Origin of the sequence: Microbacterium paraoxydans (genome assembly GCF_019056515.1) — a bacterium.
Lineage (GTDB): Bacteria > Actinomycetota > Actinomycetes > Actinomycetales > Microbacteriaceae > Microbacterium.
Genome location: NZ_CP064873.1, coordinates 507622 through 565292 on the forward strand (window position 1 = coordinate 507622; position 57671 = coordinate 565292).

Consider the following 57671-nt stretch of genomic DNA (forward strand, 5'->3'; position numbering starts at 1 on the left):
TCGCGGTGATGACCCTCGGGGCGCTCGGCGACCTCCCGCAGATGCTCGCCCGCGGAGCACTGCGATGAACGCGGCCGGCCCGAAGCGCGGGCGGCCGCGTCGCGGAAGCCTCCCCTCGGCCTTGACCCTCTGGTCGCTGGGATACGTGCTCGTCGGCGTGCTCCTCGCCACAGCGGCCGCCTGGCCGGTCTATGAGTCGTCCCGGGCCCTCGCCGTGGGGATCGTCGGCGGCCTCCTCGGCATGGCCGTCGCCGTCGTCGCGCGCATCCTGCGCTGGGGAACGCCGCTCGCCGCGCTTGCCGCAGCCGGTGTGTACCTGCTGGTCTCGGTGCCACTGGCCATCCCGTCCGCGCTCACCTCCGTGCCCGCATTCCTCGGCGGCGTGCGGGACGCGGTGCTCGGGGTCGTGCTGGGCTGGAAGCAGATGCTCACCCTGAACCCGCCGCTGGGCGAGTACCAGGCGGTCCTCATCCCCTTCCTCGTCGTGATGCTGTCCGGCTCGTTCGTCGCCACGCTCCTCGTCTGGAGCGGGGGCAGGCGGGCGGTGGCCGCCGTCCCCGTGGTCGTGGCGATGAGCGTCTTCGGCATCGCCTTCGGCGTGAGCGGCACGTCCTCCCCGGTCTCGGTGGCCGGAGTCGAGCTCCCCGCGCCCCGGGAATGGCTGATCGGCGTCGCCGTCTTCGTGGTGTCCCTCGTCTGGCTCGTCGGACGCACGCGGCTGCAGCGCGCCGCCGCCCTGCGCAGCGTGGCGGCGGCGAACATCTCCCGCCGTGCGACCCCCGCCTGGCTCACCGTGCGCCGGCACCTCCTCTCCGCGGGGTTGGCCGTGATCGCCCTGGCCGCGGGCTTCGCGATCGCTCCCGCGGCGGCCGGCTGGTCGGACCGCTCCGTCCTCCGCGACGAGATCGAGCCCATGGTGGTGGTGCAGGAGCAGCCGAGCCCGCTCAGCTCGTATCGATCCTGGTTCGCCGGCGGCATGCTGGACACGCCGGTCGTGCAGCTGGAAGGCGATCCCGGTGCCGTGGATCGCCTCCGTCTGGTCACCCTCGACGCCTACGACGGCGAGGACTTCCACATCGACGCCGACGACCGCTTCAGCCGCCTGCCCCGTTCGGCCCTCCCCGGCCCCGGCCGGGTGACGATGGAGATCACGATCGGCGAGGGCTACCGGGGGATCTGGGTTCCGTCGCCGGCCGGCCTCGCCGAGGCTCCCGCCTTCTCCGGGGAGCGGGCGGACGCGCTCGCCGACGGCTTCCACGTGAACGCCGACGGCGACACCGCGATCACCGTCGCCGACGCGCCGGGCGGCGGGGAGGGGGTGGTGCCCGGGGATCGCTACGCCGTGCTCATCGATGCGCCGGGCAAGCCCGGTGACCTCACAGCGCTCCAGGGCGGACGCTCGACCCTCGACACCGATCGGTACCCGGCGCTCGTCGAATGGGCCGAGATGCAGGAGCAGCCGCGGACCGGCGCCGGCTACCTCGAGGTGATCGATCGCCTGCGGTCCCGCGGCTATCTCAGCCACGCGCTGCTGGAGGACGAAGCGGCCGCCGGTTGGATCGCCGCTCTGCAGCAGTCCGAGGGGTATGCCTTCGCGCCCAGCTATGCCGGGCACTCCGCCGCCCGCATCGAAGAGCTCTTCACGGCGCTGACCGAGCAGGAGCGGCGGGCGGGCGCCGACGCGAAGCCGGAGATGCTCGTGTCGGCGGTCGGCGACGACGAGCAGTTCTCCGTGGCCGCGGCTCTCCTCGCGCAGCACTGGGGGCTGGAGTCCCGGGTGGTGATGGGCGCGCGCCTCGCCGGCGCGGACGAGGTCCCGGGGATCCCCGCCTGCGGCGACGTGTGCACCGGCGCGAACATGAGCGCGTGGGTCGAGGTTCGCACCTCAGGGGGAGAGTGGATCCCCGTCGACACCACGCCCCAGTACTCCATGCTGCCGAGCACCCTCACCGAGGGCGAGCAGCTGCCGGAGCATCCCACGGTCCCCGAGCAGCCGCGGTCCGAGGCGTTGGACCCGCCGCAGGCGCAGAGCGACGCGAACAACGACGCGCCGCCGCTCGAGGAGCCGGCGTCGGAGGTCCTCGCCGTCCTGCTGCCGATCCTCCGGGGTGTCGGCCTCGGCCTCCTCGCCCTGCTGCTGCTCGCCCTGCCCTTCCTCGTGCTCCTCGTCGCGAAGAGCAGGCGCGCACACGCGCGCCGCACGGCCCCGGATCCCGAAGTCCGTCTGGCCGGCGCCTGGGAGGAGCTCGCCGACGTCTACGCCGATCACGACGTGCCCATGGCCGGGCAGGGCACCCGGACGCAGCGCGCGCAGTCGAGCGGTCGCGCGGCCGCGCAACGGCTCGCCGCCCTCGTGGACCGTGCCGTGTTCGCCGAGCACCCGCCGACTCCCGAGGACGCGACGGCCGCGTGGGCCCTCGTGGACGCGGAGCGGGCGGAGCTCGCCAAGACGGGGACACGGTGGCAGCGCCTGCGTGCCCGCATCCGGCCGACCTCGTTCGTGGCCAGGACGCGGTCGCTGCGCCTCCCCGGCTTCGGTGCACGACCCATGCTCGGTACGCTCGGATGGACCGGTTCACTGGATGACCGGAAGAAGGGGGACTCATGACCGCGCCCGCGGACTCCGGTCTGGCCACGATGCTCGTCATCATCGTCGGACTCGGCCTGCTCGTCGGCCTGGCCGTCTACGTCTGGTACGCCCTCGCGCTCTCGCGCCTATTCCCCCGGATCGACGGGGAGGGGTGGAAGGGCTGGGTGCCCGTCCTGAACGAGGCCGAGATCCTCGCACGCGGGGGAGTGCCCGCCTGGTCGGTGGTGTTCTACTTCATCCCGATCGTCCAGCTCTACGGGATCTACCTCAAGGTCGTCGCGACCCACCGGATCAACCGGCGCTTCGGACGGGGCGCCGGCATGACGGTGCTCGCCATCCTGCTGCCGCCGGTCTGGGCGACCGTCCTCGCCTGGGGCCCCGCCCCCTATCCCGAGGGCGACCGTCTCGCGGCGCTCCAGCCCGGGCCGCGCCGCAGCGCTCCGCCCGCGACGGCTCCTGCGCGTGATGCCTCGGGGTACACGATCCCCTCCCTCGCCCCGGCCGGGACCGGATCGCCGGAGACGCCGTCCCTGATCTTCCCCGACTACGCCGCGCCGCCCGCGGTGGTTCCGGCCCCCGGCGCGCCGACCGCCGAGCCGGCGGCCCCGCGGTCGTTCGCTCCGCCTGCCGCGTCCCCGACATCCCCGCCGGCACCGTCCGTGGCATCCTCGCCGTCGGCTCCGCCGTCCCCGACCTTCGCACCCCCGGCACCGTCTGCTCCCTCTCCCGCGGCCGCGGTCCCCCCGGCACCGCCGACCCCGCCCGCGGCGCGCGTCTCGCCCCCGGCACCCGTTCTCCCGCCCGCCGCCCCGGCGCCGCAGCCGGAGCCGCCCGTCGCAGCGCAGCCGCCGACGGGGATCATGGCCGCGATGGGCGACGCGCCTCCGCCGGCCCCGCAGCCCGCGCCGGCACCGGCCGTCCCGCCGGCCGAGCAGATCCCGGCCTCCGCGCCGACGACGGAGGCGAATCGTGTCGTGCGCCCGGTGCCGCCGTCGTTCCGCGACGCTGGTCAGGCCGAGGCCCCGCCGATGCCGACGATCCGTCCCGTCCCGTCTCCGGCCGATGCCCCCGCGGCAGCGCAGAGCGCGCCCGTACCGGCTCCGGCTGCGCCCGAGGGCCTCATCCCCGATGTCGACAAGACCGTGGTGACGCCGCGTCCCACCGACGACGACCTCGACGCCACGGTGGTCGTCGCCCGCAAGCGCGGGGTGCGGCGCGTCCTCGTGCTGGACGACGGTCGTCGGTTCTCGCTGTCCGGCGCGAGCGTCGTGATCGGCCGGAACCCCACCGGGGAGCCGGGCGAGCAGCGGCTGGCCATCCCGGACACCACCCGCACGCTGTCGAAGACCCACGCCCGCCTGGTGGTGCAGGAGGACGAGTGGCGCCTGACCGACCTGCACGCCACCAACGGCGTCGTCGTGGTGGCCGACGACGGCTCGGAGACGCTCCTGGACGCCGGTGAGAGCGTGGTGGGCACCGGCCGGTTCATCCTGGGCGAAGTGGGCATGCACGTCGTCGCGGAGCGCGATTCGTGACCGTGGAATCCGTCGTCCTCCGGGTCGCCGCGCTGACCGACACCGGGCTCACGCGGACGGCCAACGAGGACGCGGTGCTCGACGCGCGTCCGGTCTTCCTGGTCGCCGACGGCATGGGCGGGCACGACGCCGGTGATCGCGCCAGCGCGGCCGTCGTCGCCGCCTTCGAGCCGCTGCGCGGGCGGACGGTCGACGTCGGCGACATCAGTGACGCGCTGAGTCGAGCCGCGGCCGTCGTCGAGGGCATCGCCGCCGCGCACGCCCGCGGTGCGGGCAGCACCGTGACGGGTGTGGCCCTCGTGGATCACGAGGGTGCGCCGCACTGGCTCGTCTTCAACGTGGGGGACTCCCGGGTCTACCGGCACCACGGTACCGAGCTGGCGCAGCTCACGATCGACCACTCCCTCGGACAGGAGCTCGTCGATGCCGGGGAGCTCCGCCCCGAAGACCTGGCCTCATTCTCGCGCCGCAACGTCATCACGCGCGCGGTCGGGGCTCCGGACAGCACCGCGGACAGTTGGCTGCTCCCCGTCGTCGACGGCGAGCGGCTCCTCCTGTGCTCCGACGGACTCACCGGCGAGGTGAGCGATGAGGCCATCCGCGCGACGCTGACCATGAACGGCCGCCCGGAGACCGCGGCGGCGGCCCTCGTCCGCCGCGCGCTGCAGGGCGGAGGACGAGACAACATCTCGGTCCTGGTGATCGATGTCGTCTCCGGCGGCGCACGCACGCGTCCCGACGACGCCACGGGCGGACGGGCCGCCGTGTCCGCGGTCACCGATTCGATGCTCGAGGGCACGACGGTCCCGGTGCGAGCGCGATGAGCGACGAGGAGGCCGAGGAGACCGTCATCCTGACACGGCGCGACCGCCGGCGGGCCGAAGCGGCGGACCCGGTGCCCCCGGGGGCCGATGACACGTCGTCCGCCGTCGATGAGGCCACCATCGTGGTGGATCGCGCGAAGACGGCTCCGGCTCCCGACCGAACCGACGCTGCCGCGGAGGATGCGCCCGAAGGCGCCGTCGCCGATGAGCCGGACGATGCCGGGCCCGAGGAGGACGCGGGGGAGGCCATCGACGACGCGACCGTGGTCGTCGATCGCTCCGGGCCTCCGGCGGCCGACGCCCCCGAGGACGCCACCGTGGCGGTCGCGCGTCCGGCTCGACGCCTGCGGCGGAAGAAGGGCGCCGCCGCAGAGGGCGACGGCACCGCACCCCAGGCCGCCGAACCGCGGTTCCGCGTCGACTCCTTCGCCGCCCCAGACGGCGCGCCGGCTCCCGCGATCTACAAGCCGCGTCCGGCTCCGCGCACCCCCGCCGCTCCGCCCGTCGTCGTCGGGGCGGCCGCGCCCACGCGGGTGGTGGAGCCCGGGCTGCCGTCGGTCGCCAAGCAGGCGCAGCGATGGAGCGTCGTCACCCTTGTTGCGACCGTCGGGGCGGGCGTCGTGTCGGTCGTCGGTCTCGTCGTGCTGGGCTTCGTCGTCTTCGCCTGAGGAGGCCGGCGCCCTGCGGCCCTCGCTAGGGTGGGGGAAGTCCAAAGAGGGGGGACAGACGGATGGATCGAGATGCGAAGCAGTCGACGGCGACGAGCAGCACGTCGCGCAGGCCGCGTGTCGCCGGCGTGTTCGCCGTCGTGCTCGGTGCTCTGTCGGCGATCGTCGCGATTCCTGCGCTCGTCGCGGTGTCGACCGACCCGGAATTCCTCTTCGGGGGTCTCGTGGCTCTGGTCGTCGCAGCGGTGTCGTTCCTCTTCGCCGGCTTCGCCTTCCGGTTCGTCCGCGAGCCGTCGACCATGCGCACCGCGATGACCCCGTTGCTCTGGCTCGTCGCGGCGGCGCTCTTCGTCGGAGTGCTCGGCAGCATGGGGGCGTTCGTCTACGGTCAGGTCGTTCAGAACCCGCAGAGCGCGGCCGTCGGGTTGCTCCTGCTGCCGTTGGCGGGAGGCGTCATGGTCACCGGTGCGGTGCTTGTGGGGGCGGTCGTCCGGGCGCGACAGGCGGCAGCCGCCGGCCGCTGATCCGGCCTCTGCCTCTCAGGCTTCGGGGTCGGGGCGGTCGAGGAGGCCGCCCTGTCGTTCGACCTCGACCGCCGCGTCGGCGGGGGTCTCCCGGCGTCGCCGGAGGACGATGAGGATGCCGAGGACTCCGAGCAGGCTCGCCCCGGCGATCGCGGCGATGAGGGCCACTTCGCGGGTGAGGACGAACGGCGGCACCCCGTGGTCGGGCTCGACGCTCACGACCGGGGGCCGCACCGCACTCTCCCCGGTGTCGAAGAAGGGGCTGACGGGTCCGCGGGTGGTGGGGTCGGGGAGGAGCTGAATGGCGGCGGAGGGCCGGATGAAGCCCCAGCCGTTCACGTCATCGCGGTTGTCGGCATCCGCGCGAAGTGCGGTCGCCGTGAGCCGGTACGCCCACCCCGCGGGCGGATCCTCCGGGTGCGCCTCGGCGACCAGGGCCGCCGCCGCGCTCACGTAGCCGGTCGCGAAGCTCGATGCCGGGGCGTCGGAGGCGAACAGGCAGTCGCCGCCGCCGGTCGCCGCGGTGAGCACGTTCGCGCCGGGGGCCGTGACCCCGACCTGCGGACCGTGGATCGAGCTGTCGGTCGCGAGCCCCGTCGCATCGGCCGCGCTGACGCCGAGCGCCTGCTCGTAGGCGGCGGGATACCGGGCTCCGTCTTCGGCCTCCGGGTCGGAGGCCCTGTTGCCGCCACTGGCGACGACGAGCGCTCCGACGGCGGCCGCGTGCTCCACCGCCGCGCGCAGCGCAGGCGAGTCCGTCTCCTGCGACGACGAGACGTTGATGATGTCCGCGCCGTTGTCCGCCGCCCAGTTGATGCCGTCGGCGAGGCGCTGGGCGCTCGGTCCCCACCCCTTGTCGATGTCCTGCGGCGAGTCGCTGCGGAACGCGCGCACCGACAGCAGGCGCGCATCGGGGGCGAGCCCCACCACGCCGGAGCCGGAGACGGGCTGCGCCGCGATCTGCCCGGCGATGGCGGTGCCGTGCCCGGTCAGATCGCTCAGGCCGTCGCCGCGTTCGTCGTCGCCGACGAGGTTCACGCCCCCGACGACGACGCCGGCGAGGTGCGGGTTGCCGGCGTCGATCCCGGAGTCGACGACCGCCACGACGACGCCCTTCCCGGTGGCGAGACGGTTCGCATCCTCCGCCCCGAGGGCCGCGAGTGCCGACGGCGCCTCGGGAGCGAACACCACGGTGCCGGGCTCGCAGGCGCCGGTCGCCATCGACACGATCGTCGTGGGAGCGGTCGGCGCGGCCACCACGGCGGCCGGCGTCCCCCATACGGCAGCACCCACCACGAGGGTGGCGAGAGCGGCGCGGCGGCGCATCACTCGTCCCCGGAGCCGGGCGACTCTCTCGCGGCCTCTGTGGTCAGCGCCGGCCCGGCGGCGAAGAAGTCGATCCACGCGCTCGGCACCCGCCCGACGTCGCCGGGGGCATAACCGAGCTGGGCGAGCGGTCCGCTGGCGGCGTCCTCCGCCGACTCGTCCGGCACGGCGCCCGGGATGGCATAGGCGGTTCCGGACTCGTCGACGAGCACGGCCATGCCCACCGCCTCGTCCGACGGGCCGCTCGTCTGCACGAGGGCCCCACCGCCGACCGTGACGGCGACACGGTCGCGGTCCTCCGGCAGCTCGGTGCTCGTGGACCCGAGGACGGTGCGGGCGTCGTCGCCCAAGACCGCGCACGGGGTCTCGCCGGAGGCGAGCGGCGTCAGCGGAAGCGTGGGCCAGTCGTCGCCACCGGCGTTCGGAACGGTGGGAACGTCGGCCACCTCCGCCGGGGACACCTCTTCCTCGTCCGCGCCGGCCTCCTGCGCGCTGCCGAGCAGGTAGAGCTGGTACGCGAGCGGGCTGAGGCGCGCGAGCTCTCCGGTCGCGAGGGCCACGTAGCGCTCGTCCGCGGGGCTGCCCTGCACGTGCACGATCGTGCCCGCCGTCAGGTCGGTCCCCGGCACCCGGGCGCCGACGGCGTTCAGGCGGATCGGCTCGAGGTCGGCGCCGCTCTCGAAGAGGTTGAGCCAGCGTCCGTCGACCTCGATGACGTCGCTGGTGCCGAGGCCGACCGCGCGCAGCACCGCGTTGGCGTCGTCGGCGGGGACGGCGTAGCGGAGGCCGTCGGCGATCACGAAGAGCTCATCACCGCGCTGCACCACGGCCCCGGTGCCCGTCGACGGCTCCGCGATCGGCGCCCCTGACAGCGAGACGGCGGTCCCGGCAGAGTCGTCGATGCACGCGGTCCATGCCGTGTTGATGAGGGCGCTCGGGGTGGGCAGGTCGTCAGGGGCACCGAGGATGCCGATCGAACCGCCGACCGGGATGCCGTCGAGGGCGGCCTGATCCGTGCGCACGACCTTGAACTCGCCGGCGGGGATGAGCAGGCGGGCGCTGGCGGTGTTGATGACGGGGTACAGCGTCCCCTCGACCGAGACGTAGCGGGCGCCCGTGTCGGTGGCGACGATGAGGCGGTTGTTCTGCCAGTCGCCGGGGAGGCCCGGCTGCATGATGCCCCAGAACACGCCGACGAGGATCACGCCGACGGTGAGGGCGATGCCCGCGATGACGGCGCGCAGCGGCTTGGCCGGTTCGAGCTCCTTGCCGCCGGGGGCACCGCCGGTGAAGGCGGAGAGGAGCCGTCGTCGGCTGAAGCCCTGGGCTTCGATCAGGTCCTTCTTGGTCGCCATCGGTCAGACGAGCCCCGCCGTGATGACCCCGAGCGGGAGCAGGAGGGCGAGCGCGACGACCTCGACCGTGTCGCCGAGCCGCGTGAGGCGGAGGCGGGCCTTCGGCGTGAGCAGCGTGAGCCCGATGAGCACCACGGTGGCGACCACGAGGATGAGCAGCATCCAGGTGCGCACGTCGGGGAGGGCGAGGGCGACGGTCACACCGGTCGCGGCGAGGCCGATCGCCCCGATCGCCATCAGCACGAGTACCCCGAGCCGGGCGTGCATCTGCCGCGACTGGAACATCATGCCGACGAAGGCGAGCACGCACAGCACGGCGCCCGTGACGCCGCTGGCGGCGACGAGCGGGGTCGCGATGAGGGCGGCGAGGCCGAGCGCGGCACGGAGCGCGATGAGCGTGCGGGTGCCGGCGGCGGCGCGACGCTTCACCTCCTCGGCGTCGATGGGCTGCGGCGCGGAGAACATGTCGGCGTCGCTCTGCGGCGAGATCACCCGGATGCGGGTGGAGCTCAGAGCCAGCCAGGGGATGCCGTTCGCGAGCAGGGCCGTGGTCGCGAGCATCAGCGCGTACGAGGCGAGCGGGTCGCCGAAGACCGCGGCCGCCGTGGCCGTGATCCCGATCGAGGCACCGAGGGCGATGGGCACGAGGTGGATCTCGGGCTTGTCCTGGGTGACGGCCAGGCTGAGGCCCCCGACGACGACGAGTCCGAGCCCGAGAGCCGCGAGCGGCCAGCCCCAGATGCTCTGCGCGGGGACCGCGAGGTAGCCCGCGAGCCCGCCGTACGCCGCGGCGGTGAGTCCGAGCGCATGACCGGCCTCGGGCTGCCGCAGCCGCATCAGCACGGCGGCGGCGACGCTGAGCACGACCGCGCCCGATCCCGCGATGATCGCCGGGAGCAGAGACGTCGGCGGCGTCGCGACGAGGAGCACGGCGCAGAGGGCGAGGAAGGTGAGGCTGACGAAGAGGGCGGTGCGGGAGCTGTCCGCGGGGGTCCAGGAGTTGTGCTGCTCCGCCGTCGCGTCGATCACGGCTTCCACGACGTCGTCGTAGACGCGCGGCTCGCGCATGAGCCCGCCGCGCACCAGGGTCAGCAGCTCGCCGTCGTGCACGCCCTGGGCCGCAGCACCGCGAGCGGGGTCGAGGGGCGTGCCGTCCGCCCGCTGCAGCGCGTATCCGCCGTGCGTGAGGGTCGGGTCGAGCACGCCGAGACTGCGGGCGAAGCCGGGGATGATCTCGACCAGGGGGACCTGCGACGGCACCCCCACGTCGAGCCTGCGGTCGTCGCTGACCACGGAGATCCGCAGCACGGTTCCTGCCACGGTGCCGCTCTGGCTCATATCGGTGGTGTCCCCCCACGTGTGTGATGCTCTCCCGCCGCAGGCATTGCGGGGGGTCCGGCCCGGACTCACTCTAGTTGACAGGCCAGATACTATCTGTTGCGCACGCGCGGGCTGCGGCTGAGGCGGCTCGGGCCTGCTTCAGGCCATTCATCGATCGAACGTAGAAATTTCGATACGGATCTGTCCAGGCCGTTGGAAATGGGCACCGACCTGCTTTAGCCTATGTGCGGAAACAGATTGTCGGGGGTTGTTCCGAAGTCGTCCCGTATCGGGAAGGCGCTCCCCCGCGTGTGTCCTCATGGGGACCGGAGGGAGTGAGTAATGGCTGATGTCATCTCCGCAGAAGAGGGGGCTCTGCGTCGCGGAGCCCAGGCCGTGCGGGAGACGAAGTCCGGGATCGATCAGCAGACCAAGAAGGTCCGCGGTGAGATCGAGCAGCTGCGCGGGTTCTGGACGGGTGCGGCCGCCGCATCGTTCACCACGCTGATGTCGCGGTGGGACGAGCAGGCTCGTCAGCTCAACGAGGTCCTCGTGACGCTCGAGGATGCCCTCGCCGGCACCGAGCGCGACCAGGCCGCGACCGAAGAATCCCACCAGCAGACCATCGCGGGCCTCGGCTCGATGATGGGCGCCTGAGCGCAGTCCGCAGAGATTTCAAGGAGAACATGATGCAGTCGATGTCCGTTCGCCCGGAGCAGGTCAACGCTCTCGCGGCGCAGATCCGCAGCGGGTCGCAGGGTATTCGTTCCGAGCTGGACCGCCTCGAGTCCGAGGTCAGCAAGCTTCGTGCGGCGTGGGATGGTGCCGCGCAGCAGGCCTACGACCAGGCGCAGGCCAAGTGGAACCGCTCGCTGAGCGAGATGCAGCAGCTGCTCACGCAGATCGCCGGGAAGACCGAGGAGATCTCGGGTCAGTACGTGCAGACCGATAAGTCGGCTGCGGGGCGCTTCGGCGCGTGAACCCGGGGCGCGGGTCTGACGCGGAGATGCGTCGGGCCCGCGCCGTCTGCTGTGCTTTTCGGTGAGCCACCGGACGGCACAGCAGGCGTGACGGGATCGCCGGAGGAAAGAAGAGGGGGCGTCGATGACCATCGGAATCGACTTCGATCAGATCATGGCCGAGCTCAAGCGGCTGGCCCGTGAAGCAGCGGCTTTTCCTGCCGCGAACGAAGTCGCCGTGTCCGAGGGTGGCACGTCGAAGGCGACGGATGAGCTGCGGAACGCGGTGGCCTACGCGGCCGGTCGTCTGAGCGTGGCCACGCAGAATGCTGTGGACTCCTTGAACGAGACGCAGGAGACGATCCGTCAGGCCGTCATGATGATCGCGGAGCAGGACGCAGCCATCGCTGATGACTCGAAGCTGATCCTGTCGCTCCTCGACTCTGCCGTCGCGCAGAGCGACTCGGACACGAGCGCGGAGGCCGACTACTGATGCGACGCGGTGTGCTATCCGGCGCATCCACTGCGGTCGCGTCGATCGTCGCGCTGGCGCTTCTCCTCCCTGCGTCCGCTCACGCAGCGACGCTGGAGTCGGGTCTGTGGTGGTTCGATCGCGGAAAGGTGCAGGCAGCGCACGATGCGGGCTTCGACGGGACGGGTGTCACCGTCGCGGTCATCGACGGTCAGATCAATCCCGACATCGTCGGTCTCCGCGGCGCGGATCTCGAGGTGAAGGACTCCTACTGTCGCGACGCCAAGGGAGACCCGGTGCCGGCGACGTCGACCGATTATGTGGCGGCGTCGCATGCGACGCACGTCGTCTCGATGATCGCAGGGACCGGAGATGCGCCGGCAGGCGGCCTTCCCGTTACCGGGGCCGCGCCTGGTGCGAAGGTCCTCTACTACCCGGCGATCGTCACCGACGGGGTGTTCGATACCGCGATGGGGGAGAAGTTCGACGAGCAGTGTCTGCTCGAAGACGGCAGCACGGTCATGGCTGATGGGACGACCGGGGTGTCGCGTGCGATCGAGGATGCGGTCGAGGATGGCGCCGACATCATCTCCATCTCCCTCGAGGGCTTCGATCTGACCGACGCCCTCGCCAAGGCGGAGGCCGCCGGCGTGATCGTGGTGGCGGCTCTTCCGAACAACTCCGGGGTGGCCTCGCAGCCTGCGTCGGGCAACGGCGTCGTTGCAGTGCAGTCGTTCGGTGCCGATGGGAAGATCCAGAGCTCCACCACCATCGAGGGCGTGGGCGAGCCTTCGCCGAATCAGAGCGACGACGTGATCGTCGCTGCGCCGGGGATGGGTCTGCTCGGGCAGGGCAGCGAGAACTCCTGGGACGAGCAGGTCCTCCTCACCGGCACGTCGTATGCGACGCCGATCGCGGCGGGCTTCCTCGCCGTGGTGAAACAGAAGTACCCGGATGCCACCTCGGGTCAGCTGCTGCAGAGCCTCATCCGCAACACGGGCACCAAGGGCGAGCACGAGCCGGAGTGGAACGACAGCGTCGGCTATGGAGCGGTCTCGCTGACGGGGATGCTCGCTGTCGATCCGACGGCGTACCCGGATGTCAACCCGATCTTCGATGCAGAAGACCCGAACGCCCAGCCGTCGGCGGCCGACGTCCGCGCTGCAGCTGCTGCTGCGACGCCGGCGCCGACCGCCGACAGCGACGAGCCTGGCGAGACTTCGTCCACGCAGGACGCATTGGTGCCGCTGCTGGTCGGGGCGGCATCCTGGTCGCTGTCCTTCTCGTGGGCGGCATCATTCTCGCGGTCGTGCTCACACGATCTTCACGACGACGGAACAACGAGCAAGGGGGAGCCCATGGCCGGTAAGCAGGCTGGTGGCGGTTACGAAGCGGAACTCAATCGCATCCGAGCTGTTGAGGACTGGCGCATCCCGAAGGCTCCTGCGCTTCAGAACGCGCTGCGCTCGTTGGACAGTGCGCTTGCTGCTGTGCTCGCATCGTCTGCCTGGGAGGGGAGCGCTGCTGAGAGCGCCAGGACGTCGCTGAACACCCTGCGTGCACGGTTCCGCAACGTGGAAGCGCACGTCTCACACATCACGCGGGTCATCGACACGGCGAACTCGATCCGCCGGGAGACCGCAGCGGCAGAACTCCCGAGCGCGCAGGTCGATTCCTTCTGGGCGAACGCCGCGCGCGTCGGCTCGGTGGTCGTCCACCCTGTGTTGGGGCCGCTGGCCGCCGACACCGCACTCGATGCCATCGGGAACTTCCTCGGCAACAAGCGGGAAGAAGAGGCCCGCAAGATCGTCGAGCGGGTCGAGGCGTCGCTCCAGGAGCCGGCCAAGGAACTCCGCGAGTCCTCCGCGCGGGTGGCGTCGCTCGACATGGACGTCACCGTGCCCGGCGGCACGGATGACCAGCCCGGCGGATCCGATCCCGGTGTGACGGCTCCACGGATCTCGTATCCGAGCGGCATCGGCGGCCCGTCCGGCTCCGCACCGGGCGTCGGAGGTGTGCCTCCTTCCGGCGCCGGTGTCGGCGAGTATCATCCCCCGGTCCCGACGAACCCTTCGGTGCCCTCGGTCCCCACCGGGCCGGGCGGCGGAGGATGGGTTCCAGAAGGTCCCGGCGATCGCCCGGGCGATGTGGGTATCGATGATCCCTCAATCGACTCTCCCGGCGGCGGCCTGCTTCCGGGCGGGCCCGGTGGCGGTCTTCCCGGCGGTTCCGGTGGTCCCGGCGGCTCCGGTTCCGGCTCGCTTCCCGGCGGTGCCCTTCCGGGCGGGGTCTTCCCCGGCGGTGGCGGGGGACTCGGCGGCATCGTGGGCGGTGGCGCCGGTGCGGCGGCGATCGCGGCGAGCTCGAAGATCGCCGGCTTCGGCAGCATGGGCGGGCTCGGCGGTGCCGGCTTGGGGCCGGGCGCAGGCGCTGGGCTCAAGGCCGGTGGCGGTCTGCTCGGTAACTCCGCCGTCGGTGGTGTTGGCGGCGTCGGTGGTGCAGGCGGCCCTGGCGGTATGGCCGGTACTGGCGGCGTCGGCGGGGCGGGTGCCGCGGGCACCGGGTCTTCCGGCGCGGCAGGAGCCGGTGGCCGACCGGGCATGGGCATGATGGGCGGCGCCGGTGGCGCCGACGAGGAGGAGAAGGCGAAGCGTTCGGGCCTCGGTGGTCCTATCGCGCCGAAGCTGGAGGACGACGAGGAAGCTGGTCCCCGCGCCAAGGGAGCGCGCGCCGGATCCCGCGACGAACCCACCGACTGAATGACGCCGCTCCGGTTCGAGAAGGCGCGGTACGAGGGTCGACGCGGGGGCATCGTGAACCCCGGGAACGCCGGAGGCGGTGCCCCGCAGCGAGAGTCGCGCGCAGTGGATAAGGTGCAGGTGTGTCAGTCGAGATCGTAGAGCGGCGTCGGATCGTCCTCCAGAGCGAAGACCGCCGCATCGACCTCTCCCTGCCGCTCGACGAGACGCTGGAGGACGCTCTCACCCTGAGCGGGATCCCCGACGCGGACCGGTTCGTCACGATCGGCCCCGGGGGATACGAGATCCCCGGCGACACCGAGTGCGAAGACCTCGTCGACGGCGGCCTCTACGCGCTCATCGACCGTACGGCTCTGGCTCCGCCGGTGCGCCCGGTGGAGAAGGCGTCGGGCCCGACGCGCGCCGACCACGGCGCACGGTGGTGGCTGCTGGCCGTGAGCGGGATGCTGCTCGTCGCGGTCTTCGCCCAGGGCGCCGTCGATCCTCTGATCCGGCTGCTCGTCGCCCTCCTCGTCGCCGCCGGTGCGGTCGGTGGCGCCGTCGCGTGGGCGCGACGGGACTCCGCGGCGGGAGTGCGCGGCATCCTCGGGGTGCTCGCGCCGGTGCTGCTGTCGTTCGCGGCCGGCGCTCTCCTCATCCCGGCCGGGCTGGAGGACGCGTCGCACCTGTCGACCGCCACCGGGTTCCTCGCGGCCGGCATCACCACCGCGATCATCGCCGTCACGGCCCGGGCTCGGCCGATGCGCGCCGCCGCCGGCACGGCGACGGTGCTGCTCGTGGGCCTGGCCGCCGTCTGGGGCCTCGCCCTGCTGCTGCGGTGGGGGGAGGCGGAGGCCGCCGCCCTCTCGCTCGGCCTCGTGCCGCTGGGCCTGCGTGCCCTCCCGAGCAGCCTCGTCAACCTGCCCGAGGGCTACTTCATCGACTACAAGCACTTCATGACCAGCCGGTGGACCGTGCGCGGAGCCATCCCCGACTCGGTCGGGCTGCTGCGTCCGGAGCGCATCACCGCGGTCGTCGACGATTCCTCCGCGCGACTCATCGCGGGCACCGCCGTGCTGAGCATCGTGGCCGCGGTGATGGCTCCGGTCGCGTTCCTCCGGCCCTGGCCCGACGACGCGTTCGTGGTCTCCGGCGGGATCGCCCTGCTCTGCTGCCTCGCGCTCGCCCTGCTGCTCACGCCGCGGCACACCACCTCCCGCCTCCTCCGATGGTTCCCCCGCGCCGCGGCCGCCGTGGTCTGCCTCGTCGCCGGCATCCAGGTCGCGGCGGCCCTCGGGAGCGGCTTCCACCTGCTCGGAGCGGCCCTGCTGTTCCTCGTCGGGTTGGCGGCGGTCGCCGTCGTCATCCCGGTGTCCAAGGGCGCGAAGTCGCTGGTCTGGTCGCGGGTCGGAGACGCGTTCGAATGGCTCGCCGTCGCGCTCGCCCTGCCGTCGGCCCTGCTGTACGCGAATGCGCTCTCCCTGGTTCGTGGAATGATGGCCGGATGAGCGGGAACGGCCCATCACAGTCCTGGCCGAGCGGGGGTCCGATCCCGCCGATGGCGCCCGGCGGAGACCGTCCGGGGGAGATCCCTGCGCTGCCGCCCGCCCTGATCGCGGCGCCCCCCGGTGTCGACGGCACGCCGCTGCGCCAGACGCCCGCGCCGCCCACGCCGATCGCCTCGTCGCGGCGCACCGTCCCTCGGCCGGCCGAGGGACTCGGCCCCGCCTTCCGCGGAGCCCCCGCCGGCACCGTTCAGCGGATCGCGGCCTTCACCCTCGACGCGGCTGCCGTGTTCCTCGCCTCCGCCGTCGTCCTCGTGCTGACGCAGAGCGTGCTGCTCGCCGCCCTCACGGTCTTCGAGCTCGCCCTGTTCCTCTGGGTGCTGGAAGCGCGGACCGGCCTCACCCTCGGCAACGCCGTGCTGCGCCTGCGCAGCGCGCGCGCCGACCGGCCGTGGTCGCCGGGGATCGGGCGCCAGTTCGTCCGCGGCATCATCACCGGAGCCGGCTTCCTCGTGGCTGTCGGCAGCTGGGTGGTCGTCGCCTCCAGCGCCTGGGATCGCGGCGGCAGACGGCAGTCCTGGGCCGACCGCGTCGCCGGCACCGTCGTGGTCGCCGTGCCCGCCAAGGCGGCCGTCGAGGCTCCGCCGGCTCCTGCCGCGGTGGAGGCCGCTCCGCTCGCTCCGCCGCAGGTCGTGCCGCTGGTGGCGGCGCCGTCCGTCGTGGACGAGGACTCCCAGCCCACCGACGCCCGCGCCGCCTCCCGCCGTACCGAGACCCCGGAACCGGCAGCACCCGGATCGGATCGGCCGCTCTTCACCGTCGCCCCCGCCCCGGCGCCGCAGACGGGCGCCGAGGCTCCCGCGCCGGAGACCGGGGCGCTCCTGCTCATCTTCGACACGGGCCAGCGGGTGCAGCTCGCCCTCCCCGTGGCCGCGAACCTCGGGCGCGGCCCCGTCGCCAGCGCGCACGACGACCGCCTCATCGTCGTCACCGACCCCGACGCGTCCGTCTCGAAGACCCATCTGCGCATCGAGCACTCCCGCGGCCGCACCTGGGTGACCGACTTCGGTTCCACGAACGGCTCCGACGTCCGCAGCGACGACGGCCAGACGACCGAGCTCGTCGCTGGCGAGCGCGTGCTCCTCGACGATGCCGACCGTGTCCGCATGGGCAACCGCAGCTTCACCATCAGCCTCCTGCTAGGTACAGACAGCAGCGCCGGAGAGAGAGCATGACAGGACCCCGTCTCGCCCCGCCCCGTGTCCCCTCCGGGAGGCTCCCGGTCCAGGCCCCGCCGGAGCTGCAGCCGAACGACGGCGGCATCGGGATCCTCGGGTCGCTGCTGCCCATGCTCGGCAGCGTCGGCGCGATCGTCATGGTCACCATGTCGAACCAATCCGTCACCGGTCTGCTCACCGGCGGCATGTTCCTGCTGTCCTCGCTCGGCTTCGTCGCCGTCAACGGCTGGCGGCAGCGCTCTCAGCGGCAGGCGGCCACGCTCGGTGCCCGTCGCGAGTACCTGGCGTACCTGACCGAGCTGCGGCAGACCGTCCGCGTCGCCGCCCGGCAGCAGCGCCGCTCCGCGAACTGGCACCTGCCGGCGCCGTCGACCCTGCCGTACCTCGCGGAGGAGCGCACCCGCGTCTGGGAGCGCGGCGTGAACGACCCCGACTTCCTGTCGGTCCGCGTGGGGGTCACCGACCAGCCGCTGTGCGTCACGCTCGAAGCTCCGGAGCTCCCGCCGCTGGCGCAGCTCGACCCTGTCGCCGCCTCGGCCGCGCACCGCTTCATGCTGACGCACGAGGTCCAGAAGAACCTCCCGCTCGGCGTCACCCTCCGCGACTACGCCCGCATCGAGATCACGGGTGACGAGGACGAGACCCGGGCGCTGGCCAGGGCCATGCTGCTGCACGCGGCCACCATGCACGACCCCGACGTGCTGCAGATCGTCATCGCCGCGGACACCGGGGTGCTCCCGCAGTGGGAGTGGGCGAAGTGGCTGCCGCACACGCACTCGCGCACCGTCCGCGACGGCCTCGGCGCCGCCCGGATGATCGGCTCGCAGCTGTCCGAGCTCGAGGACATGCTGCCGCCCGAGGTGCGCGAGCGCTCGCGCTTCGCCCGCGACGGCTCCGGACCGAAGACGCCGCACATCGTCATCGTCACGGACGGCGCCACGACGTCGTTCAACGACGCCCTCGTCACCGGCGACGGCGTCCAGGGTGTGACCGTGATCGACCTGCCCGCCCGGTGGGGCGACCTCGACGACCCGAACGCCCTGCGCATCGCGTTCGAGACCGGCGGTGCGAGCACACGCGCCGAGCTCGTCAGCCTGCAGGTGCCCGCGCGCCCGTTCGAGGCCGACGCGATCACCATCGTCGAGGCCGAGGCGACCGCTCGTCGGCTCATCGCCCTGTACTCGGGCGGCACGGCGATCGCGAGCAAGAAGAGCGCGACCGGCCAGGCCGAGCTCGTCGAGCTCCTCGGTCTTCCCGATGTGCGCGACCTCGACCTCGACGCCGCCTGGGCACCGCGCCTGGAGCGCGACCGGCTCCGCGTGCCGATCGGCCAGACCGAGGACGGCAGCCCGCTCATCCTCGACATCAAGGAATCGGCGCAGCAGGGTATGGGCCCGCACGGCCTCATCATCGGTGCCACCGGCTCGGGGAAGTCGGAGGTGCTCCGCACGCTCGTGCTCGCGCTCGCGATGACCCACTCGCCGGAGCAGCTCAACTTCGTGCTCGTCGACTTCAAGGGTGGCGCGACGTTCGCCGGCATGGCCGACATGCCGCACGTCTCGGCCATCATCACGAACCTCGGTGAGGAGATCTCCCTCGTCGACCGCATGCAGGACGCGCTCCAGGGCGAGATGGTGCGCCGACAGGAGCTGCTGCGGGCCACCGGTCCGTTCGCCAACGTGGCCGACTACGAGAAGGCGCGTCGCGGCGGCCGCACCGACCTGGCGCCGCTGCCGGCCCTGCTCATCGTCGCCGACGAGTTCTCCGAGCTCCTGTCGGCCAAGCCGGAGTTCGTCGACACGTTCGTCAACATCGGCCGGCTCGGCCGCTCGCTGCAGGTGCACCTGCTGCTGTCCTCCCAGCGGCTGGAGGAGGGCAAGCTGCGCGGCCTCGACACGCACCTCTCCTACCGCATCGGTCTTCGGACGTTCTCGGCGGCCGAGTCCCGTACGGTCCTCGGCGTGCCGGATGCCTATCACCTGCCCACGCAGCCGGGCGCCGGCATCCTGAAGTCCGACACCGAGACCATGACCCAGTTCCGCGCCGCGTACGTGTCCGGACCACCGCCGCGTCGTCGTCGTCGGGCCTCGTCCGGCTCCGGCCAGAGCACGGGTTCGACCGCGGTCGAGCTGTTCACCGCCGCGCCGGTGTGGCGGGCGGAGGCGCCGGTGGACGAGCCGGAGGTCGTGGTCGACGCCGAGCCGGAGGAGAAGCGCAACACCTTCGAGATCGCGGTCGAGTCCATGAAGGGACGCGGCCCCGCGGCGCACCAGGTGTGGCTGCCGCCGCTGGTGACACCGGCCACCCTCGACCAGCTCTTCGGCGACCTCGTCGAGGACCCGTCGCTCGGTCTCGTCTCCCCGCGCTGGCGGAAGGCGGGAGCGCTCACGGTCCCGCTCGGCATCGTCGACGTGCCGCTGGAGCAGCGCCGCGAGAACCTCGCGGTCTCGCTCGGCGGCGCGGCCGGACACATGGCCATCGTCGGCGCGCCCCTGAGCGGTAAGAGCACGCTCGCGCGGACGACGGTCGCCGCCCTGGCGCTCACGCACACGCCGCAGGAGGTGCAGTTCTTCGTCATCGACTTCGGCGGCGGCAGCTTCACCGGCATGCAGGACTTCACGCACATCAGCGGCGTCGCGACGCGGTCCGAGCCGGACGTCGTCCGCCGCACGGTGGCTGAGGTCACCAGCCTGCTGAACGCCCGCGAGGTGTACTTCCGGCAGCACGGCATCGACTCGATCGACGCCTACCGGCAGCGCCGCGGGCAGGGACTGGCCGACGACGGCTACGGCGACATCTTCCTCATCGTCGACGGATGGGGCACGCTCCGCGCCGAGTTCGAGATGCTGGAGCCGCAGATCCAGGCGATCGCCGCCCGCGGTCTCACCTACGGCGTCCACGTCGTGATCACGGCGGCGCGCTGGATGGAGATCCGGGCCAACATCAAGGACCTCATCGGCACACGCATCGAGCTGCGTCTGGGCGACCCGACGGACTCCGAGGTCAACCGCAAGGCGGCGGAGAACGTCACAGCCATCCCCGGCCGCGGCCTCAACGACCGCGGTCTGCAGATGCTCACGGCGCTGCCGCGTGTCGACGGCGTGGACGACGCGTCGAGCCTGCCGGACGGGATCGACGACCTCGTGGCCCGCGTCGCGGCGGCGTGGCACGGACCGGCCGGACCCAAGCTGCGCCTGCTGCCCTCGCGCATCAGCCATGCCGATCTGCGCGCCGTCGCGGCCGCGCAGTCGCCGGACGGCGCGGAGCCCCGCGAACTGCTGCTGGGTATCGACGAGGCGAACCTCGCCCCGTTCTCGATCGATCCGGTCGCCGAGCCGCTGCTGTATCTGTACGGCGACGCGGACTCCGGCAAGTCGTCGATGCTCCGCGGCGTCGTGCACGAGATCACGCGTCTGTACGGGCCGACCGAGGCGAAGATCTTCGTCGTCGACTACCGTCGTGCCCTGCTCGGCGAGATCCCGCAGGAATACCTCGGCGCCTACCTCACGTCGCATGAGATGACCGAGGGCGGGATGAACGAGCTCGCGCAGTTCTTCCGGAGCCGCATCCCCGGACCCGACGTCACGCCCGACCAGCTCCGCAGCCGGTCGTGGTGGAAGGGGGCGGAGGGTTTCGTCCTCATCGACGACTACGACCTCGTGGCGACCTCGCAGGGCAATCCGGTCGCGGTCCTCGCGCCGCTGCTCGCGCAGGCGGCCGACCTCGGCCTCCACGTGATCCTCACCCGCCGCACCGGCGGGGCGAGCCGCGCCGCGTACGATCCGATCATCCAGCGCATGACCGACCTGGGTGCGACCGGCATCCTGCTCTCGGGCAGCCCCGAGGAGGGCCAGCTCATCGGCAAGGTGAAGGCCGTTCCCGCGATTCCGGGCCGTGCGCAGATCGTCAGCCGCGATCGGGGCCTCGTCTCCGCGCAGCTGCTGTGGGTGCCGCCGAGCTACGAGTGACAACCGAGGAGAGACCGAGATGACCTTCGAACCGATGCCGGCCGCAACGCCGATGGTCCCACCCGTGCTGTACCTGCCCCTGAGCGTGACGTCGACGCCCGAGGAGCAGCTCGTCGAGATCCGGGAGCTGAAGGACGGGCGGCGTGCACTGCTCGCCTACACCGCCCTCGACCGGCTGCTGGAGCTCGCCGGCGAGCGGCAGCCCTGGGTGCTGGTGCGCACCGAGGACCTCGGTCAGATCAAGGAGGCGCAGCCCTACGATGTCGTGATCTTCGACCTCGACGTGCCCCCGTCCTACCGCCGGAACGGAGCCATCGCATGAGCCGCATCGCGATGGACCCGGAGGTGATGGCCGTCCATGCGGACATGCACGAGGAGGCGGTCGAGGTCATCGAGACGAAGCTCTCCGGCATTCCGACGGCCGTCGACGGCGGGCTCGCCTCAGACACGGTCGCCGCGATCATGCAGCGGGTGGGGGAGGGCGTCGACGCCCTCTACCGGATCAACGGCACCCTCGGAGAGATCGTCCGCGCCATCGCCGACGACGCGGAGACGAACGAGCAGGACGTGATCGACCAGCTCGACCCGGTCGCGGCCATCGTCGAGGACCTCTGATGACGATCGACACGACCACGTACGGCGACGCTGACCAGGTGCAGGCGGCCGCGGACTGGCTCGACCCCGACCTGAAGGACGCCGCAGACGTCTCCTCCAACGTCACGACCTTCATCCCGACCGGCGTGCGCGGGCACTGGTACGGCGAGTCGGCGGACGACTACGTCACGATCCTCTCGCGCACGACCGACGCCGCGAAGGAGATCAAGGACCTCGCCCGTGACGCCGCCGAGAAGCTCCGGTCGTACGCCGGGCAGCTGCGGCGCATGAAGGAGGACTTCGCGACGCACCGCGACAATGCGCGGGCGGCGGGGCTCCCGGTCAACGGGATGATCATCGGCCGGCCGGTGTCCCTGATCCCGGTGTGCCCCACCTCGCGCGACGACCCCTACTGGGACGAGTGGCAGGAGCACCTCGACCGCATCGAGCTGTACAACGAGATCGCCGCCGACGTCGGCTCCTGGTGGGGCGAGCTCGAGGTGTGGATCAGCGAGAACCTCGACGGCTTCCTCGGGACCATGCCGAGCCAGTCCACGGCGGACAAGATCCTGTCCGGTCTGCGGGAGGCGAGCGGCGAGGTCCCGAAGATCTACCTCGAGGGCCAGGGCCTGGCGTGGGCGGAGACGGCGGCCGAGCTCACCTCCCACGCGGAGGATCTGCGTCTCGGAGCATCGGACTTCGTTCGCGAGCTGCGCTCCGGCAACCCTGCCGTCAAGGCCGCCGCCGAGGCCGCCAACCCCACCGGCATGCGGTGGGCGGCGGACGAGGCCGAGGATCTGGCCCGCGGACTCTCTCGCGCGAGTCGGGCGGTGCCGTTCATCGGCTGGGGCGTCGACGCCTGGAACCTGGGCTCGGCGATGTCGTCGGGCGATGACCCGTCGTCCACCGCGGTGGAGATCATCGGCGGTGCGGCGGGTGGCGCGGCTGCGGCTGCCGGGGTCGCCGCGCTCGCGGCGGCCGGTGTCGTCACGCTCCCGGTCTGGGGCACGGCGGTGGTCGTCGGCGGGGCCGCGGTGGCGGTCGGTGCCGGTGCGGTGTGGGCGTACGAGAACTGGGTGCCGCAGGACGTCCGGGAGTCGATCGACGCCGGCATGGCGGATGCATGGGACGCCACGACGGACTTCGCGGAGGACGCCTGGGAGAACACGACCGACTTCGTGGGCGACGCGGGGCACAACATCGGCAAGGCGTGGAAGGGACTGTTCGGGTGACAGGGCAGCAGCAGTCGACGTCTCCGGAGACGATCTGGGTACCCGGTCATCCGGGGTGGCAGGGGCAGCAGCGGGCGACCACGGCACTCACCGTGTTCGGCGTCGTGTTCGCCATCGTGGTCCTGCTGTTCAGCCTGATCCTGTTCGCCGATCCGGCTCCCGCGATGAAGGCTCTGGGGATCGGTGTGCTCGCGGCCGTCGCCGTGGGCGTCTGGCTGCTGGTGGCCCATGCCCGCGTCTCGCGGGTCCGAGTCGTCCGGCCGGTCGTCGACGGTCCGGCGATCGCGTTCGGCGGGGCCGCGGGAATCGTCTGGCCGCTGCGCGCCCTCGCGCCCGTGGGGGCCCTGCTCCTCGCGGCGTGGGCATGGAGCATCTTCACGGTGCCCGCAGACCGACTGCCGCTCCTCACCCTGCTCCTCCTCCCGGTGGTCGCGCTGATCATGACGATCGCCGGCACCCGGTCGTGGTTCCGGGCTCCCTCCGCCCATCGCCTGACGCTGCGCCCGGACGGGGTGGAGCTTCGGATCCCGCGCAACAACGTGGCCGTGGCATGGGAGGAGGTCGTCGGCGCCGGCCTGGAAGGCAACCGCGTGGTGCTGCGGACGGCGACCGCGCAGCCGTCCTCGTGGGCGGCGGCCGACCTCGCGAGCGATCCTGTGCTCCTGGCCGAGCTCGTCACCTTCTACGCGAACCGTCCCGACGTCCGTGCCGAGATCGGTGCGGGCACGCTCGCCCGCCTGCGGTCCGGGGAGTTCTAGCGGTGCCTCTCAGCGGGCGCCGGCGGCGTCAGCGAGATGACGCGCCTCGTGGCCAAGCACCTTCACGATGATCCCGTGGCGCCGGAGCTCGGCGACCGTGCGCGCGCCCTCCTCGGCGTCGAGCCCCAGAGCCCGGATGTTCGCCACCACGACCACGTCTCCGGTCCGGAGCGTCGAGATGAGTCGCGCGAGGCGGTCGTTCCAGCTCTCCAGGATGTCCGGCGCCGGGTGACGGAAGCCCTCGATGGGCACGCCGAAGCGGGTGAGGTCGGCGCGCTGCTCGACGACCGACGGCATGCCCTCGCGGGCGACGACGAGGCCGACCAGGCGGGAGCCGGCGGGACGCGCGGTCCAGAAGTTGCGGTTCTGCTGCAGCTCCGTGAAGCACTTCGGGCACTTCGCTGCGTCGTGCGGGAGGTGGAGCGGGCTCGTCAGCGCATCGTCGAGAGACGGCGTCGTTCCCGCCGGGTCAATCGTGTCGCTCATCCCGCACCTCCGCCCTCTATTCTGCCCTGCCCAGGTGTCCCGCGGCGACCGGATCAGAGCAGTCCGAGGGCTCGGACCGCGTCCCGCTCCTCCACGAGCTCCGCGACCGAGGCGTCGATGCGCGCGCGGGCCCGGTCGTCGATCTCCAGGCCTTCCACGATGTGCCACTCGCCGTCGACGGACTGCACGGGGAACGACGAGACGAGGCCCTCCGGGACACCGTACTCCCCGCGCGAGACGACGGCGGCGGAGGTCCAGTCCTCGGTCCCGCGGACCCAGTCGCGCACATGGTCGATCGTCGCGCTCGCGGCGGAGGCGACGGAGGACGACCCGCGGACCTCGATGATCTCCGCGCCGCGCTTGGCGACCCGGGGGATGAACGTCTGGTCCAGCCACGCCGGGACGTCGCCGACGATCCGCTCCAGGGCATCCTGCACGGGCTTCCCACCGACGGTCGCATGCGACACGTCGGGGAACTGCGTGGCCGAGTGATTGCCCCAGATGGGCACCCGCCGCACCGTGTGCACGGGGGCGCCGAGCGTCTGGGCGAGCTGGGCCCGTGCGCGGTTCTCGTCCAGCCGCGTGAGGGCGGTGAAGCGGTCGGCGGGCACGCCGTCGGCCGCCGCGGAGGCGATCAGGGCGTTCGTGTTGGCGGGGTTGCCCACCACGGTCACGCGGACGCCGGGGGCGGCGTTCGCGGCGATGGCGGCGCCCTGCGGCCCGAAGATGCCGCCGTTCGCGGCCAGGAGGTCGCCGCGCTCCATGCCGGGACCGCGGGGGCGGGCGCCCACGAGCAGGGCGAGGTCGCAGCCGTCGAAGCCGACCGCGGCGTCATCGGTCACCTCCACGTGCTCAAGCAGGTCGAATGCGCCGTCCTGGAGCTCCAGCGCCGCGCCCTCCGCTGCGCCGAGCCCCTGCGGGATCTCCAGCAGCCGCAGCCGCACCTTCTCATCCGGACCGAGCATGTCGCCGGCGGCGATGCGGAAGAGGAGCGCGTAGCCGATCTGTCCGCCCGCGCCGGTGATGGTGATCGTGGTGGCCATGTCACGAGCCTACGTCCGTCGCGGTGTCGGCGCGCGGAGTACCCTCGACGCATGACGTTCAATCCCGACGCCGACCTCTCCCGCAACACCACGCGTCGCCGCGGACGCACGGCGGCGATCGCGGGCGGCTCCGGCGTCGGCGTGCTCGCCCTCCTCGCCCTCATCGCCGGCCCCCTGCTGGGCATCGACCTGAGCGGACTCGTCGGGGGCGCGCCCGGGGGTGGGAGCGAGCCCGCCGGTGGTTCGGCCATCGAGAACTGCGACAGCGGCGCCGACGCGAACGCGAACGTCGACTGCCGCATGGCGGGGGCGCAGGTCGCGCTCGACGCCTTCTGGGAGGACAACGTGGAGGGGTATCAGGCTCCGCAGCTCATCGTCGTCGACGGAGCGACCTCCACGCAGTGCGGCACCGCTTCCAACGCGGTCGGCCCGTTCTACTGCCCGCCGGAGGAGACCGTCTACATCGACCCCACGTTCTTCCAGCTCATGCAGCAGCAGTTCGGGGCCTCGGCCGGGAACCTCGCGCAGCTCTACATCGTCGGGCACGAGTGGGGTCACCACATTCAGAACCTCCTCGGGGCGATGGAGCGGTACCCGAACAACGGGACGGGTCCCGGCAGCAACGGCGTGCGCATGGAGCTGCAGGCCGACTGTTATGCCGGCGGCTGGCTCGGCCGCGCGACCGAGCAGACCGACGCCGACGGCGATCCGTACCTCGAGAAGCCGACGGAGGAGCAGATCCGCGACGCCCTGAACGCGGCGTCGACCGTCGGCGACGATCACATCCAGGAGCAGTCCGGGCAGGTGAACCCGGAGACCTGGACCCACGGCTCCAGCGAGCAGCGTCAGCGCTGGTTCGCGGAGGGATACCAGAACGGGCTCGATGCGTGCGGGCAGGTGTTCACCCTCCCCGCCGATCAGCTCGACCCGTAGGCCCGGTGGTCCCGCCGTTGTCAGATAACGTGGACTCGGCAGGACCGCACGACCGGTTGGGGGACCGAACATGACGAACACCGAGGGGCTCTATCCGCCCATCGAGCCGCACGAGACCGGAGTGCTGCTCGTCGGCGACGGGCATCGCGTGGCCTGGGAGATCAGCGGCAACCCCGAGGGGAAACCCGTCGTGTTCCTCCATGGCGGCCCCGGCAGCGGCACCTCGCCGTGGCAGCGCCAGTTCTTCGACCCCGACGTCTACCGGATCGTCCTTCTCGATCAGCGCGGATGCGGTCGGAGCACGCCGTCCGCCGCGGAGCCGGAGGCCGATCTCCGGCACATCACCACCGCGCACCTCATCGCCGACCTCGAACTGCTGCGCAAGAACCTCGGCATCGAGACGTGGCAGGTGTTCGGCGGGTCCTGGGGCAGCGCCCTCGCGCTCGCCTACGCCCAGGCCCACCCCGACGTGGTCTCCGAGCTGATCCTGCGTGGGATCTTCACGCTCCGTCGCGCCGAGCTCGAGTGGTTCTACGAGGGCGGGGCGGCGGCGCTCTTCCCCGACCTGTGGGAGGACTTCATCGCGCCGATCCCGGTCCTGGAGCGCTCCCGGATGATCGAGGCGTACCACCGGCGGCTGTTCGACCCGGACCCGGCGGTCCATGAACCGGCGGCCCTCGCATGGGCGGCGTGGGAGGCGGCGACCGTCACGCTGCGCCCCGACCCGGAGCAGATCGCGGCGATGGCCGATCCCCGCCGGGCCGTCGCTTTCGCACGCATCGAGAACCACTTCTTCGTGCACCGCGGCTGGTGGGCCGAGGGGCAGCTGCTCGCGGGGATCCACGCCATCCGGCACATCCCGACCGTGATCGTGCAGGGCCGCCACGACGTGGTCACCCCGATGATGACGGCGTGGGACCTGCACCGTGCCTGGCCGGAAGCCGACTTCCAGGTGATCGATGACGCGGGGCACTCCGCCGCCGAACCCGGCATCCGCGCGGCTCTCCGCGCCGCGACCGATCGGTTCCGCCCCGAGGGCTGACGCGTTCCGCTCAGGCGCGGAGCGCGCGCAGCAGTGTCTTCACGAGGCCGAGGGCGCCGCCGTCCGCACGATGGCGGGTGAGGCCCTCGCTCACGGCGGCACCGGTGCGGGAGGAGGCGAACCACGGCGGCTTGGGGAGGATGGTCATCCGCCCTCCGCCGTTCGCGACGGGGAGCGAGCGCGGGAACGGCCGGAAGGGGCCGCGCAGCACGGAGCGCTCCACCCGATCCAGGAGCAGGGCGTTGTGGACGACGCCGATGCCGCTGCCGACGTCATCGATCGTGCCGCCGGGGAACGCGCCCCAGGTGAGCGTCGGCGTGATGAACCCGAAGGCGGTCCAGCCGTTGATCGCGATCGAGCCGTAGTGCAAGGCGGTGAGAGCGCGCTCGAACCCGCTGCCGAGCGCCTTCTCGGTCGCCGGGTCGATGAGCAGGTTCGCGCCGAGCGTGCCCTGCAGCTTCTCGTTCGCGTGGGCGACCGCGGCGTCGAGGAACTCCTGGCCCGTGCCGGGCAGGCTCACCACGCCGAGGACCGGCGCGAAGTACTCCGTGTTCTCCAGGGCCGAGGGGTCGTCGTCGGCATCGATCTCGACGAGGAGCCGGTCGCCGAGCACGAGGGCGTCCGGGTAGTCGTCCGCGGCGGACTGCATGCGGGAGGGGGCGCCGGGGTACCAGATGGGGCGCTCCGGAGCGGTGGCGTAGGCGCGGCGCAGTTCGGCGCGGAAGTCGTCGGCCTGGTCCCAGTCCGCGGAGAGGATGACGACCTGCCCCGCGATGCAGTTGTGGCCGCTGTTCTGCAGGCGCATGGTCGCGATGTGCTCGGCCTGGTACGCGAGGTCGGCGGCCGTCCACTTCCCCGGCACGACGATGATGGGGGAGACCCCGCCGAGTTCCGCGGTGATGGGCTTCTTCAGCAGCGGGCGGTTCTCGCGACGGCGGCGCTTCGTCGCGGCCGCCCCCTCGCCGGTCGACGGTCCCCAGACGATGGTGTCGAAGGTCGCTGCCGAGCCGGTGATGTGCACGTGGGCGAGGCCGGGGTGCTGGGTGAGGTAGGCGCCGGCGGCCGGGCCCCCGCGCACGATCCGCAGCAGGCCCGGCTCGATGAGTGGGGCGAGCGCGCGCTTGTAGACGGGGACCAGCGCATCCTGCGTGGGATTCACCTTCAGCAGGGCGGTGCGGTTGTGGGCGAGCAGTTCGTACAGCACGTCCAGCACGGGGATGGAGGTCACGTTCCCGGCGCCGAGCACGAGTCCGACGCCCCCGGACACCGTCGGCGTGCGCTGTGCCAGACCGGCGGTCGCGCGGGCGGTGTTCGGCGTGGTCCCCGGTTCGAGCCAGACCTCGCCGGTGAAGCCGGACAGCAGGAACCGGTCGATGCCGGTGAGGGGGAAGGCATGCACGCGCGCGCGGCCGCCGGGTGCGCGGTCGACCCGGATGCCGTCGAGCGGATTCGCACCGTTCGCGATCCGGGTGAGCGTGGCGATCGAGGCATCGAGTGCTCCGAGGACGCTGTACGGACCGCTCAGCCACTCCTCGCCGCGGAGCGGATGCCGCGCGTCCAGGCCCTTGGAGGCGGCGGCTATGGTCGCCCAGTCCTCCGCGGTCGCGGCGACGCTCGTGCGGACCTGCCGGAGCAGCGTCGCGCGCTGCGCTACGGTGAGCGCGGTCCACACCGCGGTCCCCGTCTGCAGATCGGCGACGGCGGCGTCGAGCCGTTCCTTCTCGCCCTCGCCGAGGGCGGGGGTGGCGGGCGCGGTCGTGGGCGCAGAAGTCATCGGCGTCTCCTTCGAACGGGCTTTCAGCTTAGGCGTCCGCGCGGAGATCCGCCGAGTGCGAGGACGATCAGATGATCGAGAGCTCGCGCAGCTTCGACTCCACGTCGGCGTTCGACGGCTCGACGTGGTGCGAGGCGTCGGGGTAGACCACGACGGGGATGTTCGTGCGGCCCGAGATGTCCTTCGCGATGTCCGCGGCGGCGGGGTCGGCGACCAGGTCGACATACGTGTACGCGACGCCGAGCTCGTCGAGCTGCTTCTTCGTGCGGATGCAGTCGCGGCACCAGTCGGCGCCGAACATCGTGATGGTGTCGGAGGCGGGGTTGGTCATGCCTCCAGCCTACGGCCGTGGGGGAGGGCTGGCTCCGAAGAAGCCCGCCAGTGCGGCGGCGAGAGGTTCAGGCGCCTCCTCCGCCATGTGGTGCCCGCTGTCGATGCCGTGGCCGCGGACATCGTCGGCCCAGTCCCGCCAGATGCGGAGGGGGTCGCCGTAGAGCTCCTCGAGATCGTCGCGTTCGGACCACAGCACGAGGGTCGGCATCCGGAGCCGACGCCCGGCGGCGCGATCGGCCTCCTCGTGCGCGCGGTCGATCGTGAGGCCGGCACGGTAGTCCTCGAGCATCGCCCGGACGACCGACGGCTGCCGCACCGCCTGCAGGAACTCGGCGTGGTTCGCCGTGCCCATCGTCGACGGGTCGGCCTTGGGGGCGTACCAGGCCTCCGGATCCGCGCCGATGACGCGCTCCGGGATGTCCGGCTGGGCGAAGAAGAACCAGTGCCACCAGTGCGCGGCGAAGGTCGCGTCGCAGCGTCGGAGGTACTCCGAGATCGGCAGGCAGTCCAGCAGGGCGACCTGTTCGACGGTCTCCGGGTGATCGAGGGCGAGTCGGAGCGCGACGTAGCTGCCACGGTCGTGACCGACCAGGCGGAAGCGCTCATGGCCGAGTCGCTCGGCGACGGTGCGGATGTCGCGGGCGACGGCGCGTTTGGAATGGGCCGCATGATCGGCGGTGGGCGCCGGGCCGCGGGAACGCCCGTATCCGCGCAGGTCGGGGCAGATCACCGTGAAGCCGCGCTCGACGAGCACCGGGGCCACCCGATGCCAGGTCGCCGAGGTGCGGGGGTGACCGTGCAGGAGCACCACGGGCGGTCCCGAGCCCCCGTGGCGCACGAGGATGTCCGCCTCGGCGGTTGGGATCCGCGTGGTCGTGAAGCCGGGGAACAGTGCCTCGTCGGAGCTGCTCATCGACCGGGGTCCGCTTCGTCCGGCAGCTTCTCGACCGGCACGATCACCACGTCCTGCACCTTCCAGTCCAGGTCGGCGATCCCCTCGGACGCGGCGGTCAGGTCGGCCGTACGGACGCCACGATGATGCGGCACCACGAACGCCTCGATGTGGAACACCTGGCCCTGATCCCGCATGCGCACGGCAGCCTGATCCACCCAGGGGCGGCTGCGCAGGTACGAGACGACATCGCGGGCCAGCGGGTGCGGCTCCGCGCTGTCGAAGGTGCGTGCCCGCTGGTCGATGAGGTCGACGATCGCGGTCTTCGTGTTGCGGAAGCCGTCCCAGATGATGCCGAGCGAGATGAAGAGTGCCGCAGCACCGTCGAGCCACCAGACGCCGGCGCCCACGCCCAGTACGCCGACGATGGAGGCGACCGTCGTCTGCCAGTCCGCCTTCGCCATGTCGGCGTCGGCGTAGAGCAGCTTGTTGTGCAGGACGGGGGCGAGCTTGGCCTTGGCCGGACCGTAGAAGAACACCGGCCCGACGATCACGACGGCCATGACGGCGACCATCAGCCAGCCGAGCCAGATCGTCTGGCCGAAAACCTGCACGGTGCCGATGGTCGGATGCTCCCCGCGGATGAGCCCGGCCACGGCCTCGGCGGCGAGGTTCAGGCCGACCGCGAGGAGCGCGACACCGGCGACGAGGTGGCCGACGCCCATCGCCCGGTGCAGGCCGTAGGGGTGCTTCCGGGTGGGGCGTCGCCGCACGAACAGGAGCGCGAGGAGGAAGGCGAACTGCGGGATGAGCGACAGCATGTCCTCGATCCACGCCGTGCGCATCGCCTGGGACTCGCCCACGACGAGGGCGATCACGGTGATCGTGATCGAGGTGTAGACGATCGTGAAGATCTCCCAGCGCACGGCCTTGCGCGTGGCCCGCTGCTGTTCGTCGGGGAGCTCGGTGCGCCCGAACTGCTTCGTCCCGGTCATCGAGCGACCTCCTCGTCGAGGGAGGCCTCGAGGGCCGAGAGAAAGGCATTCTCTCCGAGGGGGACGAGCATGACGAGTTCCCGATCGCCCGCGCCCTCGATCCCCGGATAGCCGCGGGTCACGCCCGCCTTGTCGATCCACGGGGTGTCCGGCGTCAGTCCGCCGGCCACGAGGTCGAGGTCGCCCGTCTCCAGCATGCCCACCAGGCTCTCCTCGGTCGCGACCGTCCAGGTGACGTTCGCGTCGATGCTCGCGGCGAAGTCGTCGACGAGATCCACGACCGGCCCGCGCGGCTCGCCGCGGTCGATCTCGACGAGGCCGGGCTCGGGCGAGGTGCCGACCCGCAGCTCCCCGCCCGTGACCCGGTCCAGGGTGCCGTCCGGGTCCGCCGGGACCGTCATCCCGCATCCGCCGAGGGCCGTGGCGACGAGGAGGCCGGCCAGGGCGCCGATCAGGCGTCGTCCGGCGGATGTCCGTCGATTCCTGTTGCTGCTCACGGAACAAGGCTGCCCCGCGGCGACGTCGCCGGCCAACGGCGTTGACGAGCGCAACCGTCGAAGGCTAGTCGCCCTTGAAGGTAAGGGTAGCCTTACCTATAGTGGAGGTATGAGCAGCGCGTGCGAGCACCTGGAGGATCCGGGCTGGGAAGCGATGGAAGGAGCGGTGCTCATCGCCGGGGATGCGGCCGATGCCGGAGCCATCGCGCGCGTCGCGTCGCGGCTCCCGTGGGACGCGCACGGCGTCATCCTCATCGAAGCGGCGGCCCGCATCCAGTTCCGGCACATCGACGTCCCCCCGGGGGTCTCGGTCCGCTGGCTCGTACGGGCCGAGGGGACGCGCGCCCACGCGCGTGGCGAGCGCCTCGCGAACGCCGTCTACGCGTGGTGCCTGGAGTGGACGTGCAGCGAGCCCCCGGAGCATTGGACGGTGTGGCTCGGTCCGCACACGCCGCCGCACGTGGCGCGGATGGCGCGCAGCCTCCTCGGCGTCGCGAACTGACCCGCCTCAGCGGGTCGCGCCGACCGCGGATGCCGTGGCGTTGGCGGTGATCGCGTCGAGCGCGCGGCGGAGCGCCGAGCTCGACGTGTGCGCGGTGTACGGGAAGTACACGACCTCGACGCCCACCTCCGCGAACTCGCTCTCCAGCCGGAGGCCCTTCTCGGTGCCGCGCCAGTCGTCGCCCTTGAAGAAGTGGGTGAAGCGCACGTCGCGCCACGAGTCCATCTTCGACGGCGTCGTCTCGACGTAGACGTCGTCGACGAAGGAGATGTGCCGGACGATCTCGGCACGTTCGGCGGTCGGGATGACCGGCTCGATCCCCTTGACCTGACGCAGCATCTCGTCGCTCACGACGCCGGCGACCAGGATGTCGCAGTGCTGTTTGGCGTGTCGCAGCAGATTCAGATGCCCGACGTGAAAAAGGTCGAAAGCTCCGACGGCATAGCCGATACGCGTCCCCATGATCTCCCCAGATCGATCATTCCCCAGTCGAACGGATCCCCACCCGTTCGGCGCGACTCCCACAGCCGCAGACGACACTCTAGCAGGAACGTGTCCTGCAGCCCATAGGAACCCATGGAACGATGGATGCCGGAGCCGATGGGGCTGCGGAACGACGAAGGGGACCACGTTGGGGGCAGGGGTCACGGTCATCGTGCCGACGTACAACGAGCGCGACAACGTCGCCGAGCTCGTGGAGCGCACGGCCGCGGCCTTGGCGGGACGGGACGCCGAGATCCTCTTCGTCGACGACAGCAGCGACGACACCGCGGCCGAGGTGGAGCGCGTCGCGGTCGACGCCCCGATCCCGGTGCGGGTGATCCATCGCTCGGACAACGTCGGAGGCCTCGGCGGAGCGGTCGTCGTCGGCCTGGGCGCCGCGGCGGCCGATGTCTGCATCGTGATGGACGGCGACCTCCAGCATCCCCCCGAGCTGCTGCCGACACTGCTGGACCGCTTCGCGGACGGCGACGCGGACGTGGTCGCGGCCTCCCGCTACGTCGGCGGCGGAGACACGAGCGGCCTGGGAACGGCCGTGCGCTTCGGCGTGTCCCGCGCCGCGACGTGGCTGGCCCGCGCGATGTTCCCCCGTCGGCTCGCCCGGAGCACCGACCCGATGACCGGGTTCTTCCTCGTCGACCGGCGTCGCCTGCGGCTGGATGCACTGCAGCCGCAGGGCTTCAAGATCCTCCTGGAGATCCTCGCCCGGACGGATCTGCGGATCGCGGAGATCCCGATGGAGTTCGCCGAGCGTCGACACGGCACCTCGAAGGCGAGCCTGCGCCAGGGGGCCACGTTCATCGCTCATCTCGCACGGCTGCGGTTCGGGAAGATGTCGCTGTTCGCGGCGATCGGCGTGCTCGGCGCCATCGCCAACCTCGCGATCATGTGGGCCCTGACGGCGGCGGGCGTCCCCTACGTCTGGGCGGCCATCATCGGCGCCGAGGTCACGATCATCGGCAACTTCCTGCTGCAGGAGCGCTTCGTCTTCGCCGACATGCGCACCGACGCCCGCAGCGCCGGGGTGCGCTTCGCGGCGTCCTTCACGTTCAACAACGTCGAGGCGGCCCTGCGCATCCCGGTGATGGCGCTCATGGTCGAGACATGGCACATCTCCAGCGTCCTGGCGACCGCGCTGTCCCTCATCGTGGCCTTCTTCGCCCGGTTCCTGTTCCACTCCCTGGTCGTCTACGCGCCCCGTCGGCGGCGTGAGGAGAGGGCGGCGGCGGGCGAGCCGGAGCCGGACACCGCGACGCTGCGGATCATCCGCGCCATCGATGCCGAGGCCATGAAGCCGGGCGAGCTCTAGTCCTCGACCGTCCGCGAGGTGCGGGCGGCGTGGTCGCGGCGCGGCGCAGAGAAGGGCAGACGAGATCTCGGGGCCGGTGCGGTCCCGCGACGGACGGCGACGGCGGCGGGGATCGCGGTCAGCGCGAACAGCAGCGCGAGAGTCCGGGAGGAGGTGAGCAGAGGGCTGAAGAACGTGTCCCACGCTCCGAGCAGAGTGAGCCACACGACGATGCCGGGGGCGGCCTTGAGGGAGACGGCGCGGGCTACGGCGTAGATTGCGCATCCGAGAAGGACGAGCGCGAACGCCGCGCCCAACGGACCGAAGCGCAGCCACAGGTCGCCGAGCACCGAATGCACTTCGTACTGCCCGCCGAACATGTAGCCCTCGACGTACCCGTTGTCCGGATCGTAGTTGAGCTCGCTCATGCCGGTCTTGGCGATCCAGACGTCCTGTGAGGTGGGCAGGGTCCCGCTCCCGAAGCCCAGCGGGCGGGCGGAGATCAAGGCGGTCGCGGCGCCCAACTCTGGCCGCCCGCCGGCGATCAGCGACCCGGAGGTGTCGATCTGGGCCTGCGTGCGCTGCTGCGCGGCGTCGCCGAGGACTCCCTCAAGGATCAGAGCCTGCAGCATGCTGAACGCGGCGAGGCTCAACACGCCCAGGAGCACCAGGGTCTGTGCAGGGCGCGGACGCCTGGTTCCCGCCGGAAGGAAGATCTGCCACAGCACGATCACGGCGGCAAGGAGGAGAAAGGACGTCATCGATCGCGAGTCCGAGAAGAGGCAGACGCCCGCGAGGAGGGCGAGTGCCAGCAGATCCAACGACCGCCGCCGGGAGGTCGACGTGAAGCCCAGGATGACGATGATGACCGGGACAGCGAGGGAGTACTTCCAGAGGTTGGCGGGGTTGCCTCCCGTGAGAGCCACATTCGCCAGTGCTCCCACCCCGAACGCGATGGCCGTGGCGCCGAGGCCGAGCTCGCTCCGCGCCCACAGGAGCACGCCGATGCCTCCCGCGAGGGACAGAAGCGTGAGGGACTGTTCGAGCATGAGGCTCGTCGAGGCCGCCCGCGTGGTCTCGAGGAGGGTGGTCGCCGCTCCCCAGACCGCCGCGCCGGCTGCGAGCGCGAGCAACGGCCGAGCGAAACGGTAGCCGCGCAACGCCGGCCACCAGACCGGCAGCAGGACCACGGCAACGACGACGGAGATGCTGATACCGGGGCCGAACGTGAACCGCACCGCCGACGCTGCGGCTGCGGCCGCGGCGACGATGGAGGTGGTCGTCCACGACGTCACGCTGCGCATACGGAGGTCTCCGATCAGCGGAGGTCGCCGCGGAAGACACCGACCTCCGCGCCGAAGAGGTAGTCGACCGTGAGGGTGACGTCCTCACGGTCCTCCTCCGGAATGGTGAACAGATAGACGCCCTCCGCGGCGTCTCCGGGGGAGAGCATCCCCTCGAACGGCACGCCACCGGGCCGGGTCAGCGTGCCGGCGGGTGCCCGGTCGGCGCCGGAATACGCGTTCACAGCGACGTAGTCGAGGTCGAGCGGTTCGGAGCCGGTGTTGACGATCCTGACAGTGGCGCGCACGGCAGGACCCGAAGTCTCCCCGGCGAGTGCCGCCTCGCCCTGCACGGCTTCCACGCGGGCGAGGAGGATGTCCGCACCCTCCGCGACGATCGTGGCGTTGGGCTCCACCGGCGTGAGCTCGGCGAACGGGAGGCCGCTCTCCGACGGAGCGGGCCGCGGCGTCTCCGTCGGGCGCGGCGCGTCGGTGGACACGATGTCACGGGGCGGGACGGTCGGCGTGCTCGTCGGTTCCGGCTGCCCGGCGGGAGTCAGCATCGGGGGAACGAGGAACGCGGCGGCCACGGCGAGACCGACCACCACGACCAGGATCGTCAGGGGAAGCCAGACGCGTCGGCGTCCCGGTGCGTTGTCCTCGTGCACGTCCTTCATGTGATCCCCACTCCCCGGTGTCCTCGCGGTGCGAGAGACGGTGCTCCGAGTTTAGACTGGCGCCCCTGTCGAGCGGTGCCGGGACAGGAATCGTCTTCCATCCCTGACCCCGCGCCATGCTGCGCGCAGCGGCGGAAGGGGGCGGAGGAACTGTCGCCGGCCGCCCCGGAGCAGCACCTGCCAGGCGTTGCGCGGAGCCGACCGTTCCCATGCCGCGACGTCATCGTCGTCGAGATGCAGCGCCGCGAAGAGCAGGCGGTTCCGGATGTTGTAGTAGTAGTAGAGCTCGGATTTCGCCTCGGCTCGCTGCCCGCGACCGCGATGAGTGCTGCCTTCGTCATGGATGGCCGTCGCGTCGTCGACCACCACCAGCCGCGCACCCGCGCGTGCGGCGCGCACGGAGATGTCGACGTCCTCCCAGTAGAGGAAGTACTCCTCGTGGAAGCCTCCCGTCAGTTCCCACACGGATCGCGGGATGAGCATGCACGCGCCGCTGATCCACGGCAGCCGCCGTGCCGAGGGTTGCTCCCGCCGCCTCCGCGGGCCGCCCATCGCACCGTCGTCCAGATAGACGTCCATCCCGGCGAACCACACGCGACCGTCCGCGTCGACCACGCGGGGAGAGGCGAGGGTCAGGTCGTCCGCCGTGGCATCCAGCAGAGCGGCGACGGAACCGCCGTCGATACGGGCGTCCGGGTTGAGGAGCAGGAGGTCGGTGGCACCGAGCACGTCGAACGCGTGCGCGGCGCCGGCGTTCACCCCGCCGCCGAAGCCGGCGTTCGTCGCCATCGGGACGAGGTCCCAGCCCCGCGCGGCGCAGAGCGCCGACACGGTCTCCCGCTCCGTCGGCGTGGACAGATTGTCGACGACGACGATCCGGGCCTCCGGAACATCGGAGGCCGTGGAGACGAGGTTCGACTCGAGCAGTCGGGCGGCGCCGTAATTGACGACGACCACCGCGAGGACCCGCGCGCTCATCCATGCTCCTCTCTGGCCGCACGCGAAGATCAGCCGGGCGCAGCCTGTGGATATAGTGAAGGCTACATTCGACGTCGCCTGGGGGAGTTGTCGTGTCAGAGATCCGAGCGGCGATGGGACGCCTGCAGCAGGCGCAGAAGTCGTCCAAAGGGGCGGCGGCCTATTCCCGCTACATCAACCGACCACTCGGTCGGCCGATGGCCGCGCTCGCGTACGTGATGGGGATGACCCCCACGCAGGTCACACTGGTCAGCGCGGCGTTCACCCTGACCGGTGTCGCCCTGATCGCCACCTTGCCGCCCGAGATCTGGTCTTCGATCCTCGTATCCGTCCTGCTCGTCCTCGGTTACGCGCTCGACTCCGCCGATGGCCAGCTCGCGCGGCTGACAGGCTCCGGATCGTTGGCGGGAGAGTGGCTCGACCACTTCTTCGATGCGATCAAGCTCGCGACCATCCATCTCGCGGTGCTCGTCTGCTGGTTCCGGTTCTTCGACCTTCCGGACGGCTGGCTGCTCGTCCCGCTGGTGTTCGCGGCTTCGGCCAACGTGTTCTTCTTCGGGATCATCGCCGCCGACTTCCTCCGCCGCGTGCACCGTCTGCGGCACCCTCAAGCGCCCGCTGAGACGCCTCGGGAGGCTTGGCGGTCCGGTGGGTTGTACTCCTTGGCGGTCATCCCGACGGACTACGGCTTCCTCTGCCTGGTGTTCGCGGTGCTGTGGTGGCAGCCGGTCTTCGTCGTCCTCTATACCGCGCTGGCCGTGATCAACGTGCTCATGCTTCTTCTCGCCGCGATGCGTTGGTACCGGTCGATCCGAGGGTTGGCGATCCATGTCTGAGGGCCAGCGTCCGATCCGCGTCATGCAGTCCTTCGGTGCGCCTCGGGTCACCACGAATCCCTACATCACCATGCTGGATGAGGCGCTCACTGCGACGCCAGGCATCGAGCATCTCCGGTTCTCCTGGCGCGAGGCCCTTCTCGGTCGATACGACGTGTTCCACTGGCACTGGCCTGAGGTGAAACTCCACGGGGGATCGGCCGTCTCTTCCGTCGGCAAATACGTCCTGACGGCGCTGCTCTCGTTACGGCATTCCCTGTCACGGCGGATCGCGGTCGTGCGCACGGTGCACAACTTGGAACTGCCGGACGACAACGCCGCCCGGCTGTGGCTGCTGCGACGGATCGACCGCCAGGCCGATCACCGCATCGTGTTGAACGAGACGACTCCGCTCCCTGCCGGAACGGCGCAGTCGCTCATCCTGCACGGCCATTACCGGGATTGGTACCGGCCGCAGCCGCGAGCGGAGCGGATCCGCGGACGAATGGGAACGTTCGGAGGGGTCCGACGGTACAAGGGAGTGTCCGGCTTCGTCGATGCCTACGCCGCTGCCGTCGCCGTCGATCCCGAGATGAGTGTCGTCATCGGCGGGAAGGCGTCGAGCGCGGACCTGGCCGACGATCTGCGCGAGCGTGTGGCGGACCTGCCGCAGGTCACGCTCCGTCTGGAGTTTCTGAGCGACGCCGAGCTGGTCGAGCTCGTCACGGGTTCCGAGCTGGTCGTGCTGGCCTATCGATTCATGCACAACTCTGGGAGCGTGCTCGCAGCGCTGTCGCTCGATCGGCCAGTCCTCGTGCCGCGCAATGCGCCCAATGAGGCGCTCGCCGCCGAGGTGGGGCCGGAGTGGGTGCAGATGTACGACGGCGAGCTGGATGGTGAGCGGCTGCGTGCCGCCCTGGCCGCGGTGCGGCAGATCACCACGGAGAGACCGGACCTGTCTCGGCGCGAGTGGGACGACGCCGGCGCTGCCCACGCACACGCGTACCGTTCGGCGCTTCGAGCTCGGCACTCCCGCGTCCGTCCCCGTGGCCGCACGAAGGAGGAGACATGATGCGAGAAGCGGCTTTCCGTCTCAAGACTGCGGCGGGCGGACGGAGCAGCACGGCCGCTTATCGGGACTTCCTCGTCGTGGATGCTCTGCCTCCGGAGGAGGCCATCGAGCTGAGCGCCCAGAGGTCCGCCGCGCACGCGCGCTTCGCGTTCGAGCACAGCGCGTTCTACCGCGAGCTGTATTCCGCGCACGGCTTCTCCGCCGAGGATCTGCGCGACCCCGCGTCGTTCTCCTCGCTGCCCATCGTCGACAAGACGATGCTCCGCGAGAACTTCGAGAGCATTCGCACGGATGAAGCCGATGCGCGCACCAGCGTCGTCTCGAAGACGGGTGGGAGTACGGGTCTGCCGCTGCACCTGCTGCGAGACCTCCGTTTTCCTGCCCGCGCACTCGAGTGGCGCCTGTTCGACTGGTGGGGGGTGAAACCCTGGGATGACCGGGCGATCGTGACGCGCCACGTGCTCACCGGGGCGGCCCGCCTGCGCCACGACCTCGGGTGGCTCCCCTCGCGACGGGTGCAGCTCGACGCCTTCCAGATCACGGACGATGCGGTGCGAGCGTTCGTGGAGCGCTGGAACCGGGTGGAGCCCCGTTTCCTGATCGGCTATGGCGGCGGCGTCCTGGACACGGTCCGACGGATGCGTCGACTGGGGCTCCGGGTCGTTCCGCCGGCGGCCGTGGCCGTGACGGCTGCTCCGCTGTCCCCTGGTACGAGGGCGGAGATCGAGGACGCCTTCGGCGCGCCGTGCTACGACCACTACCGCTCGGCCGAGATCCCCTGGATGGCGGGTGAGTGCGCCGAGCAGAGCGGACTCCACGTCTTCTCCGACGTGCGACGCATCGAGATCGTCGATGAGGCGGATCGGGTCCTGCCCGAGGGACGGGAAGGAGAGGTCATCGTCTCGGATCTGACGAACCGGGTCTTCCCGATCGTCCGATATCGTCTCGGCGACATCAGCAGCTATCGACCAGGGGTGTGCGCGTGCGGGCGGGGGCTTCCTCGCCTGGGCGCGATCTCGGGCCGCTCCTCCGATGCCGTGCGCCTGCCGGATGGGACCACGATCGCGGGCGCTCTCGGACACATCTTCGACGACGCGCCCCTGTCCATCCGTCAGTTCGAGATCGTCCAGGACTCGGATTACGCGGTGACGCTGCGGTGCATACCCGCGGACGGGCAGGACGTACAGGCCGGCATCGACGGCGCGGAGGCGAAGCTGCGTCATGCGACCAGAGGCCTCGTCCCCGTTCGTGTCGAGCGCGTCGACCACATTCCTCAGGTCGGCGGGAAGATGCGCTTCATCCGCAGTTCGGTCGGCACCGATCTGTCCGGGGATCCGTCGTGAATATCTCGGTTACACAACGATCGTCGTCCGAGCGTGTGTAAACTGTGCCGTGGCCGTCGCCCGTCCGGGTAGGCGGTGCGTACCGATACTGCACACCATCTCGCCCGGAGGGGGCTGGTTGGAGGGGCGCGGTGTACGCGGGTTAGACCCCTAGGAGACTCAGTTGCGTTCGCGACGTCGCTCGACCCTCACCCGACCCTCCCCTTCACGAACCTCGGCCGCCCTGGCGTCGGTCGTCGCGGCCACGACGATCGTGGCCGGCCTCTTCGGTGCTTCCCCCGCGGCGGCCGCCGACAGCGATTCCGCCGACGTGCTGCTGCGCGATGACTTCGATCGCGCGGCACCGTCCGGATGGGGGGCTTCCGACAACGGCCTCGCCTACTCGTCGTGGTCGTCCCGCGCCGAGGTGGCCAGTGTGGCCGATGGCGCGGCGGCCCTCACCCTCGACCCCGGAGAGTCCGCCTATCTCACCCCGCAGGCCGTCCGGGCGCGAGACGTCCGCGTCTCGGCGGATCTCCGCCTCGAAGCAACAGGTGGTCGGGGCTACTACGCCTACACGACGCGCGTCCAGGCCGACGGCTCCGCCTACCGAGTCCGACTGCTGACCGACGCCGAGGGGCAGGCGCAGCTCTCCGTCATCCGGACCCGGGGAGGTATGGAGACGGAGCTGAAAAGCGTGGCCGTTCCCTTGAGCGTTCTCGGCGACGGATGGGTCACGTTCGACGCCACGGTCACCGGGGCCGACGCCGTCGACTTCGAAGCGCGCCTCACGCCGGTCGGCTCCTCACCTGGGGCGCCCCAGCTCCGGACAACCGACTCCTCCGCCGCCCGGCTTTCCGGCGCGGGAGGCTTCGCCGTCTGGGCCTATGCATCGAGCAGCGCGACCGCGCCGGTCGACCTGCGGATCGACTCGCTGGATGCCACGGTCGCCGACGCGCCCTTGAGTGCCGAGCAGCCCGAACCGCAGCCGCAGCCGGAGCCGCAGCCCGAACCGGAGCCGGAACCGCAGCCGGAGCCGGAACCGCAGCCGGAACCGGAGCCGCAGCCCGAGCCGCAGCCCGGGACCCCCGAACGCGGTGCGGCTCCTGTCGGCACCGCCCAGTACGCGGTGCCCGCCGGTGCCTTGTTCGTCGATGCGCGGAGCACCGCGGAGAGCCCCACAGGCACAATGGTCGCACCGTACCGTTCCGTTCAAGCCGCCGTGAACGCCGCCCGCCCCGGATCCACGGTCGTCCTTCGGGCTGGCGTCTATCATCAGTCCGTCGACGTCCCGTACAGCAAGACGTTGACCATCCAGGCCTACCCGGGAGAGGCCGTCTGGTTCGACGGCTCGACACGGGTCGCGAACTGGACGAAGTCGGGGTCGGCATGGGTCAGTGCCGGATGGACGGCGGAATTCGACGACGACATGCTCAACGGCAATGCCGGATGGTTCGTCGACCCGGCGTACCCGATGGCGAACCACCCGGACCAGCTCTACATCGACGGTGTCCCGCAGCGTCAGGTCGCCACGGCCGCTGAGGTCGTTGCCGGGACGTTCGCCGTCGACGACGCGCGCGACCGGTTGATCCTCGGGACCGACCCTTCCGGTAAGGAGGTGCGGGCGAGCGACCTCGGACAGGCGCTCAACGTACAGTCGGCGAATTCCGTGCTGCAGGGTTTCGGTGTCCGGCGCTACGCAACCTCCTACGACGTGCTCGGCACCGTCCGTATGCACAACGTCGGCGTCACGGTACGCGACCTCGTCATCGAGGACAACGCGACGATCGGGCTGTTCGTGGGTAACGACCGGGCGAAGATCGACGATCTGACCGTCCGCAGGAACGGGCTGCTCGGGATGTCTATAACCACGGCGTACGGCACGACCTTCACGGACTCTCTCATCACCGACAACAACACCGAGCGGTTCAACGGCTCGCCCGTCGCCGGCGGGGTCAAGGTCACTCGCACCCGCGGCATCGTGATGAGCAACGTCGACACGAGCCGCAACGTGGGCAGCGGGACCTGGTTCGACGAGTCGTGCTACGACGTCAAGATCCTCGACGTGACGTCGAACGGGAACACCGAGATCGGGATCCACGCGGAACTGTCGTCCCAGGTCACCATCGCGCGGAGTCAGGCGTTCGACAACCGCGAAGGGATTCGCATCTTCGACACCGAGAACGTACTGATCACGAACAACGACCTCGGGAACAATGCGCGCCACGATCTCAATCTCATGCAGGACGAACGACGCCAGGCCACCCATCGTGTGGGCCGCGACCCGCGTGTCGACGGAGTGGATCCGACCGTGACGTGGATCACGCGCAACATCACCATCCGCAACAACGTGTTCGGTGCGGGCGGACCCCGCGCTATCTTCGCCCACGACACGGCGACGGGGCGCGCGGTGAACACGTGGAATGTCACGATCGACGGCAACCTGTTCAGCAGCTCCACTCGTGGCCCGTCGATGGTCACCTGGGGAGGGTCTGGCGACGTCTACGAGACGTTCTCGACGCCCGCGCAGCTCGCCGCGGCGAAGAACCCCGGTTGGCGCAACGCGCAGACGGCCGTTGCCCAACCCTTCGCGGACATGAGGGACGACATCGCCGCGAACACCGCCATCGCCCGGCCGCTCCCGTCAGCGGTCGCGAGTCTGCTGGGCATCGCGACGGGCACAGTGATGCTCGGCAGCGGCCGGTGAGCATCTCCCGGTCCGCCCTCCGGGGCGGACCGGGTCGCGTCCCGGCTCCGTCCGGGCACAATGGAGGTGTGACCCACGACTCTCGTGCCCCGCATCTCCTCGTGCACCCGGGATGGGAGCTGTTCGGCTCCGATCGTATGCTCCTCGAGACCGCGACAGCGCTGCGGGAGCGAGGGGAGCCGGTCGTCGTCGTGTTGCCGCGACGTGGCCCTCTCGTGGACGAACTGCAGGCACTCGGCGCGCAGGTGCTCCTTCCCCCGATGTTCGTGCTGCGCAAGTCGAACCTGCGGCCCCGGAACTGGCTGCGGTCCGCGCGGGACGCGGTTCAGGGATTCGCTGCCTCCATCGCGATCGTCCGGCGGCTGCGTCCCCGGAGCATCTACGTGAGCACCATCGTCCTGCCCACCTGGCCCCTCGTGGGTCGACTGAGCCGTATACCGACCGTCACCCATGTCCACGAGGCGGAGGCCTCCGCGTCCCGCTGGGTGAACCTCGCACTCTACGCACCGCATCTCGCGGCGCATCGGGTCGTCGCGAACAGCCGCTTCACGTTGCAGACCGTTCAAGCGGCGCTTCCTGCCCTCGCTCGGCGCGCAGCGGTTATCCCCAACGGTGTGGCCGCCCCCTCCGAGGTCGACGAGCCGCGGCCGTACGTGGACCGCCTCCGTATCGGTTACGTCGGTCGGCTCTCGCACCGGAAGGGCCCCGACCTCGCCGTCGAGGCCTTGGCCGAGCTCGCCGTCGCCGGCGTCGACGCCGATCTCCATCTGGTGGGTGCCGCCTTCGTGGAGAACGCGGGATACGAGCGGGAGCTGCGCGAGCGTGCGGAGGCGCTCGGCGTCGGCGATCGCGTGACGTTCCTCGGATTCCAGTCCGACGTCTGGCCGTTCCTCGCCGGCATCGATGTGCTCGTCGTGCCTTCCCGGCAGGACGAGTCCTTCGGCAACACCGCCGTCGAGGGCGTGCTCGCCGCTCGGCCGGTGGTCGCATCGGACATCCCCGGGCTTCGCGAGGCGGTCGGCAGCTATCAGAGCGTCGCCTTCACGACGCCGGGGGAATCCCAGGAGCTCGCCGCGGCACTGCGGTCCGTGGTGGACGGCTGGGAGGAGCGGCGGGCCGACGCGCTCTCCGCCCGCGCGTCGGCGCTGCACAGGTTTGCTCCGGCGACCTACCGCCGGACCACGGCGGAGTTCCTGACCTCGGTCGCGCCGCGCTGACCGTCCGCCTTCAGCGGGAGAGGAGATCCGGGGTGGGCGGCACGAGGAACGCCGAGACCTGTCGGTAGAGCGCCGATGCCTCCAGGGCGGTGCGCTCCAGCATCGCCCGGTGCGCCCGCGCGGCGTCGTGGTGGGCGTCCGGGATGTCGAACGGGTTCGAGCGCCGACGACCGAGGAGGGTCCTTCGGGTTTTCGGTGGGGCGACGAACCCGCGTCGCCCGTGCAAGGCCGCCGCGTATGCGGCGAGGCCGTCCGCTGCGCGCTCGTCATCCAGAAGGGCGCTCGCATTCTCCTCGCCGAAGACCGCGGCACCCAGATGGAGGGCCTCGCGCAGGGTGAACGCCTTGGACCGCGCCTGCGGGACCAGCTGAGAGATGAAAGAGCGTTCCGCTCGGCTTGCCGTGAGGATGAGATCGGCGGTGCGGATCCGGTCGGCGTCGACGGCGGAGGAGCGATGGTCGTCGGCGCCGGCACCCGCGCCCACCGCGCGCGCCACCTCGACCGCCGCCTCACACATCGGCCGGTCCCCGGGGCCCACGCGGATCCCGGCGCTGGTGATGTCCCAGAGCTGTTCCTCAGCGCTGGCACGAAGGACCTGTGCCATCAGGGGCGACCGACAGATGTTCGCCTCGCAGACGAAGATGAGCCTGTGTGCCACGTGTTCCCCTCGGTGCCGAGTCGGAACCGCCGACCCGCTTTCCAACATAGGCGATAATGAGGTGCTGCGAACCGGCGCACAGATCGCACGGCGTCGTGCCGAGGGGGACGGGAACACATGACACTGCAGGATTACTTCCAGGCGCTGAGGGGTCACTGGGTGGTGATCATCGTGCTCACGCTCCTGGGGGGCGGAGCGGCATACGGGTACTCTCAGCTCGTCGACCCGGAGTACCGGGCGGAAGCCCAGGTGATGGTGATCCCGACTCGCGGTGAGAGCACCAGCGAACTGCTGCAGGGCTCCAACTACGTCCAGAGTCTCGTCCAGACATACACGCTTCTCGTGGTCTCGCCCACCGTGCTCGGTCCGGTCATCGAGGAGGTCGGCCTCAACGAGACGCCCAACCGGCTCGCCCGCCGCGTCGACGTCAACGTGCCGCTCAACACGGTCGTCATCGAGATCGGCGTCACCGACGCCGACGGCGAGACCGCGCAGGAGACCGCGAACGCCATCGCGAGCGAGCTCGCTGTCGCGGTTCGGGACATCTCCCCACTGGGGGCTGACGAGAAGCCCGCCGTGCGGATCGAGACCATCTCGCCCGCCCGGACGCCGACAGTGCCCATCTCGCCCAACACCCGCAACAATGTCGCTCTCGGCGCGGCAGGCGGCCTCCTCCTTGGTGTCGTGTACGCCGTGCTGCGCCGACGGTTCGCGACCCGTATCGTGAGCGCGAGCTCGCTCGGCGAGATCACCGACGTCGCGGTTCTCGGGGAGATCCCCGAGGCCGCGGACAATCAGACGCTCGCCCGGGTCATTCGCTCGCAGCCCGACGGACGCATCGCGGAGGCGATGCGGCAGGTCTCCGCGAGCCTGCGATTCGTCGACGTCGACAAGAGCCGACGGGTGATCCTGGTGACCTCGTGTTCGGCACAGGAGGGCAAGTCTTCCGTCGGTCTGGGGCTCGCGCTGACCCTCGCCGAGGGGGGACGGACGGTCCTCTTCATCGAGGCGGACCTGCGGCGCCCCAGTACCGCGCGCTACACCCAGCTCGAAGGGGCGGTGGGTCTCACCACGGTGTTGATCGGTGACGTCGAGCTGGATGATGCGGTGCAGCAGTGGGGTCGCCCCGGGCTGGACATCCTCACGGCCGGTGCGCAGCCTCCGAACCCGGGGCAGCTGCTGTCCAGTGGAGAGCTGCACAAGGTCGTCGACGACGCGCGGGAGAAGTACGACTACGTCATCATCGACACCGCGCCGGTTCTCTCCGTGAGTGACGCTCTCTGGCTCTCGACCACGGCCGACGGCACCCTGTTCGTCGTTCGCGCCCATCGCACGAAGGGGACCGAGCTCGCGCGTGCGCTCTCGTCGCTCGAGTCCACGCGGACGCCGGTCCTCGGCATCGTCCTCAACGGCATCCGCGGCGCGGCGAAGAGCCCGTACTATACGGACGAGCGCCCTCGCGGGCTGCGTCCTCGGCTGAGCCGCCGCGGCGCCCGAGGCTGAGGCCCCGTGAACTCGCTCCTGGCGCTCGGCGCCCGCGCGGCCACCATGGTCGTCTCCCTCGTCTGCGGTGTGATCACCACCAGGATGATCCTGGGCGAGACCGACGTCGAGCACTACGCGCTCTATACACTGCTCATCACGATTCCATCGCTGCTGACGTTCACGGACCTCGGCAGTGGTGCGGTGCTGGTCAATGCGGTGGCGACCAGCGAAGACGTCCGCACGGACCGCAAGCTGCGCCTTCAGGTGACGTCGGTCGGACGGATCCTGCTGCTCTTCGCCTCCGGCCTCATGATCATCAACACCGTGCTGCTCGTCAGCGGGGGATGGCGCGTGCTGTTCGGGGATGCGGGAGCCATCCCCGGGGCTCCCCTCGCCGCCTTCCTGTGCATCACGCTGTTCAGCCTCACGGTGACCCTCGGCGTGTGGTTCCGGATCCTGCTGGGACAGCGCCGCAACCACCTCGTCATCCTCGTGCAAGGCCTCATCTCCCCCCTCACGCTCGGCGGCGTCTGGCTCCTGCTCACCGTCGGAGGCCGGGCCTTCGACTCCTTCCTCGCACTCGCCTCGTACGGCGCCTCCCTGATCACCGCCGTCATCGGGTTCACCCTGGTGACGCGTTCGACCGCGCCTCTCATCCCCGACGCCCTCCGCGTCCTGTTCCGATGGCGGCGTGTGCCCGGCGTGCGGGTGATGGACGTGGGGTGGCCGATGCTGGCGCAGATGGTCACGTATCCCATCGCCGTCGGCTCGCAGCGGTACGTGCTCGCCCAGTACGGCACGCCGACCGACGTCGCGGAGTACGGTGTCGCAGGCCAGGTGTTCTTCGCGCTCAACGGGTTGGTCATGGCCGCAGGGGTGGCGCTCTGGCCACAGTTCGCGCGGCGGCGGCACCGCGGCGAGCTCACGCGCGGGCCGTATCTGCTGTCCCTCCTCTTCGGCGGTGCTGTGGCCATGGCTACGGCGCTCGTCTGGGTGATCGGTCCCTGGCTGTTCGACTTCATCACGCGCGGCGAATTGGAGGTCCGCCCCTCGACGATCCTCGCGTTCGGCGCCATGATCATGCTGACGGCCGCCGTCTATCCCCTGGGCATGTTCATCATGGACAAACCGGGTATCCGCTTCCAGGTCGTTCCGACGTTGGCGATGGCGGCGCTGAGCATCGTGCTGTCGGTCGTGCTGACACCGCTGCTGGGCATCATCGGGCCGCTGCTCGGCGTAGCGTTCGCGCTGACCGTCTGCCAGCTCATCCCGTACGCCATCTACATCCACCGCCACCGTGGGCGCCTGCTCGCTTCCGACCGCGCCCACGATCCGGCGGCCGAAGACGATCCGGCCTCCGCAGGCCAGCCGGGTTAGCCGGTCCACTCCTCGGCTCGGCGATGCGCGCGCCTCGCCGAGTCGTGGAACGACTCCCCGCGCGCGATCCGCAGCGCCAGATCCTCGTAGTCTTCGGCGACGGCGTCCCACGTGAAATCATCGGCGGCGCGGGTCCGGGCGGCAGCTCCGGCTCTGGCCACGCCGTCCGCGTCGGCCTCGGCGGCGGTGATCGCGGTGGCCGCCTGGGCCGGGTCCGAGAAGTACCAACCATGGCCGTCGAGGACCTCACGGTTGAAGACGACGTCGTACGCGATCACGGCCGTGCCGGCTCCCATGGCGCGCAGGAGCGACGGGTTCGTCCCCCCGACGGAATGACCGTGGAGGTAGGTGAAGGCGTGGTGGTAGAGCGCGTCGAGAAGGTCTTGGTCGTACACCGCGCCGAGGAGGCGGATTCGGTCGTCCGCGGCCGCGAGGTCGTCGATGGCCGCGGTGTAGTCGGCGGCATAGGGGGCGGAGCCCACGACCACGAGGGGCTTCCCGGCCGCAGACGCGGCGTACCCCTCGACGATCTCACGGACATGGTTCTCGGGTTCGAACCGCGCGACCACGAGGTGGTACTCGCCGGGCTCGAGGCCGAGCGCGCGGATGCCGGCCACCGGTGCGTCGTCGAGGAGAGGGGCGCCGTAGCGGATCATCTCGCTGGCCACGCCGAACTGGTGATCGTAGTATTCGGCGATTCCGGGAGCGTCGGCGATGATCGCATCGGCCGTCCGCACGCCGAACGACTCGGCCCAGCGATAGTAGGCCTTTCCACGGGGCCCCCACTTCGAGCGTCGCCACTCGAGTCCGTCCATGTGGAGCGCGACGGGGATGCCCCGGGCGCGCAGCAACGGGAGGAACGGCGAGTTGGCGGCGTTGAAGACGAAAGCTGCGTCGGGACGGGCCCTGGTGACCGCGTGCGCGGTCGACAGCGCGGTGTGGCTGAGCGTCTCGAGCGCTTTGTGCCGTACCGCCGGCAGGGTCACCCTCCGCATGCCCAGGTGTACGTCGCCCGCGGTGCCGGCATCCCGCCCGTACACCAGCACACGGTGTCCCCGGGCGACGAGCCGCCGCCCGACCTCTTCGACGGCCGTCTCGAATCCTCCGTATGCGGCGGGGATTCCGCGCGTGCCGATCAGCGCGATGCGGAGCGAGGGAGAGGGGGACGTCGCGGCGGAGTGCATCGGAACAGTATGCCCGAGCCTTGATCGCCGAGTGCGGGGGCTAATCTGGGGCGGTGTCGTCAGAACCTTCCTCGGACTCATCCCTCGCCTGGGGCTTTCCTGCCGAACAGTCGGTGAGCGCGTGGGAGCGCCGTCACGCGGCAGGTGAGGTGCCGAGCGCCTGGCAGTACGGCTTGGACGGCCTGCGCGCGTTCGCGCCCGTCGACGTGCTCGACCTGCCGGCGCCCGGACGGGTGGCGCGAATGCGGAGCCGCGTCGGCCTCGGCCCGCGCCCGGTCGACGGCCGCGCCTTCACCTGGGACGAGAACGCCGCCTTTCGGATGCAGGTGCGGCGTCCTCGGCGGAGCTTCGCGTCAGGCGTCATCTGGCTGACCGACATGGTGGAGCGGGGCCACGTTCCGCAGCGTCTGATCGAGGTGCTGCAGAGCGCGGACGATCTGTGGGTGCTGAGCCGGGGACAGGTCGAACCGCTCCGGGCAGTGATCGGGGCCGGAGGGCCACGCATCACCGCCGTTCCGTTCGGAGTGGACGCCGACTTCTTCCCGCCGCGGCCCTACCCGGAGCGGCCGCGCATCGTGAGCATCGGCAACGACAGGGATCGTGATCCGCAGACGCTCTTCCGAGCGCTGGAGATCGTCCGGGCGCAGCGCCCCGACGTGGAGGCCGTCGTGCAGACATCGGCGACCGGCGCGCCGGACGGCGTCCGTGTCGTCGAGCGCATGAGCCATCGCGATCTCCGGGACCTGTACGCGACAGCGACAGTGGTGGCGACGGCAACCCGACCGAATCTTCACGTGTCGGGGATGACGGTGACTCTGGAGGCACTCGCGACCGCACGACCGGTCGTGAACACGGACACGCCGGGGATGTCGCAGTACGTCGAGGAGGGAGTGACGGGCCACCTCGCTCCGGTGGGAGACGCCGAGGCGCTGGCCGATCGGCTCCTGTCCCTCCTCTCGAACCCGGCGGAGGCGGCACGGATGGGGCTCGCCGGCCGCGCGGCGGTCGAGTCGTCGTTCACTACGGCGATCATGTGCGCCCATCTCGCGGAGATCCTGGTGCCCACCGCGGATCGCACGGCCATCGGGTCCTGAGGTCGGGTAGCGCTGCGGCGAGTGCTGCGCTATTCTGACGGCGGATGCGTCTTTGGGGGACGCGAGGGGATCCATCATCCGCCGATATTTCGGCATGTGCCTGTGGGGAGGCGCCATGCGAGTCCAGCGACTCGAGGCAATCGAACGCGACGAAGAATCGCGCGCACGTCCATTCCGTCGTCTCGCGATGGGAGTCGTCGCCGTCGTGGTGACCGCGCTCCTCGGCGCGACCATCACCGCACCGGCCGCGCAGGCGGATACAGTGCCGACCGATCCCGCTCTGCCGGCGACGGTGAGCGCTGACCCGCTGCCGACGACGCAGATCAACGGCATCGTCTGGGCTCAGGCGGTGGGCGGCACCAAGGTGTACGCGGGCGGGCAGTTCACGAGCGCGCGCCCGGCGGGAGCGCCGGCCGGCACCAACGAGACGCCGCGATCCAACCTCCTCGCCTACGATCTCGCAACCGGTGTGCTCGACACATCCTTCGCCCCCCAGGTCAACGGCCGCATCCTCGCCGCGGCGGTGTCGCCCGACGGCTCGCGGCTGTACATCGGCGGCGGCTTCACCGCCGTCAACGGTCAGAACCGCTACCGTCTGGCGGCCTTCGACACGGCCACCGGCCAGCTGATCGGCAATTGGACCCCCGGTACCAACACGATCGTGCAGGGCATCGTCGCCACCGATACGACCGTGTACGTCACGGGGGAGTTCTCGAACATCAACAACACCGCCCGTACCGGCGTCGCGGCCGTGAGCGCGTCGACCGGTGCCGTGCTCGACTTCAACCCGGTCCTCGCCGGCGGGTACGGCGTCCGCTCCGTCGTGGTGTCCCCCGATGCCTCGAAGGTGGTCATCGCCGGCTCGTTCACGTCCACCAACGGGTCGACCAACCCGGGTCGCGGCATGGCCGCGCTCGACGCCTCCAGCGGAGCCAGCCTCCCCTGGGCGATCAACAGTGTCATCCGCAACGCCGGCACCGGCGCCTCCATCTATTCGCTCGCCTCCGACGGGGACAGCGTCTACGGCAGTGGGTACGACTTCGGAGGATCGAAGACGGAGGACGACTTCGAAGGCGCGTTCCGCGCGCGCTGGAGCGACGGCTCGATGGTGTGGATGGAGGATTGCCACGGCGACACCTATTCGGTGTACCCGACCGGGGGTGTGCTCTACACGGCGGCGCACTCGCATTACTGCGGCAACATCGGAGAGTTCCCGCAGCTCGACCCGTGGAGCTTCAACTTCTCGCTCGCGTTCGACAAGAACCCGTCGGACCGCACCATCACTCCTGACATCTACGGGTACCGCAGCTTCACCGGCAACCCGGCGGCCCGTCTGCTGCACTGGTACCCGACGTGGCAGCCCGGCACGGTGTCCGGCATGAATCAGGCCGCATGGTCGGTCACGGGCGGTGGCGACTACCTCGTCTACGGCGGTGAGTTCACGGCCGTGAGCGGTAGCGCACAACAGGGACTCGTGCGCTTCGCGAAGCCCGGGACGGCGCCGAACAAGATCGGTCCGACCATCAAGGGCGGCGCCTACCAGATCAGCGCTCAGTCTTTCCGCGCGGGGCAGGCACGCGTCGCCTGGTCCGCGAACTACGACGCCGACAACGCCCGCTTGACCTACGAGGTCTTCCGTCGTGACCTCGCGCAGCCGATCCACACGACCACTGCCGACTCCACCTACTGGGTGCGACCGCGGCTCACGTACTCCGACACGGCGGTGACCGCCGGCCAGACATACGAGTACCGGGTCAAGGTGACCGACCCCAACGGGAACACCACGACGTCCGACTGGACGCCGGTGACGATCGCGGCCGCCGGGACCTCGAACACGTACAACGAAGCCGTGCTCTCGTCCTCGCCGAGGTATTACTGGCCCATGAACGAGGCGTCCGGTTCGTCCGCGACCGACTGGATCTCCGGGAACGACCTCACGCTGTCCGGAGGGACGACCCGTGGCCAGGCGGGCCAGGTCGTCGGTGAGACCTCGGCCTCCACGGCCTTCAACGGCACCGACGGCACCTCTGCCAGTTCGGTCTCCGAGGTCGGTCCTGACGAGTTCTCGATCGAGGCATGGTTCCAGACGACCAGCACGAGCGGCGGGAAGATCGTCGGCTTCGGCAACAACGCCAAGGGGCTGTCCGGAAGCTACGACCGGCACCTCTACCTGAGCAATTCGGGGCAGGTCACGTTCGGCGTGTACCCCGGGACTGCGCGGACGCTCACCAGCGGGGCCGGTCTCAACGACGGCAAGTGGCACCACGTGGTCGGCACGATGAACAGCTCGGGCATGGTGCTGTACGTCGACGGCGTGCGGGTGAGCTCGCGCTCCGACACGACGACCGGTCAGAGCTATTCAGGCTACTGGCGCATCGGCGGGGACTCCCAGAGCGGCTGGCCGTCCGCGGGGTCGTCGAACTACCTCAACGCCCGCATCGCGGACGTGGCCGTGTACGGCAGTGCGTTGACCCGTGACGCGGTGGATGCGCACTGGGTGGCTTCTGGGCGCACGTCGTCGCTCCCCGCTGCGCCCGCAGACGCCTACGGCAAAGCCGTGTACGACCTCGACCCGACACTGTACTGGCGCCTCGGCGAGACCAGCGGGACGGTCGCGAAAGACTCGGGCCGCGACGGAAGCACCGGGACGTACCAGACCAGTGGGTCGGCCACGATCCAACGAGGCCAGACCGGAGCGCTGTCCGGCGTCGCGGACCAGGCCATCCGGTTCACGTCCTCGAAGCTGTTCTCCAGCTGGAACAACCGCCAGACGGTGGTGAGCGCGCGGCAGTACCCGTCGCCGAACACCTATTCGATCGAGACCTGGTTCAAGACCACCTCGACGGGCGGCGGCAAGCTGATCGGCTTCGGGAACAGCAACTCCAACAATGCCAATCCCAGTTCGAACTACGACCGGCACATCTACATGAACGGATCGGGACAGCTGAAGTTCGGCGTCTACAACGGGGGGTCATACGTCCTCACGGCGCCGGGCACCTACCGTGACGGGCAGTGGCACCATGTCGTCGCGCAGCAGTCGGCGGCAGGGATGCAGTTGTTCGTGGATGGCGTGGAGGTCGCTTCGAACGCGCAAGCGGGTGCCGACAACTACAACGGCTACTGGCGCGTGGGCGGCGACACCACCTGGGAAGGGGATCCCTTCTGGGTCGGCACGATCGATGAGGCGGCGGTCTACTCAGCGCCCCTGACGGTCAGCCAGGTGTTGCAGCACTATCAGCTCGGCGACACCGGGGAGCTGAACCAGCTGCCGACGGCGCAGTTCACCGCGGCGACCTCGGACCGGTCGGTGGCTTTCGACGCCTCCGCCTCGAGCGACCCTGAGGGTCCGATCGCCGGCTATGCGTGGGACTTCGGCGACGGCCACACCGGAACCGGTGTCGCGCCTACGCACGAGTACGACACGGCCGGCACCTACACGGTCACCCTCACGGTGACCGATGCCGGCGGGCTCGCGTCCACCGTCGCTCATGACGTGACGACGCGGAACCCGAACGTGCCTCCCACCGCCGCGTTCACCGAGAAGGTGGAATTCCTCTCCGTGGCGGTCGACGCATCCGCGAGCGCGGATACGGACGGCACGATCACGGCGTACGCGTGGAATTTCGGCGACGGTGCCTCGGCGACAGGGGCCACGGCGACGCATGACTATGCGGCTTCCGGAACCTACACGGTGTCGCTCACCGTGACCGATGACCGCGGTGCCTCATCGACCGAGACGAAGACGATCGCTGTCGAAGCTCAGAACGTGCCGCCCAAGGCTGTGGCCAACGTGGTGCGCGCCGCGGATGGTATGTCGATCTCCGCCGACGGAAGCGGCTCCACCGACACCGACGGCAGCATCGTGTCGCACGCGTGGGATTTCGGTGACAGCACCACCGCGACGGGAGCGACGGCGACGCACACCTACACGACAGCGGGAACCTACACGGTCACGCTGACGGTCACGGACGACGACGGCGCAACGCATCAGGCGACCGCATCCGTCGCCGTCGCGCCGGCGGCCACGGAAGAGGTCATCGCCCGAGACGCGTTCGAGCGCACGGCGTCGTCCTCGTGGGGCTCCGCCGACGTCGGCGGCGCCTGGACGGTGTCCGGAGGGGCGGCGGCGTTCTCGGCGGGGGATGGCGTGGGACGGATCTCCCTGTCTCCTGCCGCCACGCGAGAGGCTCGCCTCGCCGGGGTCTCGAGCACGTCGACGATTACCTCGTTGACCATCGCCTCGAGCAACGCGACCAACGGCGGAGCCTTCAACCTCACGGTGAACGGTCGTCAGGTCGGCAACGACGTCTACTCGGGACGCGTGAAGATCGAGGCGAGTGGCGCGATCCGTCTCTACCTGCTGCGCAACGAGACGGCGATCGGCAACAGCGTCGTGATCCCCGGTACGTACGTGGCGGGCGAGAAGTTGTCGGCTGTGCTCACGGTACGCGGAACGTCGCCGACCACGCTCGCGCTGAAGGTCTGGCGAACGGGGACGACGGAGCCGGCGAACCCGCAGCTGCAGGGGACGGACTCCACTGCCGCTCTGCAGACAGCGGGTGCGGTCGGCGTGAAGATGGCGATCAGCTCGGTCTCCTCCGTCTCCTCGGTCTTCTCGGTGGACGACTACAAGGTCGTCACCGGGGCCGTGGTCGCTGCGCCCAACCAGATCCCGACAGCATCCTTCGTCTCCTCGACCTCCGCACTCAGTGCAGCTGTCGACGCTGGCGGATCGAGCGACGCGGATGGGACGATCGCGTCCTACGCGTGGACGTTCGGGGATGGCGGTACCGCGACGGGAGTCACGGCATCGCACACGTATGCGGCATCGGGGACGTACGACGTCACCCTGACGGTGACCGACGACGACGGCGGAACGCACTCAGTCACGAAGCCGGTCACTGTGACCGCGCCGGTCACGCCGCCGGACCCCACAGGGCCGACTCCCCTCGCGACGGATGAGTTCGACCGGGCGACGACGGGAGGCTGGGGCAGCGCCGACCTCGGTGGCGCGTGGACGCTGTCGGGAGGAAACGCCGCATTCAGCACGGCAGGCGGAAAGGGCGTCGTGTCCCTCGCGCCGTCGCAGACGCGGGAGGCGCGACTGGCGGTGACCGGTACGAGCACGGTGCTCGATGCCCTCTTCTCGTCGGATGTCGCCTCGACCGGCGGCACCGCGAGCATCACGCTGCTCGGCCGGACCGTTGGGGCATCGACATACTCGGCGCGCGTGCGACTGGAGCCCGCCGGCGTCATCCGGCTGTACCTCCTCCGGAATGAGACGGCGATCGGGAACAGCTACGTTCTGCCGGGCTCCTATGCGCCCGGACAGGTGCTCCACGCCCGCCTCGCGGTCAGTGGTACCGCCCCGACCAGCCTGGCGGCCAAGGTCTGGGTCGAGGGGCAGACCGAGCCTGCGGATTGGCAGCTCACGGGCACGGACGCGGTGGCGGCGATGCAGGTCGCCGGTGGCATCGGGATAAAGACGTCTGTCAGCTCGGCCTCGACGAACACCACCACGCGGCTCTCCTTCGAGCGGTTCGCCGTGGTCGTCCCGCAGTAGCATCGGACAACGGATGAGGGGCGAGGCCGGATGGCCCCGCCCCTCATCCGTTCCCGTCAGCTCCGGGCGTACGCCGGGGTGATCCGGCCGAGGGCGCCGAGAGTGCGCCCCTGGGCGAACCAGATGCGCCGCCGCAGCACGGCCTGTGCGGCACGGTCGCCGCGCGCGCGGGCGAGGACTTCTCGCAGGGAGAAGATCACAAGGCGGGCCACGCCGCCCACGAGGTGGGCGCCGCGAAGGATGATGCGCCGCGCGAGGGAGCCGTCTCGGGTGAGGAGTTCGGTACGCATCTGACCCTGTGAGATGGTCCGCCGTCGCACGAACTCGCGGGTCGTGCGCTCCGCGGGGACCTCGTCGCGGACGATCGAGTCCGCGGATGCGATGATCGCCCCGCCGGCGGCGAGCAGCGATCGCCCGAAGAGCATGTCCTCTCCGCCGGCCAGGCCGAGGCTTGTGTCGAAGTGCACTCCGAGTGACGCGACCTGCGAAGCGTCGATCAGGACATTCCCGGTCGCCAAGGCGTCCAGTCGCTGCCCGTTCCGTCGGCGTCGTCGCCGCATGAACCCACCGGCGACGATCCAGGGGTCGGTGCCCTCGGGCCAGACGTAGTCCACGTACCCCATCACGACGGCGGGACGCCCGTTTCTCGACCATGTCTCCACGAGGGCGTCGAGCCACCCCTCCAGCGGTACGACGTCATCGTCGACCATCGCGACCAGCTCGCCCGGGCGCGCCGCGTCGAGCGCGGCCTGTCGCGCCGCCGCGATCCCCGGGGTGGGTTCAGGGAGGTAGGTGACGTCGAGTTCTGCGGCGACCTCCTCCGCCGAGCGGGCGGGATCGTTGTCCACGAACGCGATGCGCATGCGCTCCGCCGAGGCGCCGGCCCCCGCCCGGATCGCCATGACGAGCGGAGCGAGGAGCTCGGTGCGACGAAAGGTCGTCACGGCGACGAGGAGAGGTCGTTCTTCGGCCTCGGGTCGCGCGGGGTTCATGGACTCAGTATGCCCCGCTCGGCTGCGCCATGACCTTCGCGGTGCGCCACATGATCTGCAGATCGTTCATGACCGACCAGTTCTCCACGTACCGCAGGTCGAGCCGCACGCTCTCGTCCCACGAGAGGTCGCTGCGTCCGGAGACCTGCCACAGACCCGTGATGCCCGGCTTGATGTAGAGGCGGCGGAACACGGTGCCGTCATAGGCCGTGACCTCGCTGGGCAGCGGCGGACGAGGGCCGACGACGCTCATGTCGCCGACGAGCACGTTCCAGAACTGCGGGAGCTCGTCCAGCGACAGCTTGCGCAGCACCTTCCCGACGCGGGTCACGCGCGGGTCGTCCTTCATCTTGAAGAGCAGGCCGGCGCCCTCGTTCTGCTCCTTGAGCGCCGCGAGCTGCTTCTCGGCGTCGGTGCGCATCGAGCGGAACTTCACCATCTTGAATCGGCGGCCGTCCCGTCCCACGCGCTCCTGGAAGAAGAACACCGGGCCAGGCGAGTCGAGCTTGATGAGCGCGCTGAGCACGGGGGTGAGCAGCGCGATCGGGATGAGCGCGACGGTGGCCACGACGATGTCGAGCGCGCGCTTGAGAAGGTGGACCCCGCCCTCGTAGGTCGGGATCTTCACCTGGATCAGCGGCAGGCCGTCGACCTGGCGCAGCGAGATGCGCGGCCCCGCGACGTCCGTCAGACGGCTGGAGAGCACGAGCTCGGCGGCGGTGCCCTCGAGCTGCCAGCTGAGCTGCTTGACGAAGTCGGGGGACCCCTCGGGGCGGCTCGCCACGATGATGGTGTCCGCCCCGAGCTGTGCCGCCGCCGCGGCGACGGTGTCCAGATCGCCCACGACCGGGTAGATGCTCTCCCCGATCCTGAGCGCGCCGGCATTGCGATCCAGCAGCGTCGTCCCCACGACGTGATAGCCGTTCTCCCCGCCCTTCTGCAGGGAGTCGATCACATACTCGACGTCCTCGGTGGCGCCGACCACCAGTGTCCTCGACGCGAACCGACCGGACAGACGCTGCCGCTGCAGCCAGCGGCGCCAGGTCCAGCGGGCGAAGAGGAGACCGAGCATGCCGACCGGGAGGGCGATGAAGAACAGCGGCTGCAGTCCTTCCCACTCCAGGAGCACGCCCGCGATGGCGGTGATGCCGAAGGCGAGTCCCGCCGCGTGCGCGACGCGACGGTACTCCGTGGCCCCGGACCCGAAGATGGCGGCGGCTCGGCTGTTGAGCGCCGACAGCATCAGGTACCAGGCGAGACCCAGCAATGCGGCGTTGCGCACGGCCTCGATCACCGCGACGCCGGAGACCAGCTGGACCATCGCCGTCAGTGCGACCGCGATCAGGATGACAGCC

At 70.8% G+C, this 57671-nt stretch carries 48 protein-coding genes (2 of these 48 only partly in view); 30 read left to right on the forward strand and 18 right to left on the reverse strand.

Annotation, left to right across the window (positions count from 1 at the left end):
* The 6 genes from IZR02_RS02355 to IZR02_RS02380 form a co-directional block, all read left to right on the forward strand.
* A protein-coding gene (locus IZR02_RS02355; protein ID WP_025104653.1) for a DUF58 domain-containing protein crosses the window boundary here: on the forward strand, positions 1 to 68 show its 3' portion. 1303 nt of this gene lie to the left of the window's left edge; only the last 68 of its 1371 coding nucleotides appear in the window; its start codon lies beyond the left edge, outside the window; its stop codon occupies positions 66 to 68.
* A 53-nt stretch (positions 69 to 121) separates the two neighbouring features.
* Positions 122 to 2608 carry a transglutaminase-like domain-containing protein gene (locus tag IZR02_RS02360; protein ID WP_157544421.1) on the forward strand — a complete coding sequence of 829 codons (2487 nt, stop codon included), beginning with the start codon at positions 122 to 124 and terminating at the stop codon, positions 2606 to 2608.
* The gene (locus tag IZR02_RS18010) at positions 2605 to 4125 is read left to right on the forward strand and encodes a DUF5684 domain-containing protein (protein WP_025104651.1); all 1521 of its coding nucleotides are present in this window, start codon (positions 2605 to 2607) and stop codon (positions 4123 to 4125) included. Before IZR02_RS02360 ends, IZR02_RS18010 begins: the two co-directional genes overlap by 4 nt.
* Positions 4122 to 4949, forward strand: coding sequence for a PP2C family protein-serine/threonine phosphatase (locus IZR02_RS02370; protein ID WP_025104650.1), 828 nt, complete (start codon positions 4122 to 4124; stop codon positions 4947 to 4949). Before IZR02_RS18010 ends, IZR02_RS02370 begins: the two co-directional genes overlap by 4 nt.
* The gene (locus tag IZR02_RS02375; RefSeq protein WP_025104649.1) at positions 4946 to 5617 is read left to right on the forward strand and encodes a hypothetical protein; all 672 of its coding nucleotides are present in this window, start codon (positions 4946 to 4948) and stop codon (positions 5615 to 5617) included. The genes IZR02_RS02370 and IZR02_RS02375 overlap by 4 nt, the downstream gene beginning before the upstream one ends.
* A gap of 62 nt (positions 5618 to 5679) precedes the next feature.
* Positions 5680 to 6141, forward strand: coding sequence for a hypothetical protein (locus IZR02_RS02380; protein WP_025104648.1), 462 nt, complete (start codon positions 5680 to 5682; stop codon positions 6139 to 6141).
* 15 nt (positions 6142 to 6156) lie between these two features.
* Here IZR02_RS02380 and IZR02_RS02385 read toward each other — a convergent pair whose 3' ends face one another.
* From IZR02_RS02385 to eccD, 3 genes are read right to left on the reverse strand one after another with little or no spacing between them, the layout of a single operon-like run.
* Complete coding sequence (locus IZR02_RS02385; protein ID WP_025104647.1) at positions 6157 to 7467, reverse strand: S8 family serine peptidase; 1311 nt, start codon at positions 7465 to 7467, stop codon at positions 6157 to 6159.
* Positions 7467 to 8822, reverse strand: coding sequence for a type VII secretion protein EccB (gene eccB / locus IZR02_RS02390; RefSeq protein WP_025104646.1), 1356 nt, complete (start codon positions 8820 to 8822; stop codon positions 7467 to 7469). The genes IZR02_RS02385 and eccB overlap by 1 nt, the downstream gene beginning before the upstream one ends.
* A gap of 3 nt (positions 8823 to 8825) precedes the next feature.
* Positions 8826 to 10160 carry a type VII secretion integral membrane protein EccD gene (eccD, locus tag IZR02_RS02395; protein WP_025104645.1) on the reverse strand — a complete coding sequence of 445 codons (1335 nt, stop codon included), beginning with the start codon at positions 10158 to 10160 and terminating at the stop codon, positions 8826 to 8828.
* Between the two features lie 324 nt (positions 10161 to 10484).
* Here eccD and IZR02_RS02400 point away from each other — a divergent pair, with 324 nt between their 5' ends.
* The 11 genes from IZR02_RS02400 (at position 10485) to IZR02_RS02455 (ending at position 23606) form a co-directional block, all read left to right on the forward strand.
* On the forward strand, positions 10485 to 10799 hold the full coding sequence (locus tag IZR02_RS02400) for a WXG100 family type VII secretion target (RefSeq protein WP_025104644.1): 315 nt from the start codon (positions 10485 to 10487) through the stop codon (positions 10797 to 10799).
* A 41-nt stretch (positions 10800 to 10840) separates the two neighbouring features.
* Positions 10841 to 11122, forward strand: coding sequence for a WXG100 family type VII secretion target (locus IZR02_RS02405; RefSeq protein ID WP_081811619.1), 282 nt, complete (start codon positions 10841 to 10843; stop codon positions 11120 to 11122).
* 124 nt (positions 11123 to 11246) lie between these two features.
* Positions 11247 to 11594 carry a hypothetical protein gene (locus IZR02_RS02410; RefSeq protein WP_025104642.1) on the forward strand — a complete coding sequence of 116 codons (348 nt, stop codon included), beginning with the start codon at positions 11247 to 11249 and terminating at the stop codon, positions 11592 to 11594.
* An 11-nt stretch (positions 11595 to 11605) separates the two neighbouring features.
* Entirely contained in the window at positions 11606 to 14332 is a 2727-nt protein-coding gene (locus tag IZR02_RS17855; protein WP_254385415.1) for a S8 family peptidase, read from the forward strand.
* Positions 14333 to 14454: 122 nt separating this feature from the next.
* Positions 14455 to 15819 (forward strand): hypothetical protein, encoded by a 1365-nt coding sequence (locus IZR02_RS02425; RefSeq protein ID WP_062766203.1) that lies wholly within the window; start codon positions 14455 to 14457, stop codon positions 15817 to 15819.
* A 50-nt stretch (positions 15820 to 15869) separates the two neighbouring features.
* Positions 15870 to 17051 (forward strand): FHA domain-containing protein, encoded by a 1182-nt coding sequence (locus IZR02_RS02430; RefSeq protein WP_025104638.1) that lies wholly within the window; start codon positions 15870 to 15872, stop codon positions 17049 to 17051.
* Positions 17048 to 21022, forward strand: coding sequence for a type VII secretion protein EccC (locus tag IZR02_RS02435; protein WP_025104637.1), 3975 nt, complete (start codon positions 17048 to 17050; stop codon positions 21020 to 21022). Before IZR02_RS02430 ends, IZR02_RS02435 begins: the two co-directional genes overlap by 4 nt.
* A gap of 19 nt (positions 21023 to 21041) precedes the next feature.
* A complete protein-coding gene (locus IZR02_RS02440) occupies positions 21042 to 21344 on the forward strand; it encodes an SAV_915 family protein (RefSeq protein ID WP_025104636.1) in 303 nt (100 codons plus the stop codon).
* Entirely contained in the window at positions 21341 to 21637 is a 297-nt protein-coding gene (locus IZR02_RS02445) for a hypothetical protein (RefSeq protein ID WP_025104635.1), read from the forward strand. Before IZR02_RS02440 ends, IZR02_RS02445 begins: the two co-directional genes overlap by 4 nt.
* Positions 21637 to 22848: a hypothetical protein gene (locus IZR02_RS02450; protein WP_025104634.1), complete on the forward strand. Its 1212-nt coding sequence runs from the start codon at positions 21637 to 21639 to the stop codon at positions 22846 to 22848. Before IZR02_RS02445 ends, IZR02_RS02450 begins: the two co-directional genes overlap by 1 nt.
* Entirely contained in the window at positions 22845 to 23606 is a 762-nt protein-coding gene (locus IZR02_RS02455) for a PH domain-containing protein (RefSeq protein ID WP_025104633.1), read from the forward strand. Before IZR02_RS02450 ends, IZR02_RS02455 begins: the two co-directional genes overlap by 4 nt.
* Before the next feature lie 9 nt (positions 23607 to 23615).
* On the opposite strand, the gene IZR02_RS02460 is transcribed toward IZR02_RS02455, so the two are convergent.
* A complete protein-coding gene (locus IZR02_RS02460) occupies positions 23616 to 24092 on the reverse strand; it encodes a dehydrogenase (protein WP_025104632.1) in 477 nt (158 codons plus the stop codon).
* A 53-nt stretch (positions 24093 to 24145) separates the two neighbouring features.
* Positions 24146 to 25135 carry a malate dehydrogenase gene (locus tag IZR02_RS02465; RefSeq protein ID WP_025104631.1) on the reverse strand — a complete coding sequence of 330 codons (990 nt, stop codon included), beginning with the start codon at positions 25133 to 25135 and terminating at the stop codon, positions 24146 to 24148.
* 51 nt (positions 25136 to 25186) lie between these two features.
* Between IZR02_RS02465 and ypfJ the strand changes: the two genes are divergently transcribed.
* Positions 25187 to 26068: a KPN_02809 family neutral zinc metallopeptidase gene (gene ypfJ / locus IZR02_RS02470; protein WP_025104630.1), complete on the forward strand. Its 882-nt coding sequence runs from the start codon at positions 25187 to 25189 to the stop codon at positions 26066 to 26068.
* A gap of 70 nt (positions 26069 to 26138) precedes the next feature.
* Positions 26139 to 27110, forward strand: a complete 972-nt coding sequence (gene pip / locus IZR02_RS02475) for a prolyl aminopeptidase (RefSeq protein WP_025104629.1) — start codon at positions 26139 to 26141, stop codon at positions 27108 to 27110.
* Positions 27111 to 27120: 10 nt separating this feature from the next.
* Here the strand turns inward: pip and IZR02_RS02480 are convergent, their stop codons facing one another.
* From IZR02_RS02480 to IZR02_RS02500, 5 genes are all read right to left on the reverse strand, one after another.
* Positions 27121 to 28884 (reverse strand): aldehyde dehydrogenase family protein, encoded by a 1764-nt coding sequence (locus IZR02_RS02480; protein ID WP_025104628.1) that lies wholly within the window; start codon positions 28882 to 28884, stop codon positions 27121 to 27123.
* Positions 28885 to 28951: 67 nt separating this feature from the next.
* Positions 28952 to 29215, reverse strand: coding sequence for a glutaredoxin family protein (locus IZR02_RS02485; protein WP_025104627.1), 264 nt, complete (start codon positions 29213 to 29215; stop codon positions 28952 to 28954).
* Positions 29216 to 29224: 9 nt separating this feature from the next.
* Positions 29225 to 30130, reverse strand: a complete 906-nt coding sequence (locus IZR02_RS02490) for an alpha/beta fold hydrolase (RefSeq protein WP_217316560.1) — start codon at positions 30128 to 30130, stop codon at positions 29225 to 29227.
* Positions 30127 to 31104 carry a cation transporter gene (locus IZR02_RS02495; protein WP_029989684.1) on the reverse strand — a complete coding sequence of 326 codons (978 nt, stop codon included), beginning with the start codon at positions 31102 to 31104 and terminating at the stop codon, positions 30127 to 30129. The genes IZR02_RS02490 and IZR02_RS02495 overlap by 4 nt, the downstream gene beginning before the upstream one ends.
* Positions 31101 to 31601 (reverse strand): hypothetical protein, encoded by a 501-nt coding sequence (locus IZR02_RS02500; protein ID WP_051582254.1) that lies wholly within the window; start codon positions 31599 to 31601, stop codon positions 31101 to 31103. The genes IZR02_RS02495 and IZR02_RS02500 overlap by 4 nt, the downstream gene beginning before the upstream one ends.
* A 109-nt stretch (positions 31602 to 31710) precedes the next feature.
* Here IZR02_RS02500 and IZR02_RS02505 point away from each other — a divergent pair, with 109 nt between their 5' ends.
* A complete protein-coding gene (locus tag IZR02_RS02505; RefSeq protein WP_025104625.1) occupies positions 31711 to 32103 on the forward strand; it encodes an SIP domain-containing protein in 393 nt (130 codons plus the stop codon).
* A 6-nt stretch (positions 32104 to 32109) separates the two neighbouring features.
* Here the strand turns inward: IZR02_RS02505 and IZR02_RS02510 are convergent, their stop codons facing one another.
* The gene (locus IZR02_RS02510; protein ID WP_025104624.1) at positions 32110 to 32565 is read right to left on the reverse strand and encodes an adenylyltransferase/cytidyltransferase family protein; all 456 of its coding nucleotides are present in this window, start codon (positions 32563 to 32565) and stop codon (positions 32110 to 32112) included.
* 169 nt (positions 32566 to 32734) lie between these two features.
* On the opposite strand from IZR02_RS02510, the gene IZR02_RS02515 reads away from it, so the two are divergent.
* A complete protein-coding gene (locus IZR02_RS02515) occupies positions 32735 to 33913 on the forward strand; it encodes a glycosyltransferase (RefSeq protein ID WP_029989680.1) in 1179 nt (392 codons plus the stop codon).
* On the opposite strand, the gene IZR02_RS02520 is transcribed toward IZR02_RS02515, so the two are convergent.
* From IZR02_RS02520 to IZR02_RS02530, 3 genes are read right to left on the reverse strand one after another with little or no spacing between them, the layout of a single operon-like run.
* Positions 33910 to 35187, reverse strand: a complete 1278-nt coding sequence (locus IZR02_RS02520) for a hypothetical protein (RefSeq protein ID WP_157544425.1) — start codon at positions 35185 to 35187, stop codon at positions 33910 to 33912. The two genes, IZR02_RS02515 and IZR02_RS02520, sit on opposite strands and share 4 nt — an antisense overlap.
* A gap of 23 nt (positions 35188 to 35210) precedes the next feature.
* Entirely contained in the window at positions 35211 to 35852 is a 642-nt protein-coding gene (locus IZR02_RS02525) for a hypothetical protein (RefSeq protein WP_025104622.1), read from the reverse strand.
* Between the two features lie 51 nt (positions 35853 to 35903).
* The gene (locus tag IZR02_RS02530; RefSeq protein ID WP_025104621.1) at positions 35904 to 36830 is read right to left on the reverse strand and encodes a glycosyltransferase family 2 protein; all 927 of its coding nucleotides are present in this window, start codon (positions 36828 to 36830) and stop codon (positions 35904 to 35906) included.
* A 92-nt stretch (positions 36831 to 36922) separates the two neighbouring features.
* Here IZR02_RS02530 and IZR02_RS02535 point away from each other — a divergent pair, with 92 nt between their 5' ends.
* The 5 genes from IZR02_RS02535 to IZR02_RS02555 all read left to right on the forward strand — a co-directional run bounded on the left by IZR02_RS02535 (position 36923) and on the right by IZR02_RS02555 (position 43963).
* A complete protein-coding gene (locus IZR02_RS02535; RefSeq protein WP_029989676.1) occupies positions 36923 to 37666 on the forward strand; it encodes a CDP-alcohol phosphatidyltransferase family protein in 744 nt (247 codons plus the stop codon).
* On the forward strand, positions 37659 to 38717 hold the full coding sequence (locus IZR02_RS02540; protein WP_025104619.1) for a hypothetical protein: 1059 nt from the start codon (positions 37659 to 37661) through the stop codon (positions 38715 to 38717). Before IZR02_RS02535 ends, IZR02_RS02540 begins: the two co-directional genes overlap by 8 nt.
* Entirely contained in the window at positions 38714 to 40060 is a 1347-nt protein-coding gene (locus IZR02_RS02545; protein ID WP_102208731.1) for a phenylacetate--CoA ligase family protein, read from the forward strand. Before IZR02_RS02540 ends, IZR02_RS02545 begins: the two co-directional genes overlap by 4 nt.
* A 163-nt stretch (positions 40061 to 40223) precedes the next feature.
* Entirely contained in the window at positions 40224 to 42746 is a 2523-nt protein-coding gene (locus IZR02_RS02550) for a right-handed parallel beta-helix repeat-containing protein (protein ID WP_025104617.1), read from the forward strand.
* Positions 42747 to 42814: 68 nt separating this feature from the next.
* The gene (locus IZR02_RS02555; protein ID WP_025104616.1) at positions 42815 to 43963 is read left to right on the forward strand and encodes a glycosyltransferase; all 1149 of its coding nucleotides are present in this window, start codon (positions 42815 to 42817) and stop codon (positions 43961 to 43963) included.
* Between the two features lie 10 nt (positions 43964 to 43973).
* Here the strand turns inward: IZR02_RS02555 and IZR02_RS02560 are convergent, their stop codons facing one another.
* On the reverse strand, positions 43974 to 44669 hold the full coding sequence (locus IZR02_RS02560) for a hypothetical protein (protein WP_082758483.1): 696 nt from the start codon (positions 44667 to 44669) through the stop codon (positions 43974 to 43976).
* Between the two features lie 69 nt (positions 44670 to 44738).
* Between IZR02_RS02560 and IZR02_RS02565 the strand changes: the two genes are divergently transcribed.
* Complete coding sequence (locus IZR02_RS02565; protein ID WP_025104614.1) at positions 44739 to 46124, forward strand: polysaccharide biosynthesis tyrosine autokinase; 1386 nt, start codon at positions 44739 to 44741, stop codon at positions 46122 to 46124.
* A gap of 6 nt (positions 46125 to 46130) precedes the next feature.
* Positions 46131 to 47483 (forward strand): lipopolysaccharide biosynthesis protein, encoded by a 1353-nt coding sequence (locus IZR02_RS02570; protein ID WP_025104613.1) that lies wholly within the window; start codon positions 46131 to 46133, stop codon positions 47481 to 47483.
* On the opposite strand, the gene IZR02_RS02575 is transcribed toward IZR02_RS02570, so the two are convergent.
* Positions 47480 to 48667, reverse strand: a complete 1188-nt coding sequence (locus tag IZR02_RS02575) for a DUF1972 domain-containing protein (protein ID WP_025104612.1) — start codon at positions 48665 to 48667, stop codon at positions 47480 to 47482. The genes IZR02_RS02570 and IZR02_RS02575 overlap by 4 nt on opposite strands.
* Positions 48668 to 48720: 53 nt before the next feature.
* On the opposite strand from IZR02_RS02575, the gene IZR02_RS02580 reads away from it, so the two are divergent.
* Positions 48721 to 49761 (forward strand): glycosyltransferase family 4 protein, encoded by a 1041-nt coding sequence (locus tag IZR02_RS02580; RefSeq protein ID WP_029989670.1) that lies wholly within the window; start codon positions 48721 to 48723, stop codon positions 49759 to 49761.
* A gap of 187 nt (positions 49762 to 49948) precedes the next feature.
* Positions 49949 to 55324 (forward strand): PKD domain-containing protein, encoded by a 5376-nt coding sequence (locus tag IZR02_RS02585; protein WP_025104610.1) that lies wholly within the window; start codon positions 49949 to 49951, stop codon positions 55322 to 55324.
* Between the two features lie 56 nt (positions 55325 to 55380).
* Here the strand turns inward: IZR02_RS02585 and IZR02_RS02590 are convergent, their stop codons facing one another.
* Entirely contained in the window at positions 55381 to 56316 is a 936-nt protein-coding gene (locus IZR02_RS02590; protein ID WP_025104609.1) for a glycosyltransferase family 2 protein, read from the reverse strand.
* 4 nt (positions 56317 to 56320) lie between these two features.
* Positions 56321 to 57671, reverse strand: the 3' portion of a protein-coding gene (locus tag IZR02_RS02595) for a sugar transferase (RefSeq protein ID WP_025104608.1). It continues 176 nt past the right edge of the window; the window shows 1351 of its 1527 coding nt (coding positions 177-1527); the start codon falls outside the window, past its right edge — the gene reads right to left on this strand; it ends in the stop codon at positions 56321 to 56323.

Excerpts from the sequence above, each read along its gene's own strand:
- IZR02_RS02440 (WP_025104636.1), top strand. The coding sequence starts at position 21,042 with ATGACCTTCGAACCGATGCCGGCCGCAACGCCGATGGTCCCACCCGTG.
- IZR02_RS02385 (WP_025104647.1), bottom strand. The coding sequence starts at position 7,467 with ATGCGCCGCCGCGCCGCTCTCGCCACCCTCGTGGTGGGTGCTGCCGTA.
- IZR02_RS02590 (WP_025104609.1), bottom strand. The coding sequence starts at position 56,316 with ATGAACCCCGCGCGACCCGAGGCCGAAGAACGACCTCTCCTCGTCGCC.
- IZR02_RS02460 (WP_025104632.1), bottom strand. The coding sequence starts at position 24,092 with ATGAGCGACACGATTGACCCGGCGGGAACGACGCCGTCTCTCGACGAT.
- IZR02_RS02445 (WP_025104635.1), top strand. The coding sequence starts at position 21,341 with ATGAGCCGCATCGCGATGGACCCGGAGGTGATGGCCGTCCATGCGGAC.
- IZR02_RS02575 (WP_025104612.1), bottom strand. The coding sequence starts at position 48,667 with ATGCACTCCGCCGCGACGTCCCCCTCTCCCTCGCTCCGCATCGCGCTG.
- IZR02_RS02510 (WP_025104624.1), bottom strand. The coding sequence starts at position 32,565 with ATGGGGACGCGTATCGGCTATGCCGTCGGAGCTTTCGACCTTTTTCAC.
- IZR02_RS02540 (WP_025104619.1), top strand. The coding sequence starts at position 37,659 with ATGTCTGAGGGCCAGCGTCCGATCCGCGTCATGCAGTCCTTCGGTGCG.
- IZR02_RS02585 (WP_025104610.1), top strand. The coding sequence starts at position 49,949 with ATGGGAGTCGTCGCCGTCGTGGTGACCGCGCTCCTCGGCGCGACCATC.
- IZR02_RS02525 (WP_025104622.1), bottom strand. The coding sequence starts at position 35,852 with ATGAAGGACGTGCACGAGGACAACGCACCGGGACGCCGACGCGTCTGG.
- IZR02_RS02545 (WP_102208731.1), top strand. The coding sequence starts at position 38,714 with ATGATGCGAGAAGCGGCTTTCCGTCTCAAGACTGCGGCGGGCGGACGG.
- IZR02_RS02430 (WP_025104638.1), top strand. The coding sequence starts at position 15,870 with ATGGCGCCCGGCGGAGACCGTCCGGGGGAGATCCCTGCGCTGCCGCCC.
- IZR02_RS02495 (WP_029989684.1), bottom strand. The coding sequence starts at position 31,104 with ATGACCGGGACGAAGCAGTTCGGGCGCACCGAGCTCCCCGACGAACAG.
- IZR02_RS02505 (WP_025104625.1), top strand. The coding sequence starts at position 31,711 with ATGAGCAGCGCGTGCGAGCACCTGGAGGATCCGGGCTGGGAAGCGATG.
- IZR02_RS02450 (WP_025104634.1), top strand. The coding sequence starts at position 21,637 with ATGACGATCGACACGACCACGTACGGCGACGCTGACCAGGTGCAGGCG.
- IZR02_RS02375 (WP_025104649.1), top strand. The coding sequence starts at position 4,946 with ATGAGCGACGAGGAGGCCGAGGAGACCGTCATCCTGACACGGCGCGAC.
- IZR02_RS02400 (WP_025104644.1), top strand. The coding sequence starts at position 10,485 with ATGGCTGATGTCATCTCCGCAGAAGAGGGGGCTCTGCGTCGCGGAGCC.
- IZR02_RS02380 (WP_025104648.1), top strand. The coding sequence starts at position 5,680 with ATGGATCGAGATGCGAAGCAGTCGACGGCGACGAGCAGCACGTCGCGC.
- IZR02_RS02530 (WP_025104621.1), bottom strand. The coding sequence starts at position 36,830 with ATGAGCGCGCGGGTCCTCGCGGTGGTCGTCGTCAATTACGGCGCCGCC.
- IZR02_RS02485 (WP_025104627.1), bottom strand. The coding sequence starts at position 29,215 with ATGACCAACCCCGCCTCCGACACCATCACGATGTTCGGCGCCGACTGG.
- IZR02_RS02480 (WP_025104628.1), bottom strand. The coding sequence starts at position 28,884 with ATGACTTCTGCGCCCACGACCGCGCCCGCCACCCCCGCCCTCGGCGAG.
- IZR02_RS02465 (WP_025104631.1), bottom strand. The coding sequence starts at position 25,135 with ATGGCCACCACGATCACCATCACCGGCGCGGGCGGACAGATCGGCTAC.
- IZR02_RS02405 (WP_081811619.1), top strand. The coding sequence starts at position 10,841 with ATGTCCGTTCGCCCGGAGCAGGTCAACGCTCTCGCGGCGCAGATCCGC.
- IZR02_RS18010 (WP_025104651.1), top strand. The coding sequence starts at position 2,605 with ATGACCGCGCCCGCGGACTCCGGTCTGGCCACGATGCTCGTCATCATC.
- IZR02_RS02490 (WP_217316560.1), bottom strand. The coding sequence starts at position 30,130 with ATGAGCAGCTCCGACGAGGCACTGTTCCCCGGCTTCACGACCACGCGG.
- IZR02_RS02435 (WP_025104637.1), top strand. The coding sequence starts at position 17,048 with ATGACAGGACCCCGTCTCGCCCCGCCCCGTGTCCCCTCCGGGAGGCTC.
- ypfJ (WP_025104630.1), top strand. The coding sequence starts at position 25,187 with ATGACGTTCAATCCCGACGCCGACCTCTCCCGCAACACCACGCGTCGC.
- IZR02_RS02410 (WP_025104642.1), top strand. The coding sequence starts at position 11,247 with ATGACCATCGGAATCGACTTCGATCAGATCATGGCCGAGCTCAAGCGG.
- IZR02_RS02565 (WP_025104614.1), top strand. The coding sequence starts at position 44,739 with ATGACACTGCAGGATTACTTCCAGGCGCTGAGGGGTCACTGGGTGGTG.
- eccB (WP_025104646.1), bottom strand. The coding sequence starts at position 8,822 with ATGGCGACCAAGAAGGACCTGATCGAAGCCCAGGGCTTCAGCCGACGA.
- eccD (WP_025104645.1), bottom strand. The coding sequence starts at position 10,160 with ATGAGCCAGAGCGGCACCGTGGCAGGAACCGTGCTGCGGATCTCCGTG.
- IZR02_RS02560 (WP_082758483.1), bottom strand. The coding sequence starts at position 44,669 with ATGTTGGAAAGCGGGTCGGCGGTTCCGACTCGGCACCGAGGGGAACAC.
- pip (WP_025104629.1), top strand. The coding sequence starts at position 26,139 with ATGACGAACACCGAGGGGCTCTATCCGCCCATCGAGCCGCACGAGACC.